This window comes from Vibrio sp. Vb0304 (assembly GCF_033338995.1).
GTDB classification, from domain to species: Bacteria; Pseudomonadota; Gammaproteobacteria; order Enterobacterales; family Vibrionaceae; genus Vibrio; species Vibrio alginolyticus.
Genome location: NZ_JAWOTT010000008.1, coordinates 1 through 57671, shown reverse-complemented (window position 1 = coordinate 57671; position 57671 = coordinate 1). Strand labels below are relative to the sequence as shown.

At 44.9% G+C, this 57671-nt stretch carries 51 protein-coding genes and 1 pseudogene (1 of these 52 running past the window's edge); 30 read left to right on the top strand and 22 right to left on the bottom strand.

Annotated elements, in window-relative coordinates:
- The 12 genes in view from R7P35_RS12270 to R7P35_RS12215 are tightly spaced (at most 15 nt apart) and all read right to left on the bottom strand, a layout consistent with a single transcriptional unit that may run on beyond the window.
- Positions 1-2040 carry the 5' portion of an MMPL family transporter gene (locus R7P35_RS12270; protein ID WP_086046588.1) on the bottom strand. 303 nt of this gene lie to the left of the window's left edge, so 2040 of the gene's 2343 nt are visible here — the first part of the coding sequence; the start codon lies at positions 2038-2040; its stop codon lies off the left edge, out of view.
- Positions 2012-2632 carry a LolA family protein gene (locus tag R7P35_RS12265; protein ID WP_017819935.1) on the bottom strand — a complete coding sequence of 207 codons (621 nt, stop codon included), beginning with the start codon at positions 2630-2632 and terminating at the stop codon, positions 2012-2014. Before R7P35_RS12265 ends, R7P35_RS12270 begins: the two co-directional genes overlap by 29 nt.
- Entirely contained in the window at positions 2632-3078 is a 447-nt protein-coding gene (locus tag R7P35_RS12260) for an acyl-CoA thioesterase (RefSeq protein WP_054702228.1), read from the bottom strand. The genes R7P35_RS12265 and R7P35_RS12260 overlap by 1 nt, the downstream gene beginning before the upstream one ends.
- Positions 3078-4631 (bottom strand): HAL/PAL/TAL family ammonia-lyase, encoded by a 1554-nt coding sequence (gene hutH, locus R7P35_RS12255; protein ID WP_086046589.1) that lies wholly within the window; start codon positions 4629-4631, stop codon positions 3078-3080. Before hutH ends, R7P35_RS12260 begins: the two co-directional genes overlap by 1 nt.
- Positions 4615-6321, bottom strand: coding sequence for a glycosyltransferase family 2 protein (locus R7P35_RS12250; protein WP_213904757.1), 1707 nt, complete (start codon positions 6319-6321; stop codon positions 4615-4617). The genes hutH and R7P35_RS12250 overlap by 17 nt, the downstream gene beginning before the upstream one ends.
- Positions 6314-6682 carry a 3-hydroxyacyl-ACP dehydratase gene (locus R7P35_RS12245; protein ID WP_193837661.1) on the bottom strand — a complete coding sequence of 123 codons (369 nt, stop codon included), beginning with the start codon at positions 6680-6682 and terminating at the stop codon, positions 6314-6316. Before R7P35_RS12245 ends, R7P35_RS12250 begins: the two co-directional genes overlap by 8 nt.
- Before the next feature lie 10 nt (positions 6683-6692).
- Positions 6693-8093, bottom strand: a complete 1401-nt coding sequence (locus tag R7P35_RS12240; RefSeq protein ID WP_213904756.1) for an AMP-binding protein — start codon at positions 8091-8093, stop codon at positions 6693-6695.
- A gap of 4 nt (positions 8094-8097) precedes the next feature.
- Positions 8098-8658 (bottom strand): hypothetical protein, encoded by a 561-nt coding sequence (locus tag R7P35_RS12235; RefSeq protein WP_213904755.1) that lies wholly within the window; start codon positions 8656-8658, stop codon positions 8098-8100.
- Positions 8658-8915 (bottom strand): acyl carrier protein, encoded by a 258-nt coding sequence (locus tag R7P35_RS12230; RefSeq protein WP_086046591.1) that lies wholly within the window; start codon positions 8913-8915, stop codon positions 8658-8660. Before R7P35_RS12230 ends, R7P35_RS12235 begins: the two co-directional genes overlap by 1 nt.
- Positions 8916-8930: 15 nt before the next feature.
- Positions 8931-9191, bottom strand: coding sequence for a phosphopantetheine-binding protein (locus R7P35_RS12225; RefSeq protein ID WP_005382278.1), 261 nt, complete (start codon positions 9189-9191; stop codon positions 8931-8933).
- Between the two features lie 13 nt (positions 9192-9204).
- Entirely contained in the window at positions 9205-9972 is a 768-nt protein-coding gene (locus tag R7P35_RS12220) for a lysophospholipid acyltransferase family protein (protein ID WP_085569950.1), read from the bottom strand.
- A complete protein-coding gene (locus tag R7P35_RS12215; protein ID WP_085569949.1) occupies positions 9969-10697 on the bottom strand; it encodes a beta-ketoacyl synthase chain length factor in 729 nt (242 codons plus the stop codon). The genes R7P35_RS12220 and R7P35_RS12215 overlap by 4 nt, the downstream gene beginning before the upstream one ends.
- A 76-nt stretch (positions 10698-10773) precedes the next feature.
- On the opposite strand from R7P35_RS12215, the gene R7P35_RS12210 reads away from it, so the two are divergent.
- The 13 genes from R7P35_RS12210 to R7P35_RS12150 all read left to right on the top strand — a co-directional run bounded on the left by R7P35_RS12210 (position 10774) and on the right by R7P35_RS12150 (position 27355).
- Positions 10774-11172, top strand: coding sequence for a hypothetical protein (locus tag R7P35_RS12210; protein ID WP_042524005.1), 399 nt, complete (start codon positions 10774-10776; stop codon positions 11170-11172).
- Positions 11173-11199: 27 nt separating this feature from the next.
- Complete coding sequence (locus R7P35_RS12205) at positions 11200-12267, top strand: methyltransferase (protein WP_042524007.1); 1068 nt, start codon at positions 11200-11202, stop codon at positions 12265-12267.
- Positions 12268-12274: 7 nt separating this feature from the next.
- The gene (locus R7P35_RS12200; RefSeq protein ID WP_042524009.1) at positions 12275-13519 is read left to right on the top strand and encodes an NAD(P)/FAD-dependent oxidoreductase; all 1245 of its coding nucleotides are present in this window, start codon (positions 12275-12277) and stop codon (positions 13517-13519) included.
- Between the two features lie 210 nt (positions 13520-13729).
- Positions 13730-14470, top strand: a complete 741-nt coding sequence (locus R7P35_RS12195; protein ID WP_080276914.1) for a transglycosylase SLT domain-containing protein — start codon at positions 13730-13732, stop codon at positions 14468-14470.
- Positions 14471-14569: 99 nt separating this feature from the next.
- Positions 14570-15778, top strand: coding sequence for a DEAD/DEAH box helicase (locus R7P35_RS12190; protein WP_042524010.1), 1209 nt, complete (start codon positions 14570-14572; stop codon positions 15776-15778).
- A 253-nt stretch (positions 15779-16031) separates the two neighbouring features.
- Complete coding sequence (locus R7P35_RS12185) at positions 16032-16694, top strand: potassium channel family protein (RefSeq protein ID WP_005388291.1); 663 nt, start codon at positions 16032-16034, stop codon at positions 16692-16694.
- Entirely contained in the window at positions 16691-18058 is a 1368-nt protein-coding gene (locus tag R7P35_RS12180) for a TrkH family potassium uptake protein (RefSeq protein WP_025766961.1), read from the top strand. The genes R7P35_RS12185 and R7P35_RS12180 overlap by 4 nt, the downstream gene beginning before the upstream one ends.
- A gap of 360 nt (positions 18059-18418) precedes the next feature.
- A complete protein-coding gene (locus R7P35_RS12175) occupies positions 18419-21403 on the top strand; it encodes a M6 family metalloprotease domain-containing protein (protein WP_196297852.1) in 2985 nt (994 codons plus the stop codon).
- A gap of 172 nt (positions 21404-21575) precedes the next feature.
- Positions 21576-22388 carry a hypothetical protein gene (locus R7P35_RS12170; protein WP_042524012.1) on the top strand — a complete coding sequence of 271 codons (813 nt, stop codon included), beginning with the start codon at positions 21576-21578 and terminating at the stop codon, positions 22386-22388.
- Positions 22389-22564: 176 nt separating this feature from the next.
- Positions 22565-24034: a protein adenylyltransferase SelO gene (locus R7P35_RS12165; protein ID WP_042524014.1), complete on the top strand. Its 1470-nt coding sequence runs from the start codon at positions 22565-22567 to the stop codon at positions 24032-24034.
- Between the two features lie 212 nt (positions 24035-24246).
- Positions 24247-25245, top strand: coding sequence for a TRAP transporter substrate-binding protein (locus tag R7P35_RS12160; RefSeq protein WP_017634784.1), 999 nt, complete (start codon positions 24247-24249; stop codon positions 25243-25245).
- Positions 25246-25315: 70 nt separating this feature from the next.
- Positions 25316-25990, top strand: a complete 675-nt coding sequence (locus R7P35_RS12155; RefSeq protein WP_005384308.1) for a TRAP transporter small permease — start codon at positions 25316-25318, stop codon at positions 25988-25990.
- A 3-nt stretch (positions 25991-25993) separates the two neighbouring features.
- Positions 25994-27355 carry a TRAP transporter large permease gene (locus R7P35_RS12150; RefSeq protein ID WP_005382255.1) on the top strand — a complete coding sequence of 454 codons (1362 nt, stop codon included), beginning with the start codon at positions 25994-25996 and terminating at the stop codon, positions 27353-27355.
- Positions 27356-27388: 33 nt separating this feature from the next.
- Here R7P35_RS12150 and R7P35_RS12145 read toward each other — a convergent pair whose 3' ends face one another.
- The 3 genes from R7P35_RS12145 to R7P35_RS12135 all read right to left on the bottom strand — a co-directional run bounded on the left by R7P35_RS12145 (position 27389) and on the right by R7P35_RS12135 (position 30797).
- Positions 27389-27571, bottom strand: a complete 183-nt coding sequence (locus R7P35_RS12145; RefSeq protein ID WP_021034161.1) for a hypothetical protein — start codon at positions 27569-27571, stop codon at positions 27389-27391.
- 78 nt (positions 27572-27649) lie between these two features.
- Entirely contained in the window at positions 27650-28987 is a 1338-nt protein-coding gene (locus R7P35_RS12140; protein ID WP_017819922.1) for a sigma-54-dependent transcriptional regulator, read from the bottom strand.
- Positions 28988-28991: 4 nt separating this feature from the next.
- Positions 28992-30797 (bottom strand): sensor histidine kinase, encoded by a 1806-nt coding sequence (locus R7P35_RS12135; protein WP_017819921.1) that lies wholly within the window; start codon positions 30795-30797, stop codon positions 28992-28994.
- A gap of 39 nt (positions 30798-30836) precedes the next feature.
- Between R7P35_RS12135 and R7P35_RS12130 the strand changes: the two are divergent.
- The 8 genes and pseudogenes from R7P35_RS12130 to R7P35_RS12095 all read left to right on the top strand — a co-directional run bounded on the left by R7P35_RS12130 (position 30837) and on the right by R7P35_RS12095 (position 40260).
- A pseudogene (locus tag R7P35_RS12130) lies at positions 30837-31049 on the top strand (hypothetical protein).
- A gap of 274 nt (positions 31050-31323) precedes the next feature.
- Positions 31324-32631, top strand: a complete 1308-nt coding sequence (tig, locus tag R7P35_RS12125) for a trigger factor (protein ID WP_005382251.1) — start codon at positions 31324-31326, stop codon at positions 32629-32631.
- Positions 32632-32736: 105 nt separating this feature from the next.
- Positions 32737-33363 carry an ATP-dependent Clp endopeptidase proteolytic subunit ClpP gene (gene clpP, locus R7P35_RS12120; protein ID WP_005382347.1) on the top strand — a complete coding sequence of 209 codons (627 nt, stop codon included), beginning with the start codon at positions 32737-32739 and terminating at the stop codon, positions 33361-33363.
- A 70-nt stretch (positions 33364-33433) separates the two neighbouring features.
- A complete protein-coding gene (gene clpX, locus R7P35_RS12115) occupies positions 33434-34714 on the top strand; it encodes an ATP-dependent protease ATP-binding subunit ClpX (RefSeq protein WP_005382345.1) in 1281 nt (426 codons plus the stop codon).
- Positions 34715-34844: 130 nt separating this feature from the next.
- Positions 34845-37196 carry an endopeptidase La gene (gene lon / locus R7P35_RS12110; protein WP_005382343.1) on the top strand — a complete coding sequence of 784 codons (2352 nt, stop codon included), beginning with the start codon at positions 34845-34847 and terminating at the stop codon, positions 37194-37196.
- Positions 37197-37387: 191 nt separating this feature from the next.
- Entirely contained in the window at positions 37388-37660 is a 273-nt protein-coding gene (locus R7P35_RS12105; protein WP_005382341.1) for an HU family DNA-binding protein, read from the top strand.
- A gap of 201 nt (positions 37661-37861) precedes the next feature.
- Positions 37862-39721, top strand: a complete 1860-nt coding sequence (gene ppiD, locus R7P35_RS12100; RefSeq protein WP_005382334.1) for a peptidylprolyl isomerase — start codon at positions 37862-37864, stop codon at positions 39719-39721.
- Between the two features lie 254 nt (positions 39722-39975).
- Complete coding sequence (locus R7P35_RS12095; protein WP_031777211.1) at positions 39976-40260, top strand: ComEA family DNA-binding protein; 285 nt, start codon at positions 39976-39978, stop codon at positions 40258-40260.
- A 98-nt stretch (positions 40261-40358) separates the two neighbouring features.
- On the opposite strand, the gene rrtA is transcribed toward R7P35_RS12095, so the two are convergent.
- On the bottom strand, positions 40359-40910 hold the full coding sequence (rrtA, locus tag R7P35_RS12090) for a rhombosortase (protein ID WP_005382331.1): 552 nt from the start codon (positions 40908-40910) through the stop codon (positions 40359-40361).
- 3 nt (positions 40911-40913) lie between these two features.
- Here rrtA and R7P35_RS12085 point away from each other — a divergent pair, with 3 nt between their 5' ends.
- Entirely contained in the window at positions 40914-41528 is a 615-nt protein-coding gene (locus R7P35_RS12085) for a tRNA-uridine aminocarboxypropyltransferase (RefSeq protein ID WP_104975974.1), read from the top strand.
- A 6-nt stretch (positions 41529-41534) separates the two neighbouring features.
- Here the strand turns inward: R7P35_RS12085 and R7P35_RS12080 are convergent, their stop codons facing one another.
- From R7P35_RS12080 to R7P35_RS12070, 3 genes are all read right to left on the bottom strand, one after another.
- Positions 41535-42857, bottom strand: a complete 1323-nt coding sequence (locus tag R7P35_RS12080) for an anti-phage deoxyguanosine triphosphatase (RefSeq protein ID WP_213904753.1) — start codon at positions 42855-42857, stop codon at positions 41535-41537.
- A gap of 15 nt (positions 42858-42872) precedes the next feature.
- On the bottom strand, positions 42873-43457 hold the full coding sequence (yfbR, locus tag R7P35_RS12075) for a 5'-deoxynucleotidase (RefSeq protein WP_213904752.1): 585 nt from the start codon (positions 43455-43457) through the stop codon (positions 42873-42875).
- 90 nt (positions 43458-43547) lie between these two features.
- Positions 43548-44762, bottom strand: coding sequence for a pyridoxal phosphate-dependent aminotransferase (locus R7P35_RS12070; protein WP_005384283.1), 1215 nt, complete (start codon positions 44760-44762; stop codon positions 43548-43550).
- A gap of 217 nt (positions 44763-44979) precedes the next feature.
- Here R7P35_RS12070 and R7P35_RS12065 point away from each other — a divergent pair, with 217 nt between their 5' ends.
- From R7P35_RS12065 to R7P35_RS12035, 7 genes are all read left to right on the top strand, one after another.
- Positions 44980-46287, top strand: a complete 1308-nt coding sequence (locus R7P35_RS12065) for an isochorismate synthase MenF (RefSeq protein WP_053303262.1) — start codon at positions 44980-44982, stop codon at positions 46285-46287.
- Positions 46284-48002, top strand: a complete 1719-nt coding sequence (gene menD / locus R7P35_RS12060) for a 2-succinyl-5-enolpyruvyl-6-hydroxy-3-cyclohexene-1-carboxylic-acid synthase (protein WP_053303261.1) — start codon at positions 46284-46286, stop codon at positions 48000-48002. The genes R7P35_RS12065 and menD overlap by 4 nt, the downstream gene beginning before the upstream one ends.
- On the top strand, positions 47989-48816 hold the full coding sequence (gene menH / locus R7P35_RS12055; RefSeq protein ID WP_042524030.1) for a 2-succinyl-6-hydroxy-2,4-cyclohexadiene-1-carboxylate synthase: 828 nt from the start codon (positions 47989-47991) through the stop codon (positions 48814-48816). The genes menD and menH overlap by 14 nt, the downstream gene beginning before the upstream one ends.
- Positions 48809-49675, top strand: a complete 867-nt coding sequence (menB, locus tag R7P35_RS12050; protein WP_104975975.1) for a 1,4-dihydroxy-2-naphthoyl-CoA synthase — start codon at positions 48809-48811, stop codon at positions 49673-49675. The genes menH and menB overlap by 8 nt, the downstream gene beginning before the upstream one ends.
- A 125-nt stretch (positions 49676-49800) precedes the next feature.
- Complete coding sequence (gene menC / locus R7P35_RS12045; RefSeq protein ID WP_064367948.1) at positions 49801-50790, top strand: o-succinylbenzoate synthase; 990 nt, start codon at positions 49801-49803, stop codon at positions 50788-50790.
- A complete protein-coding gene (gene menE / locus R7P35_RS12040) occupies positions 50775-52202 on the top strand; it encodes an o-succinylbenzoate--CoA ligase (protein WP_104975976.1) in 1428 nt (475 codons plus the stop codon). Before menC ends, menE begins: the two co-directional genes overlap by 16 nt.
- Positions 52203-52302: 100 nt before the next feature.
- Positions 52303-52491 carry a hypothetical protein gene (locus tag R7P35_RS12035; protein ID WP_005382314.1) on the top strand — a complete coding sequence of 63 codons (189 nt, stop codon included), beginning with the start codon at positions 52303-52305 and terminating at the stop codon, positions 52489-52491.
- Here R7P35_RS12035 and R7P35_RS12030 read toward each other — a convergent pair.
- The 3 genes from R7P35_RS12030 to R7P35_RS12020 all read right to left on the bottom strand — a co-directional run bounded on the left by R7P35_RS12030 (position 52488) and on the right by R7P35_RS12020 (position 56010).
- Positions 52488-53417 (bottom strand): YeiH family protein, encoded by a 930-nt coding sequence (locus tag R7P35_RS12030; protein ID WP_104975977.1) that lies wholly within the window; start codon positions 53415-53417, stop codon positions 52488-52490. The two genes, R7P35_RS12035 and R7P35_RS12030, sit on opposite strands and share 4 nt — an antisense overlap.
- Positions 53418-53531: 114 nt before the next feature.
- Complete coding sequence (locus tag R7P35_RS12025) at positions 53532-55406, bottom strand: MFS transporter (protein WP_025766947.1); 1875 nt, start codon at positions 55404-55406, stop codon at positions 53532-53534.
- A 13-nt stretch (positions 55407-55419) separates the two neighbouring features.
- Positions 55420-56010, bottom strand: coding sequence for a TetR/AcrR family transcriptional regulator (locus tag R7P35_RS12020; protein ID WP_005382308.1), 591 nt, complete (start codon positions 56008-56010; stop codon positions 55420-55422).
- Positions 56011-56402: 392 nt separating this feature from the next.
- Here R7P35_RS12020 and R7P35_RS12015 point away from each other — a divergent pair, with 392 nt between their 5' ends.
- A complete protein-coding gene (locus tag R7P35_RS12015) occupies positions 56403-57275 on the top strand; it encodes a Tim44 domain-containing protein (RefSeq protein ID WP_005384268.1) in 873 nt (290 codons plus the stop codon).
- The last annotated feature ends 396 nt before the right edge of the window (positions 57276-57671 follow it).

Genomic DNA, 57671 nt, shown 5'->3' with positions numbered 1-57671 from the left:
GCAAGCAATCAATGATGGCAGTAAAACTCGGCAACTGTGTTGCAGACCGTACCGCTTGATTAATACCAGAAAGATCACAGCACTGGCGGCTGCCAATAGCTCCATGATTTTGATTCGGTATTCACCAAATAGGGTGGATATTTCTTCAGCTTTGTTTAGGTAGACAACATCAGACTGTGATTTGGCAAATGCCTTAACAACAGCGGAGTCTTGCAATTGGTTTAACACCACTACCGTTGCCGATTTTTCTTTAATTTTACCCAAATGAAGAAAACGTACAGGCGCTGATACCGGGTTTTGCAAGTACTGTTCAACCGTAACAGGGATAAAGTCGGCGTCCATTTTGGGCTTTTTACTTAAGCCCAGCCCGGAAGTAAGTGGGCTGGATTGTGTCGCGTAAAGATCGCGAATCAATTGATAGTCTTGTTGCTGACGTTCCACTGAGCTCAAGTAGCGGCTCAGGCTCTGGTAGCTTTCGATGGTGCTGTCCGCTTTCCACGCTTCTAATGTTGGCGTCAAAGACTCCAGCTTTTTCATTAGGTTTTCGTCATCGTCGGCGGTAACGACCAACATTTGCTGTGAAGATTGCATGCCACTGAGCGTCGTAATCAAGGTTTCTTGCTGCTTGAGATCGTTCGGCATCGTTTGCAGTAGACGAATGTCGTCATCGTAGTTCAATTGCAGCAAGAAAAAGCCACTCGCAACCACACATAACATCGGCAATCCGACTTTAATTCGAGGTTGATTCCAAAGCGTTAACCATTTCGCCAACAGTGATTGTCCCGGTAAAGTCGAAATGGTGCGCGATGGGTTACGAGCCAGTATCGGATACCAAGCCACCACGGTGATGTAAGCGGCAATCAGACCAATGGATGAAAACAGCGCAAGCTGCTGCAAACCAGGAAACGGTGCCACTAACATGCCCAAATAGCCGATCAAACTGGTGATTAAGCCCAGTGTGATCGCTATGAAAATATGCTTTAACCCTTGCTCGCTATCCCATTCATTTCCCGCCGCAAGACGTTCCGTTAGGTAGTGGAATGCGTAGTCGATAGACACACCGATTAAACTTGCGCCAAACACTAAGCTGAACAGATGGACTTTTCCAAAAATCCACGTCGTAACGGACAACGCAACGAGCAGACCAATGGTGATGGAAAGCAGTGCTAGGGACAGCGGCATCACACTCCGAAAGACCAGCAAGAACAATGCAATGATACCGAGTAGAGAGAATACACCGATGGTGCTGATCTCCGATTTTGCACTTTGCGTACCAAAGTCAGCGTAAAATAGAACGCCAGTATGTGCGACTTCAGCGCCATATTTCTGCGCGACGCCTTGTTCTAGCGCTTGAATATCAGGGACTGCAAGTTGCCCAGTTAGGCTATAAGGCGAGTCTTTTAGCTCGGCAGTAATAAGCAAGTATTGAGCACCGTCTTTTTCGACGGACAGATAGCCGTTATCCAATCGGAAAGAGGACGATTGCTGGGTAACTTGGCTCAAATAATCACGAAATAGCAAGAAAGGATCATTTTGTAACTCTTGCCCGGTCACTCCAGAAAACGGGTTGTACAGCGACTGAATCACATGCTGCACTTGCTGTTCTGGATTTTGGCTTAAACGCTCTCGTTGTTCAGGCGTCAGCAATTGGAAGCGGTGCTTAAAGTAGTAACTCGCCCAAGCTTGCTGCTCTTGAGGTGAGATTTTTCCCACCACATCGCGAAAATGATTACTCTGACGCAAACCCTTATCAAATTCAGCGGCTGCTGCAAAAAGGGCATTTTTGTCCGGCGCTGTGATCACGAAAATGACTTTGTCGCTCATACTTGCCGAGACCGACTCAAAGGCTTGCTCAGCCACCGGGTTTTGTTGGTTCTTCGGCAACAGTTTTAAAATGTTGGTCTCAATCGGAGATTCTGCACTCCAAACCCATTGTTTGAGTAGCAACGCGCCCGCTAAAACAACGAGATTGAGCCAAACCAGAGCAAAGGTGTGAGTGCCAAGACTGAGTTTAGAAACGGAATTGAGCGTCTTCGGCATCCGTGAGTTCCTGAGGTAGAGAGGTCTGGTTTGTAAACGTGATTTCGGTCTTATCGCCGCGCAGCTCTTGCAGGGTTAGGCGATCAATATGCGTTTTACCGGAAAGGGTGATGGCTTTAAACACCGCATTTAATGGTGACTGTTTGGGCACTAAAACGAGCTGCCACTGATTGTTCTCAACTGAAAAATCGAGTGTGAATTGTTCTTGCAGTGCAGAAGTATCCCCGTGGAACACGGATAAAAACACATGACTAAAGTAGAACGCCATTGGGTTTTCTTGTGCAGAGATCGTTTTCGGTGCTTGGTCGGCAAAAGTTTGACGAAGTTTGTTTTCCGTCAATACCAAATTGACTGCGAAAGGTTCTGTTTGTTGCCACAACAAGCCATGTGTTTTGCTCAGTGTGAACTGACCTTTAGAGGTTAGAGGTTGACTGAACATTTCCAGATGACGCTGCTGCGTAAAATCTCCGCGCACGATTTCATGCTGAGACAACTGCTGTTGAAGCGACGCCAAATCTGTTACGTTTGCTGTCGGTGTGGCCAGTGCTGGAACAGAAAATATCAACAAAAAAGAGAGTAACCACTTTTGCATTAGTTCAGGCTCCCATGGTTGTGCCATTGCTCTACTTTATCTAAAAAGATTGCCGGAGAAACAAAGCACATCTCTTGCTTTTCAATGGATACAGCGACTTGCGTTGTATGCGCTTTGCACATACGTTGATTCGTTTCGGCGTCGTAAATCACGTAATCCACACGTAAGCGGTTTTCCCACTCAGTGAGTTGCGCGGTAATACGAATGGTGTGATTAAACGGAATCGCCTTCACGTATTTAACGCGCGTATCGATGATCGGCCACATGTACCCAGAGTCTTGCATATCGCGATAGCTGTATTGGAGCTTCTCCATCAGCACACGACGCGCTTCTTCAAAATATCGAAAGAAGTTGCCGTGATAAATCACGCCCATCGGGTCAGCATCTTGGAATGAGGTGACCATAGTCACCTCCGCTTCTAATGGGTAGAGAACCTGCTCTTGCATTATACCTCCGCGTAGAGTGGCCAATGACGTTGCTGAATGCGTTCAATGAAATTACGCAAATCTTGTTCCAATGGGCGATCTTCAATCACAAATTCAAACTCGCTCAGTACTGCGTCACGAATTACTCGCAAACTCTGACTCATGTGGTGTTCGTCCAATTCGTTATGACGGCGACGAATCTCAACCGCTTGAACGCTTGCTAGGAGTGAAGCCGCAGCAACTTGCTCTGTTAACTCAAGTACGCGTAAGCAATCACGAGCCGCGATGGTGCCCATGCTCACTTTGTCTTGGTTGTGACATTCGGTTGAGCGAGAAAAAACGCTTGCTGGCATGGTGTTTTTCAACGCTTCTGCCGTCCAAGCTGAGATACCAATCTGAACCGCTTTAAAGCCGTGGTTGATCGGTTTACGCTCGCCTTCTGCACCGGTTAAGTTAAACGGCAGGCCGTTATTGAACTTGTAATCCATCAATTGCGCCATCTGACGATCCAGCAAATCAGCTAAGTTGGCAATGTTCACTTTCAACGTATCCATCGCCATTGCGATATGACCACCGTAGAAGTGACCGCCGTGCAGAACGCGCTCATTGTCGCCATCGATGATTGGATTGTCGTTGGCACTATTTAGTTCATTCTCAATCAATTGACGTAGCCAAGGCAGTGAGTCTTGCACCATGCCAATGACGTGTGGCGCACAACGCAGCGAGTAACGATCTTGCAGTCGGTCGCTATTGCGTGGCGGACGCTCAGCATTGAGATCATCACGCAGCCAAGCCGCAACTTGCTGTTGACCAGGATGAGGTTTTACCGCAAACAACGCTTCATCAAAGTGGAAGTCATTACCTTGCATACCCACAGAGACCATCGCGGTAATCTTGGTGCAAAGCTGCGCTAGGTATTCTGCACGTTTGTAGGCAAGACAGGCGAGGGCCGTCATCACGGATGTACCGTTCATTAACGCCAAACCTTCTTTTGGTTTTAGGCGAATTGGCTCAATGCCCAGCTCTGCAAACACTTCTTGTGTTGGTCGCACATCACCTTTGTAAAGCACTTCACGTTCGCCAATTAAGGTCGCCGCTAGGTAAGACAGAGGCGTTAAATCGCCACTTGCGCCCACCGAGCCCTCTTGTGGAATACGCGGCGCAATGTCGTGGTTGATAAGCGTAACGATTTGGTTCAACAGATCGTGAGACACGCCAGATACGCCTTGCGACAATGAACATAAACGTGTTGCCAGCACCGCACGAGCTTGCTCATGAGAAAGGATTTGACCTAAGCCACAACCATGGAAGCGTGTAAGGTGCAACGGAAGTTCATCCACAAGAGCGGGTGGAATCGCCACAGTACATGAATCGCCGTAACCCGTGGTCACGCCGTAAATAACGCCTTCTTCTTTCAGTAATCGTTCCAGAAACGCCACGCCACGATCAATTTTCGCGGTAAATTCTGGCGAGGTGTTCATGTGTGCCTTTGCTCCTTGAGCAATGGCAACGACATCTTCGATGGTTAAAGATTGGGCACCAAAAGTGATGTTGTGATTATTGTTGTTTGTCATGTGGCTGATTACTTAAAGTCCAGAAGTTAAAAAAGTTGTACCACTGTAACGGCGCTTGCAGTGTGTGGTGTTCTAATCTTTGTGCGTACTGTTGAACAACGCGTTCTAGTGCCTGCTGACGCTCCTTGCGTGGTAGCGTGACTTGGTCACTAAAGTGTTCAAAGTACACATTAAAATGCGGAGTGTTCGCTTCATCGTCGCGTAGGCCGAAGAGTAAGTAAACCGGCGCTTTTAATACCGAGGCTAGCATGAATGGGCCTTGCGGGAATGGTGCAGGTTTACCAAGAAAATCTGCCCAAACGACACGATTTTCTTTGCTGGTGGAAGTGCGATCGCCAACGATCACCACCCATTCGCCTTGCTCGATTTTTTGTTGAAGCAGAATCGCGGTGTCTGGTCCCAATGAGCTGACTTGAATCAGATTCAGTTCCGAATTTGGGTTTACCGCCTTCATTACCGCATTAAATTGTTCAGCGTGTTGGGTAAATACCAAGGCATTGATTTTGACATGAGAGTGTCGACGACCAAGCGCACGGCAGAGTTCGATATTGCCAAGGTGCGAGCCTAAAATGAGCACGCCTTGTTTTTTCTGCGCCATCTCTTCGAAATGATGCTGGCCGTGAATGGTTAGGTTATCGACGTTAAAGTCACCTTGCCATGCTGCCAGTTTGTCGAGCATGGTTCGCCCAAAAGAAAGCAGATGATGATAGCTGTCCAACTGTTTTGGTAGTGCGATGCTCTGCTGCGTTGCGTAGTACTGCAAGTTTTGCAGGTAAATCTCAGACGCTTCACGGGCAGATTTACCCGTGAAGTGGTAGTAGCGCATGACTAATTTTAAAATCAGGTCAAACGCTTTTCTGCCGAACAAGCGGTAAACCGCGAGTAAGGTTTTGATGCCTAAAATCGTGCCTTGTTCTTTTCGTTTCGACCAGTGGGCATTACTGTCATCTGTGTTTTGGCGCTTTCTGGCGAGTAGCGAAGGAATGCGCGGCAACATGCCAAAAAATAGGCGAGTGTGCATCCAGCTTATCTTGACGTTATCCCACAATGCGTCGAAGTGGGAAATGCCACCTTCAGGGTAGATCACGCGCGTTGGAACAAAATCAATGTCGACGCCTTCCCAGTACATTCGCACTAGAATTTCGATATCAAAATCCATGCGTTTGCCGATACTGTACTTGTTCAACACGGCGACCGTTTTCGCCACTGGGTAGGCGCGAAAACCGCACATGCTGTCTTTGATAGACAGTGACAAGGTTTCTATCCACACCCACACGTGCGTAGCGTAGCGACCATACAAACGGGATTTAGGTACGCTCTCGTCGTATATCGGTTGGCCCGAAATCAGGTTATCTGGTTTTGTTTCGCTGGCGCTGAGCAATTTCGGCAATGCTTCTAGGTCGTGTTGACCGTCTGCGTCGATTTGAATGGTGTGCGTAAAACCAAGTTGGTGAGCTTGATGTAGGCCTGCCATCACCGCGCCACCTTTGCCTTGGTTTTCACTCAAACTAATCAGTTTTATCAGCCCTTGTTCACTCAAAGCAGAAAGCGCTTGTTTGGTGTCTTCATTGCTGCCGTCGTCCACGACCAGCACTGGCAAAGCGAAAGAGGATAACGATGCCACCACGTCTGCAATTGTGCTGCCGTGGTTGTAGCAAGGAATTAAAAAGCAGGGACGGTAATCACTCACGTGACTCACCCAGTTTCATTTTGCCTGAAGAGTGAGTCACCAAGGTTTCACCGTTTTTCGATGTGTACTTAAAGGTCAATTTCTCGCGCTCATTGTCCCAAGAGAGTGAGAGGCAAACGTCGGCGTTTGGCAGAATCGGCTCTTGAAATTTGATGACTTCCATTCCTTTAAATACCTTGGGAGTATTCAAATGTTGAACGGCGTAGAACAGCGCCCAATCAATTTGAGTGACGCCGGGTAAAAGAGGGAAGTGATTGAAATGACCTTGGAAATCTAAGATGTCAGCATCCACTCGCAGCGACAGCTCCGCGGTATGGTCACTCACTTCAATATTCTGAATAGTTGGTTTTCTTTTTTCCATGTTACTAGCTTTATTGGAATAGTTTTTCAATTTCAGCAACTTGGCGTTTGCCTTGGCTGTTCAATGGAATTTCGTCGACCACTCGGAATTTTCTCGGGATAGCGATCGGTTCTAACCAATTGCGCAGTGCCTTGCGAAGTTCAAGCCAAAACTTGCCTTTACCAAGTTCATCAAGCACATCACCGCCTTTATCGTTAAGTACGATGATTGAGACTAATGTGAAACGACCAGATTCTTCTATTGGGATCACCACGCTTTCTTGAACCCACGGCAATTGCTCTAAACGTTTTTCCACTTCGACAAGGGAAATACGCTTTTCTTCGACTTTGACGATTCGGTCAGTGCGTCCACGCAGTTCAAAAGAAATACTATCATGGAAATAGCATTCATCCGCAGTTTGGTACCAAGTGTTTTCATCAATGTGTGGCGAGCGGAGCTTTAAACAATTTTCATGGTTAAGCTCGGCTTCAACACCAGGGAATAACGTCCAGGGAGTGCTAGCTACGTGCTGCTGACGGTAAGCGATGCCGCCGGTTTCTGTGCTGCCAAACACTTCAATAGGAAGTGACCCAAACAACTCCTGGCTGTGCTGCGCCGCTTGGTTTGGCAAGGGGCCACCAGAAGAAAATACACACCGAATCGCAACCGGATCGTGCTCTTCACTAAGTCGTTTAAGTAACGCAGGGCTACTTACTAGCGTGGTGTCAGCATCAGCGTGATGGACAATTTGCTCTGGGAACTCAAGGTTGTGTGCTGAAAATGGACGTGCTGAGCACAAAGGCCACAATACGCGGAACAGCAAGCCGTAAATGTGTTGATGAGAAACGGTGCTTTCAACGCGTGTGCTGGCAACCGTGTCGCCCCATAGGTTATCTAGAATAGAAACTTCGATATCGAGCTGTTTCAGCGTTTTTGCAATGGCTTTTGGTGTGCCGCTTGAACCCGAAGTAAATAGCGTTACTGGTATTTCTGCCAGGTTTAATTCACGCCAAAAATAAGGTTGTTTGGCCTCTGGCTCGTTAATCACGGTGGTTTCTAGCAATGATTGAGCTTCGATCAAAAGCGAGCTCACCAATTCTGGAACCGAGACATCGGCATCATGCAGCAACAAATCGTAGTGCTCACTGAGCTCTTTGAGTGCTTCTAGTTGGTAATTACCAGGTAATACAATGGATTTTCCTGTATAACAACAAGCAAAAAAGCCAACGGCAAACAGGTAGCTGTTGCCAAAACACAACGCAATGTTTTGCGTTGGCTGGGTTTCTAACTGCTGAGCAAGTGTTGCGACGTGCTGCTGGAAATCACCCCACGTGATAACCGTGTCGCGATCGTAAGAGACTGGGGATTGCTCAGACCTCTCTGCGATGAACAAGGTCGCAAGGGAGGTAAAGCTCGAATACGTTGTATTCATACGATTAGTGTTCCTTTCGAACAAATTGACGCACGATCCATTCTCCAGCGAACAAGCCACCAGCAAGTAAGTAGCTGATGAGGCCGTTATAAAGCGTCCATATTTTTACTGGAAGGAAACAGGTATAGAGTGCAACGGCAGCGTTGAGCGTAAAAAAGGCGCACCAAACCATCGTCACTTTGCGAGTGTAAGCCACACCACTAGCCGGAAGGTCGGGTTCTTGCAAGCGAGCAAGCCTCTCTATGATCGATTGCGGCTGTTTTAAGCTCAGTCCAAATACACACAGCATACATACATTGACAACGACAGGGTAAAACTGAAGCCACCCATGTTGTTTAAACACCATGCCAAGCGTAATTAGGACAATGCCAACAGCGCCCGTAACGAGCGCCAAGAACTTAAACTCTTTTAGTGGGGTCTTATTTGCGACGAAAACACGCAAAAGTAACGCAGCAATTAACAAGCCCCCAACTAAGTTCAAGCCATATTTATCTATACCGAAATAGACGGCGAAGGGGTAGGCAAGCAGTACAATTGCAGACAGACCAGTCAGCAATTGGCGCATTAACTTTCCTTCAATAACTCAGTAACAGCGTTAACCACATCGTCAACGGTTCTTACTGCACTAAACTCTGCTGGCTTGATTTTTTTGCCAGTGACATTCTGTAGGTGTACGACCAAATCAACGGCGTCAATGCTATCAAGATCGAGATCTTGGTATAAGTGCGCATCTGATTGAATTTCGGCTGCGTCAATTTCGAACAGCTCAACAAGCGCATCTTTAACTTGTTCAAATACTTGATCTTTATTTACATCAGTCATGAATATACCTACAACTTATTCATTAGTTTGAGAAGAAACGTATTTCGCTAGATTTGCTACAGACGCAAAGTGTTCGCGCGTATTTGAGTCGTCGGCATCAATAACGATGTTGTATTGTTTTTTTATTGCGAGTCCAAGCTCAAGCGCGTCGATAGAATCTAAGCCAAGTCCATCACCAAAAAGTGGTGCATCCGTTTCAATATCATCTACGGTTAAATCTTCAAGGTTTAAAGCATCAATAATAAGTTGCTTAATGTCGTTGTGTAACTGTTCCACTGGGACCTGCTTATTAATAAAAGTTTTCTGGAAAAATGTTTTCAGCTAGGTGCTGTTGTAAGCGTCGCGCCGCTATTGTCGGCGACGTAGTTTGCTTTATAAAGGGGGTAATCTCAACTTTATCCTTAACTTCAACCCTGAAAAAGGGCTTTGTTGCCGGTACTTGATACCATTTTTTCTCTTTTGTGAGGAAACTTGGCGTTACCGTAATATGGACAACTCTTAAATCTCGTTCTGTTCTTACCGCAATTTGTGCTGCACCGCGTTGTAATTTCGGCTCTACACCTGGTGTTGTTCTTGTTCCTTCAGGAAATATAAGCAACACGTTGCCTTTGTTAAATCGTTCATCACAAAGTGCTAATAAATCATCCGGTGCTTCATTGGGAATATATCCGGCTGCTTTTACGATGTGCTTCATAAAAGGATTCGACCATATTGCCGATTTTACTAAACAGTCGCAGCGATTTAATTGTGAAGCAATGAGAACGTAATCGATTAAACTAGGGTGGTTGGCAACAATTAAACAATTACGATCTTGTTGAAGAATATCGGCACCAATAATTTGATAATCGATTGCGCCACTCAACTTCATCAATTTACAAAATGTGTTGAATGAATATCGAATCGCACCTTGAACTTTATATTCGCGTTCCGTTTGGTCTGAAACAAAAATACGAATGGTCGGAATAACAATGAAGCTCAGTACTAAACCACCTAACCCAAATACTGAAAAACAAAAGCCTGTTGCTAGCACACGCCAATACTGATTTAAGTGACTCATTGCTTGTGCCATTCCCAAATTTGTTTCGGAGCGTGAATAGTCCACTGATTTTCATCTGACAAGTAGTGTTGCAAAAACGCTAAGCCTTGTGGCAACGGGTGGTTTGAGCATTTTGCACTGATGCCGCTTTGCACCGTGAAGCCATCTCCATGAGAAAGTATCAAGCCAAGTCCAAACCCTTTGTATTGTTGGTTTTCATATTCTAAATAAGAGTCAGGCATAGGCTCATCAAAATCAACAAGCAGTACTTTTTTGTCAGGATTGTCGGACAAAAACAGCCAAGCTTCTAATATTGCGCTTTGGAATGTGTTTTCTGCCGCAGCGATAGAAGTTAGGGGAATGGGTTGTTTAGTTGCGATAGTGGCAAGCCCTGCGGCGGTATTGTGCACCGATTGAGAAAAAGCCATCGGAGACGCCTCTTCTCCATTAATTATATCTTCAACTAGTGCGACGCTGCGATGCAGTTCACCATGACGGCTTGAAAATACAAGGTAATCAACTTGATGTTGATTAAGCATTTCGATTGCAGTTTGTACCGCCAGTTTACTGAGTGGGCTCATTCTTCTGCGCATCATCGCAGGAATATTTGCAACATTGATTTTGCCATCTTCTGGCCATTTTATCTCTGTTGCCCATTGTTTCCATTCATTGGATTCGGATAAACCGAATGAATTCGCTGTCCACGCATCAATATTGAACGAAATGTTGATCTTCGAGTTTGGCATATTGGGTTAAATTGTTTATTTTACAGCTCGATACAAATTGGGGTTGACCCAAATTCACAATAAAAAGGAAATTATCATGTCGCGTTTTAAGCTGTATGTCTCGTTATTATTAACTTTGCTTCTTGTTGGTTGTGGACGAGTACAACCTGTAATGAATGTGGAGGATACTCCAGTTGCTTATGATCTTCAAAATAAACAAGTAAAAATGGCCATAGTGCAATCAGCAACTAACCGAGGCTGGACGATCGAAGAAGTAAGCCCTGGTGTTCTTATTGCAAAAATCCACGTTCGTAAACACTCTGCAGAAGTAAAAATCCCATACAATAATAATTATTACTCAATTATTTATCTCAACTCAGTAAATCTCAAAGCAAGTGATGGCAAAATCCACCGCAATTACAATCGTTGGGTAAACAACTTGAATGTTGATATTCAGCGAGCTATTGCATTGTTGGGCAATCAATCTCAACAATAAAACTATTAATTGCAGTTAGGTTTTTCCGTGTTAAATCAAAATAATGACCCTTTTAATGCTTTTGAAGCGAAGACAGAAGCTCAGAAGTTATCTTTTGCACCAATCGTGTTCCAGACCGCCAAAACGCTTCGAGATTTAGGTATTTTAGCCGCTTTAGACAGCGCTGGTGCTCAAGGCATGAGTGCCACAGATATTGCCGAGAAAACGGGAGTATCAGAATATGGTGTTAAAGTACTGTTGGATATGGCAATTAGTGCGCATATTGTTTTATGGGAACGACCTAACTATTCGCTTGCAAACCTTGGTTTTTATCTTCTTCATGATGGTATGACGAATGCAAACATGGATTTTACGGCAGATGTTTGTTACGCCGCGATGATGCATTTGACGGAAGCAATTCAAGAAGGTAAACCGTCAGGTTTGAAAGAGTTGGGCAATTGGGAGACCATCTATCAAGGTCTATCGACGTTACCAGAACAAGCCAAACAGAGCTGGTTTAAGTTCGATCATTTCTATTCGGATCGCTCGTTCCCACTTCTGCTTAAAGAGGTATTTGCAAGCAAGCCAAAGCATCTTGTGGATATTGGCGGAAATACGGGAAAATGGGCGATTCAGTGTTGTAAACATGACCCTAACGTTCAAGTGACGATTGTTGATTTACCGCAGCAATTAGAAGTAGCGATGAAGAATGTTTCAGAAAACCAGTTCGTCGAGCGTGTACGTCCATACCCTGCAAACATGCTTGATAAAGCACAAACATTGCCTGAGCATGCTGACGTATGGTGGATGAGCCAGTTCTTGGATTGCTTTTCCCCAATTGAGATCCTCAATATCCTTAAAAAAGTTAAAGCCCAGTTAACGAAGGGAGATACTATTTACGTATTGGAGCTGTTTTGGGATGCTCAAAAATACGCGGGAGCTTCCTATAGCCTTAATGCCACTTCTCTTTATTTTACCTGTTTAGCTAACGGTAATAGTCGCTTTTATCGCAGTGATGATTTCTTAGAAATTGTCGAAGCGGCAGGTTTATCTGTCGTTGAAAGAGCCGACAATATTGGCCTTGGTCATACCTTATTAAAACTACAAGCAAACTAAATTCAGAATGAAAACAGAGCTCAAGCAAGTTGTTGTCGTAGGAGCGGGGCCATCAGGTTCAACCGTTTCTGCGTTATTAAAATCGCGTGGCATAGATGTTGTTGTCTTAGAAAAAGCGACTTTTCCACGCTTTTCCATAGGAGAAAGCCTGCTCCCTGCATGTATGGAAGTTGTTGAACAAGCAGGAATGACCAATGCAGTAAAGCAGTTTGGCTTCCAGTATAAAGATGGTGCTGCATTTCGTCGTAATGGCGTATACACCCAGTTCGACTTTACAAACAAATACACGCCAGGACCGGGCACGACGTTTCAGGTTCAACGTGCCAACTTTGATAAAGTATTGGCAGATAGCGCTGAAGAGCAAGGCGTAGAGATTCGCTATCAGCATGAGCTGCTCAACCTAGTGTTTGAAGGGAAAAAGTCTCGATTAGAAGTGCTCGACTCAAATAAGAAGGCTTATCAAATCGAAGCAGATTTTGTGTTGGATGCCAGTGGCTTTGGGCGTGTTTTGCCACGCTTGTTGGAGCTAGAAGAACCTTCTTGTCTTCCGCCTAGAAAAGCGATCTTTACCCATATCGAAGATCATATCTCTCCCCAAGAGCCGGAATACGATCGCAACAAAATTTTAATTTCAGTTCATCCTGAAAATCACGACGTATGGTACTGGCTAATCCCATTCTCTAATGGTACTTGTTCGTTTGGTGTGGTGGGTGAGCCAGAATTTTTCGAACAATACCCAGAAGATAAGATTGCAGCGTTGCAGCAGTTAGCCAATGAAGAGCCGGGTTTGGCTTCTTTGTTGCGAAATGCGAATTACCCGAATCCAGCAGGCGAGTTGGGTGGCTATTCTGCTAACGTCAAACGTTTAGCGACAGAGCACTACGCGTTGCTTGGTAATGCAGGTGAGTTTCTTGATCCTGTATTTTCATCGGGTGTCACTATCGCCATGAAATCGGCAGAGTTTGCAGCGGACTGCGTGGTTCGTCAGCTGAATGGTGAAAAGGTTGATTGGCAAGAAGAGTACTCGCAACGCTTAATGGTGGGAGTGAACACATTCCGCACTTATGTGGAAGGCTGGTACAACGGCACGTTGCAAGATGTGATTTTCTATCAAAACCCGAACCCACGTATTAAACAGATGATTAGTGCGATTTTGGCTGGATATGCTTGGGATACGAATAATCCTTACGTAAAACAAAGTGAGCAGCGTTTGTCGACGCTTGCAGAACTGGTTCGGGAAGCTGAACTGTAAGAATATACATTCGCTTATCCGAGAATCAGTAAACCTAGGTCTTACCAAAAAATTGGTAAGACCTTTTTAATGCCTCTTTACTTTTACTTCTAGCGTGTTGGAGACACATTGACCACTTACATCGGTGTGTATCGAATTTGAGAATTTTTATGGTGACATTGATCACATCTAGAATTCCTGTTGCTGATATTTATATTAAATTTGTAGGAAATGGATTACATTCTGGGAGTGTTCCCTACATCCGGCTTCGTTGTGAAAACGGTTTATAAGCAACTGTATAAGTTAGTAAAGTTCCAAAAACTACATCAAAAAAAAGACAAGTTTCTTACCAAATCAATTCGCTTGGTGAGTTCGAGCCATCGACTACGCCAAACGCTTCCTCTACTTTCTAAAATTGTCGAAGAACATGACGCATCAACGGTCTCTTCGATTGCAGATCCCGAGAACGCGGTCGCGTGGGGAGGCAAAGTTTCTCCAGAGTTCAAATCTAAAGTCATCCGTATTAGTAAAGAGCTAAAGATCAATCCTAATCATCTTATGGCGTGCATGGCATTTGAAACTGCTGAAACTTTCAGTCCAAGCATCAAAAATGGTTCCGGAAGCGGGGCTACAGGGTTAATTCAATTTATGCCCTCTACCGCAGAATCATTAGGAGTGAACACAAAGACTCTTGCGAGAATGAGCGCGCTTGAACAACTTGACTATGTGAAAGCGTACTATTGGCCCTATCGAAATAAAATTAATAGCTTAGAAGATGCTTACATGGCCATTCTCTACCCTGCTGCGATTGGTAAACCGCCGTCTTTCGTTTTGTTCAGACAAGGCTCAATTGCCTATCGACAGAATGCAGGTATCGACCGCCACAAAACGGGGAAAATCACGCTTAATGATGTTTCCTACAAAGTGAGGCAAAAATTAGAAAAAGGTTTGCAGCCCAATTTCATGGGCTAAGATTGTGTCATGTTCCTAGTTTTTCGTGCATGAATCCTTCTGTTACTTCACGGGGATTCTGATACACTACGCGCCCATTTCCTCTGTTGAGACCTTTCTATGCCATTTTCTAAGCTTGGTTTAAGCGCATCGATTGCTGGTGCAGTAAAAGCGCTAGGTTATGAAAAACCCACTTCTATCCAACAAAAAGCCATTCCAATCGTATTGCGTGGCCGCAATTTAATTGCAGCAGCGCAAACGGGCACAGGTAAAACGGCCAGTTTTGTTCTGCCAATCTTAGAAAAGCTTAGTCGAGGCGAAACGCAACGTAAAAAACGCGCTCGTGCGATTATCCTAACTCCAACACGCGAACTTGCGCTTCAGGTTCATCAAAGTATTGAAGCTTATGGTAAAAACTTACCATTACGCTCAATGGCGATGTTTGGTGGTGTGGATTATGCACCACAAAAACAAGCCTTGATCGAGGGTGTCGATATTGTGGTAAGCACGCCTGGGCGCTTGATTGATCTGTACGGTCAACGCGCGATTCACTTTGATGAAGTGGAAATGCTAGTGCTTGATGAAGCCGACAAAATGTTGGATATGGGATTCATCGATGCGATCGACAAAATCGTCGACTGTATGCCAGAACATGTGCAAAGTTTGCTGTTCTCAGCGACGTTATCTAACCCTGTTCGTGACTTGGCGAAAAATGCGATTATTGATCCTGAAGAGATCACGATTGCAAAGCACAGTGCCTCAAAATCAAATATTAAACAGTGGATCACGACCGTCGATAAAGACATGAAGTCGTCGCTGTTAAGTCACTTGCTTAAAGAAAATGACTGGTCGCAAGTACTGGTATTTATTGAAACTAAACACGGCGCAGCCAAACTGGTAAGCCAACTTGAGAAACGTGGCATTGTGGCAGAAGCATTCCACAGTGGCCGTAATCAGCGTGTTCGCCAGGAATTAATAGAAAAGTTTAAAGCGGGTGAAATCCAGTACTTAGTCGCAACCGGCGTTGCTGCGCGCGGTATTGATATTGATAATCTGCCAGTTGTCATCAACTACGATTTACCTTACCCAGCGGATGAGTATGTGCATCGTATTGGTCGTACAGGTCGTGCTGGCGCGAAAGGTGAGGCGATATCACTGGTTTCAAAAGACGACTTTAAGAACCTCTGCATGATTGAAAGTCGTTTAGGGCACTTGCTAGAGCGAGTGGAAATTGAAGGTTTTGCGCCAAGAAAGCCAGTACCAATTTCAATTTTAAATTACGTGCCTAAGAATAAACGTAAACCGCACGATAAGCGCGAATCAAAATAGCCAGTTTATCCCATGATCTAAAAGCCGCATTCTTGCGGCTTTTTGTGTTTTAAGGCATCCAATTATGTAGCCATCGCGACGGTTTCTATTCGGTAATGAGGAAAAAAGTTAATCAGTGTCATACGCTTAACACGTAAAGTGAATCAAGGTGCGTTAAGCTTTTGTCAATTATCTGTCCGCAGGTTTGCACAAGGTAAGGAATGGGCGCAAACTTTTTTGCTTGCTAATGAATGCATAATAAGATGGGGCACAAATGAAAACAGGTGATAAGCAATTCGCCGTTATTGGTCTTGGCCGATTTGGTTTGGCAGTGTGTAAAGAGTTACAAGATTCAGGCGCTCAAGTTTTAGCCGTTGACATCAACGAAGACAGAGTTAAAGAAGCCGCCAGTTTTGTTAGTCAGGCGGTTGTGGCTAACTGTACTCACGAAGAGACGGTTGCTGAGCTCAAACTTGATGATTACGACATGGTGATGATTGCCATCGGAGCGGATGTCAATGCCAGTATTCTTGCGACATTGATTGCTAAAGAGGCGGGAGTAAAGTCAGTATGGGTTAAAGCCAACGACCGCTTCCAAGCTCGTGTTCTGCAAAAAATTGGCGCAGACCACATTATCATGCCTGAGCGTGACATGGGGATACGTGTCGCGCGTAAAATGCTCGATAAACGGGTTCTTGAGTTCCACCCATTAGGCAGTGGCTTAGCTATGACGGAGTTTGTGATTGGCTCTCGTTGGATGGGTAAGACACTAAGTGATTTGGCTCTGTGCAAAGTCGATGGCGTGCAAGTGCTAGGGTTTAAACGGGGCCCAGAAATTACCAAGGCACCTGACCTTAATACCACACTAGAAATTGGTGACCTAATTATTGTGGTCGGCCCTCAAGATGCGCTCGCAAATAAATTAAAATCGCTATGACGTATTTTCATCAGAAAGGTGTTTTTTACGCACCAGATGGTAAACAAGAGAAAGCGAAAGGCAATGAACCGCGAATTATATTGCTCAGTTTTCTCGGTGTTTTACTGCCTTCTGCGGTATTGCTAACCTTGCCAGTTTTTTCTGTTACGGGCCTGTCGATAACGGATGCTTTGTTTACCGCAACGTCCGCTATTAGTGTTACAGGGCTTGGTGTTGTCGATACTGGGCAACACTTTACGCTTGCGGGTAAAATCTTGCTGATGTTTTTAATGCAAATCGGTGGGTTGGGGCAGATGACGTTGTCGGCGGTCTTACTCTATATGTTCGGCGTGCGTTTGAGTTTGCGTCAACAAGCGCTGGCGAAAGAAGCATTAGGGCAAGATCGGCAAGTCAATCTAAACCGACTAGTAAAGCGGATTGTTGTTTTCGCGCTTGTTGCAGAAACGGTCGGGTTTATTTTTCTCTCTATCCGCTGGGTCCCTGAAATGGGCTGGCAGACTGGTATGTTTTACGCCTTGTTTCATGCAATTTCTGCATTTAACAACGCTGGGTTCGCGCTGTTTTCTGACAGTATGATGAGCTTTGTGAATGATCCGTTGGTTATCTTTACACTGGCGGGGCTATTCATTTTTGGCGGGCTTGGTTTTACTGTTGTGGGTGACATCTGGCTAAACTGGCGCAAAGGTTTCCACTTTTTGCATCTTCACACCAAAATCATGCTGATTGCGACACCGATATTGCTCTTAGTCGGAACGATGATGTTTTGGTTACTTGAGCGAAGCAACCCAAACACAATGGCGTCTTTACCTGCAACAGGGCAATGGTTGGCGGCATTCTTTCAATCTGCGAGTGCGCGAACGGCAGGGTTTAATAGTGTTGACTTGGCGTTGTTTACCCAGCCGGCCTTACTGGTCATGATTGTTCTGATGTTAATTGGAGCGGGTTCCACCTCAACGGGGGGCGGTATTAAAGTTTCCACATTTGCTGTTGCGTTTATGGCTACGTGGACCTTTTTACGCCAAAAGAAACATGTGGTTATGTTTAAGCGAACCATAAATTGGCAAACTGTGACTAAGTCATTGGCAATTATCGTTGTGAGCGGAGCCATCCTGACAAGCGCAATGTTTTTATTGATGCTTACCGAGAAGGCCAGCTTTGATAAAGTTATGTTTGAAACCATTTCCGCATTTGCCACAGTGGGGCTCACCGCCGGTTTGACTGCGGAACTTTCTGAACCTGGTAAATACATTATGATCGTGGTGATGATCATTGGTCGTATTGGGCCGCTCACGCTTGCCTACATGTTGGCACGTCCCGAACCTACCTTGGTCAAATACCCAGAAGACGCCGTTCTTACAGGTTAATATAGCGTTAAACAATGGCCGCGCGACCATTACGAGCATTGATTAATAGCAGTGCTCGTACATTTATAGAATATGTGGAATGTTGCCCAGTTTTACCTACAAATTCGTAGAAGTTCATTTCTTCTTCCTTTCGTTTCGATACTATTCATTCACTCAATTTATATTCTCAGAAGCTACGCTCATAACAGCGTTTTGGAATCCGACGCTTTTGTAGTGTGACACCAAACTACGTCGTGTTATCTGAGCGAATTGATACCAGCCTTCGTCAATAGTCACTCAGTCTTACTCTATGCCCATAGGGTTACTTTGTGTTTGTTGTGCTTGGTATTAATTAACGAATCGAAAAGATGGAGTCGTACTTTGAAATTCAACACACTCGCCATGGCTATGCTAACTGCGCTTCTTGCAGGGAAGAGCATGGCAACTACTCCGCCATCACCGGTTTGGCATACTATTGCGTTGAGCGATGGTAGCTCCAGTGAGGCAATTCTACGTGGAACGGCAGATTTCCACTGGTTTGAAGATAAGCAGGGCAATGCCTTACTTCAGGAAGACGGCGTTTGGTTTTTCGCGCAGATTCAGCGCGAGTCAGACACGCCAATATTGATCTCGACAGGTGTGGTGAAAACGCAGTCGAGTGAGCCACCTGAGTCGGCGAAGTTTCGCCCGGATTTACAAGTTAAACCGCAATTATCTTCTCTAAAAACCATTGAGCCGATGGCACGAAAAAACCTACTGCGTTCGGCGCAAGGTTACCAGGCGATGAGCAGTTCAACGGTGAAGCAGCAGCCCCTATTGGTTGTGCAAGTTTCGTTTGATGACCAAGCAATGGTGCATGATTTTGAGCAACGCGTATTTAATACCAATGGTCAAAGCGTTGTGGATTACTTTGATAAAAACTCTCAAGGTAAATTCAAAGTTGTTCCTGCACTTGAGAGTTACGGCACCGCCAATGACGGTGTGATAGATGTGACTGTGGCACAAAGCCACCCTAACTGTCACTCTAGTTCGACTGATAAGACATGCACCGCCAAGTTGAATGCGGTTTTCACCGAGGCTTATCAAAAACTGGATCCATACTTTAATCTTTCGGCCTACGACAGCAATCAAAATGGTACCGTAGAACCGTCAGAACTCTCTGTCATGTTTATTTTTGCGGGGGGCGATCGTTCAACAGGGGTTCTCAACCGTCCTGCTATTTGGCCGCACAAATTCTCTCACGATGATGTCACACTAGATGGTAAAAAGATCACAGACTATTGTGTGTTCGCTGACTATCAAGTTGATCATCAAGCGACCTTGGGCGTGATCGTACACGAGCTTGGCCACTTAATGCTTGGCTTACCGGATTTGTACGCAAGGAACAGTGATGCCTCGATCGGCTCTTGGGGCGTGATGGGTGGCGGTTCATGGGCGCAGAAACCGGGAGATTCATACGCTGGTGACACTCCGGTGAACATGAGTGCGTGGAGCAAACACGCTGCTGGTTTTGTTGTACCAACGGTAACTCATGAAAGTCCAGCGCCTATTTCTGTGAACAACGACGATGTCAAGCTGGTGTATCTCGACCCGTACTTGAAAGAGTTTGGTCCACGTGTTTACTTGGAAAATCGCACCTTTAGCGGTTACGACCGAGCATTGGCGGCTGAAGGTATCCTGGCGACGTCGGTCAATGTCCAGAACCGCTTTAATGATGTTGGCGCGATGCAGGTTCAAATCATGCAGGCTGATGGTCTGAATGAGTTAGAAAATGATGGTAGGAGTGACGCTGACGATTTGTACCCTAATGGTGGCGATGTCATTTCAGATACATCGACCCCGGGTCTGAGAGCGATCACAGGGTTTGATACTGGGGTTCGTATTTCCAACATTGCCAGCAACACCAACGGCGGTAGCTTTTCTCTTGAGCATACAAACGAACCAAATAAATCAGCATGGCTGAACTCTCTTCATCAAGGTTATGTGTACGCGAGTGGGAGTAACACTCTGGCGGTGTCACTGGACTTGAATAGTGATACAGAGCTTGATGGTCTTCAACTTTACGCGCAAAGAGATAGCGCTCAAAGTGACATGACTTATCGAGTTTGGCGATTCCCATTTTCTGGAAACATTGGCTATCGATTAATATTGAATCAAAACAACGCTGAGCTTTTACAGCAAGGTAACTTCCAAAAGTCATCTCGAATTTTATTCCCCCAACCAAGCCAATTGAGTGCGGGTCAGCATTTATTGGTCGTTGAATTGGAAGGCGGTCAATTTGATGCAAACTTTGATTTCGGTCGCTTGCTAAAAACTGAAAAAGCCTCTCTACCTGTAATGTGGACTGGTGATTACAGCGAGATTGGCACGTTTGGTCTAGAAAAAGCCGGGTTCTCTTATATTCCGTTTGCAGCATTATTAAATGTGGATGCGAGCAACTTGGTTGAAGCGAAATCTGATTCGTTACAAACCAATAAAAATACGCCAATCAAACTGAACCTGATGGACAATGATTTCATGGCGGTAGGGTATCAGTTCAATGTGGACATTGTGCAGAAGCCTGAGCACGGCACCATCTCTGGCAACCAGTACCAACCTGAAGCTAACTTCGTTGGTCTGGACACTTTCCAATATCGTTTGTTGTCGGTTGATGGTGCGTACTCATCTTCAATCGTGAATGTGCAGGTGGAAGTGCTTGGCAGCAACGAAGCGCCAGTGGCCGTGATTGATGTTGATAATAAAGACATGACGGTTGGGCTGCGAGTCACGTTGTCTGCGTTAAATAGTGCGGATGCTGATGGCGATGTGTTGAGTTATAAATGGGAGCAGTTGGCTGGCACTTCAGTTTCTCTTGGCAATGCAACCAGTGTTAGCACAAGCTTTACGGTGCCTCAAGGTGCAAAAGCGGGTGAGGTTCTGACATTCCGTTTAACCGTGACTGACCCTAGTAATGAAACGTCCAGTGCTACCGTCGATTTAACCATGAAAAACGCAGCGCCAGTTACGCTTGCAGATACGGCGACCGTTGCCGTTGGTGAAAGTATTCTGATTGATGCAGCGAGCAATGATTCGGATGTGAACGGCGATAAACTGGTTGTAGAAAGCGTACAGAACGTAACGAGTGTGGGAAGTGCGAGTGTAGAGAATGGCAAAATCCGTTTTCAAGCACCGGATAGCCCTACTGACGGCATCAAGCTGCAATATACGGTTTCAGACGGTCATGGTGCCACTGCTACGGGTGAAGTTATCGTGACGGTTGTTGCTTCTTTGAAGACAACGACATTCAAGAACTCTGAAGGTAGCGGCAGTGTTTCTTATTGGGCTTTGATGTTACTTGCAACATTAGGCTGGCGACGTCGCGTCTAAAACGGTATTGAATTGCGGTATAAGCCACTCACATTGAGTGGCTTATTTTTTATCTGATTTATTTTGGTTTCGTTCTCATTATCTTATGAGATGTGTTTCTCATTATTTTTAAAGCGATTTTTCTACTCTGCGGTTACCCTAGGGGCCGATTTTTATGAACTAAGGATGTTATATGTCTACCGAGGGCTTTTCTGTTTCGGAAATATGCCGAGAAGCGGCAGTGATGGTCAGAAGGAATCTACTCGCAATTGTTATTGCTTGTATTCCGTTGATTATCGTGCACTCAATTTTTGCTTTTATGTATCCTGAAATGACGGGGCAAGATCAAGCGAACGTTCAAGAAGGCAATGTCTCAGGATTTTATTTCGTCACAATTATTTTGTACCCACTTGTTGCCGCTATGGCGGCTGTGCGTGTGCATCGAATTTATTTAGTCGGCGATTACATGCACTCGGCGTTGGATGTATGTCGTTTGTCAGCTCGAGAATTCCGTTTCATAGGCTGGTGGATACTGTTTGGACTGATGATGATGCTCGTTATTGGTATCCCGATCTTTGTGTTGTCGTTTATCTACATTGCAGAAAGTGGTGAAGCCGACTTTGTTGCTATGGCTATTATCACAACGATTGCAAGCATTCCTGGCTATTGGGTAATGGCGCGATGGTCATTTGTGTTGCCAGCGACAGCAATGGATCATCAGCCGCGAAGCTTGCTTCGTTCGTGGAACCAGAGCAGACCATACAACAAACAAGTATTCATTTTGATGGGACTAATTCCATTGGGTGCGGGCTTGCTCAGTCAGCTGATCTTTAGCCACTTTACGAATCTCTTTATGTTGAGCCTCGTCGGTGTGGCCTATGGTATTTTTGGCGCGTACCAGCTGGCATTGTTATCGTTGAGCTATAAAACGGTAGTGGATATCGAACGCGCTCGTTTTGATACGCCATCACAGCCACCAAAAACGGGTGAAGAATTTTCCGCTTAACCCTTTGATCGTTTTTACATGATACCTCCGTTTAGGAGATGGTCTGCGGCAGGTTGATACCTTCCTGCCGCCTTCGCGTTATTCACGCAAAATACCCATGTCCATTTCATGGCTGAATGACAGGGACATTCACACGTATACTCACAACAGTACTTCTTTTTATTAAGGAACCCTACATGTCCATTTGGCAACGGGTCAATTTCACCCATCGCTTTAGTCAATTACCGTCAGCGTTCTATACGCTGGTCGAGCCACAACCCTTGGACAACACTCGCTGGGCCGCTTGGAATGGTGAGTTTGCACAGCAGTTTGGTTTACCAGAAGAGCAAAACGATGAGTTATTGGCGGTTTTTTCTGGGCTAAGTGAATTCGAACAATTTCGTCCTCTTGCGATGAAATATGCAGGCCATCAGTTTGGCGTTTACAACCCAGATTTGGGCGATGGACGTGGATTACTGTTGGCAGAAATTGAGCATCAGGATGGTACTTGGTTTGATCTTCACCTCAAAGGTGCAGGGCTAACGCCTTACTCGCGAATGGGAGATGGGCGAGCTGTATTACGCTCGACTATCCGTGAGTACCTGTGCAGTGAAGCCATGGCAGGCCTTGGGGTTCCCACGACACGTGCTCTCGGTATGATGGTCAGTGATACACCTGTTTATCGAGAAAAAACGGAATCGGGCGCTTTGTTACTTCGAATGGCTGAAACCCATGTTCGATTCGGTCACTTTGAGCATTTCTTTTACACCAACCAGTTAGCAGAGCAGAAGCTGTTGGCGGATAAGGTGATTGAGTGGCACTTTGCTGATTGTGCATCGGCGGAGAAACCATATGCCGCGATGTTTGACGCCATCGTGACTAAAACAGCCGAGATGATCGCATATTGGCAAGCTTTTGGTTTTGCGCATGGTGTGATGAATACCGATAACATGTCAATTCTTGGGCAAACTTTTGATTATGGTCCGTTTGGCTTTCTTGATGATTATGAGCCGGGATACATTTGTAATCATTCAGACTACCAGGGTCGTTACGCATTTGATCAACAGCCTAGAATTGCGCTTTGGAACCTGTCAGCACTGGCGCATGCGCTATCGCCACTCGTTGAACGAGAAGATTTAGAATCGTCGTTGAGTCAATTTGAAGTTCATTTAAGCCAGCAGTTCAGCCGCCTCATGCGTGAGAAGTTGGGCTTAAAAACCAAGATAGCGGAAGACGGGCGTTTGTTTGAAGCTATGTTTGAGCTTCTTCACCAGAACAAAACGGACTACACTCGCTTCTTCAGAACACTTTCAAACCTTGATAATGCGCCTTCCCAAGCCGTAATCGATTTATTTCTCGACCGAGAAGCAGCGCGAGCTTGGCTTGATCTGTATTTAGCTCGGTGTGAGCTAGAGGTTGATGAACTAGGGGGTCTGATTTCAACCGAACAGCGTTGCAAACAGATGCGTCAAGCCAATCCCAAATACATCTTGCGTAACTACTTGGCTCAGTTGGCGATTGATAAAGCGGAAGAAGGGGACTTTAGCGAATTACACCGATTGGCCGAACTGTTAAAACGCCCATTTGATGAGCAACCCGAGTTTGATGATTACGCGAAATTGCCACCGGAATGGGGGAAGAAAATGGAGATAAGCTGTTCTTCATAAATGGGTCATTTCCCACCCATTTGTATCTTTTTCTTGGGTCGAATTCACTCGTTACACTTCTGATTCATGTTAATGGGCTTTGTTAATTTATTGAAATGCATATAAATTTTAACATGGTCCATTAATTGCTCTTTGTTGAACATCCGTACCCATCGCCTAACACCTAGCTACTCATGGACGGGATGGGATGTGATTCAACAAGGAGAATAATAATGTTTAAGCCTCTAACTCTACTATCTGTCTCTGCACTTGCTGTTACCAGTTTTAATGCTGCCGCAAATTGTGACCCGGGTGAAACGGTCATCAAGTTTAGCCATGTAACGAACGCGGACAAACACCCTAAAGGCATCGCGGCTTCGTTACTTGAAAAGCGCGTCAACGAAGAGATGAACGGTAAAGTCTGTATGCAGGTGTTTCCTAACTCAACTCTTTATGATGATGACAAAGTGTTGGAAGCGCTACTGAATGGTGATGTTCAACTCGCTGCTCCTTCTCTTTCTAAGTTTGAGAAATTCACCAAGAAGTACCGCCTTTTCGATCTCCCTTTCTTGTTCGATGATGTCGACGCGGTTGACCGTTTCCAAAACTCGGAAGCGGGTGAAAAGCTGAAAAATTCAATGAAACGTCGTGGCCTACAAGGCATTGCGTTTTGGCATAACGGCATGAAGCAAATGTCAGCCAACAAGCCGCTCATTTCTCCAACTGATGCTGAAGGACTTAAGTTCCGTGTTCAAGCGTCTGATGTACTCGTTGCTCAGTTTGAGCAGCTAGGTGCTAACCCACAAAAAATGTCGTTCAAAGAAGTTTACGGCGGCTTGCAAACTAAGGTTATTGATGGTCAAGAAAATACTTGGTCAAACATTTACGGCAAAAAATTCTTCGAAGTTCAAGATGGCATTACGGAAACGAACCACGGAATTCTGGATTACTTAGTTGTGACGTCAAACGACTTCTGGAAAAACTTACCAGATGATCAGCGCGAGCAGTTAAACACCATTATTCAAGAGGTAACTGCGCAGCGTAATGCTGAGTCAACCAAAGTAAACCTTGCGAATAAGAACAATATCATCGAAGCAGGTGGTGTGGTTCGTACTCTAACGCCAGAACAGCGCCAAGAATGGGTCACTGCACTTCAACCAGTATGGAAGAAGTTCGAAAAAGACATTGGTTCTGACCTAATCGAAGCCGCTTTGGCGTCTAACCAAAAATAATAACACCTAGCACATTTAGCCCTCTCAAACTGAGGGGGCTCTTTCCCCCTACAGACGACGTGATGTAATTATGGAACAGACTTTTTTTGCCAAGGCTGGACGAATCACCGATGCCATTGAAGAGACTTTGATTGCTTTCTTCTTGGGTGCCATGACCTTGCTGACCTTTGCCAATGTCATCTTTCGTTATGTCTTTAACGACAATATTCTTTGGGCGCTTGAGCTCACCGTTTTCATGTTCGCATGGATGGTGTTGGTTGGCGCATCTTATGGTGTGAAAAAACACTTTCATATTGGTGTCGATGTCATTATTAACATCGTTCCGGAAGGTAAACGAAAAGCCCTGGCGCTTTTTGCTGCAATGTGTTGCTTAGCCTTCTCTATTTTGCTGTTAATTGGCGCTTGGAACTACTGGTATCCGTTCGCTACTGACCGAGCGTGGTATGAAACGGACGATATTCCGATGCCTGAAATACTCCAGTTCATGGCCGACTGGTTAAATGAGGGAGAGCGTTATGAAAAGCTGCCACGTTTTATTCCTTACTTCGCTTTGCCACTTGGAATGGCGCTACTAACGTTTAGATTTGTTCAAGTCACGTGGCAAATCGCTACTGGTAAGCTCGATCGCTTGATTGCAGGACATGAAGCGGAGGAAGAGCTCGAATCTCTTAAAGCTGAGATGAGTGACGCTGAAGACGTAATGGCTCCAAAGGCCTCGCAAGACGCTAAAAACAAGGAGCAATAAGCCATGGATATCTTATTTCTATTTTTGATGGTAATTGGCTTTATGCTGGTTGGCGTGCCAATTGCTATTTCGCTGGGTCTTTCCAGTGTTCTTTTCCTTTTAATGCATTCGGATGCCTCTTTAGCGTCAGTTGCTCAAACGCTGTTTAATGCATTCGCGGGCCACTACACGCTATTGGCTATTCCATTCTTTATATTGGCTTCAAGCTTTATGTCGACGGGTGGCGTAGCAAAGCGGATAATTCGTTTTGCCATTGCCATTGTAGGCTGGTTCCGCGGCGGTTTGGCGATGGCTTCGGTTGTAGCGTGTATGATGTTTGCCGCGTTGTCAGGTTCCTCACCTGCAACGGTTGTTGCCATAGGTAGTATTGTTATCGCAGGTATGATCAAAAACGGTTACTCAAAAGAGTTTGCCTCTGGGGTAATTTGTAACGCAGGTACGCTAGGGATTTTGATCCCACCTTCGATTGTGATGGTGGTGTATGCAGCCGCAACGGATGTGTCAGTTGGACGTATGTTCCTTGGTGGTGTGATTCCCGGTTTGCTGGCGGGTGTCATGTTGATGATCGCGATTTACATTGCCGCGAGAATCAAGAACCTTCCAAAGCAACCTTTTGTCGGTTGGAAAGAAACTTTTGATGCCGCCAAGGATGCAAGCTGGGGCTTGTTGTTGGTCGTCATCATTCTTGGTGGTATCTATGGCGGTATCTTTACGCCGACAGAAGCCGCTGCGGTTGCTGCTGTGTACTCATTCTTTATTGCTAACTTTGTATACAAAGACATGGGGCCATTTGCAGACAAGAAAAACACTAAACCTGCGCTCGTTAAAATCTTCCAAACCTTTGTTCATAAAGACACGAAACACACCCTGTATGAAGCGGGCAAACTCACCATCATGCTGCTGTTCATCATTGCTAATGCCTTAATTTTGAAGCATGTTTTAACGGAAGAACGCATCCCGCAAATGATCACCGAGTCGATGCTCTCGGCTGGTCTCGGACCAATCACTTTTTTGATTGTGGTGAACGTCTTGTTGCTGATTGGTGGTCAGTTCATGGAGCCATCAGGCTTGTTGATCATTGTTGCGCCGCTCGTGTTCCCAATTGCGATTGCATTAGGTATAGACCCAATTCATTTGGGCATAATGATGGTGGTGAATATGGAGATAGGAATGATAACGCCGCCCGTGGGTCTTAACTTATTTGTGACCGCTGGTGTTGCCAAAATGTCGATGATGAACGTAGTGAAGGCAGCATTACCCTGGGTTGGAGTGATGTTCTTGTTCCTAATTATCGTCACATATGTACCATGGGTTTCGACTTGGTTGCCTACTACCTTGATGGGGCCGGAGATCATTACCAAGTAATGGAAGCCAGAAAGTAGAAAGAGGTGTGAGAATTCACACCTCTTCGTCTATTGACTTGTAACAAGTTTTGCGCGGGTCTGAATTAATTCGACGTTCATAGTGTCGCCACCTCTTTTTATTTTTACGACGCTCTTCACCGAATCTTCTCTCTTCTTGATAGCAACCGTCTACGAGCACGGTATCTGTAACAATCGGTATTCTCACTTTTTCGTTCATATCTATAACAACCATGATAAACCCGTTGTTAAAAATTATGATTCAAGTTGAATATAATGCCAGCTATTTGAACGTGTTTTATTTGTAAAGGTCTTTATTTATTTGGTAGCGCTGCATCTTGTCGTAAAGGGTTTTTCTTGGCACATTCAATTGGCACATTGTCTGTTTAATACTACCGTTGTTTTCTAATAAAGCGCCTTCAATGGCTGCTCTCTCAAACTCCGCCACTTGCTCTGCAAGGCTTGAGGAAGACTTAGCGACTGGGTTTGATTCTCCCAACTGAATTAACTTACCCAATAGCACAAAACGCTCTGCAGCATTTCTGAGTTCTCGAACATTGCCAGGCCAGTCATGGCTCATCAGTTGCGCTAGATCTTGGGGTGACAAGCTAGGAGAGCTTTTGCCATAACGTGAAGCTGCTACCAACAGAAAGTGGTGAAAGAGGGCTGGAATGTCTTCTTTTCGTTCGCGTAGTGGCGGGAGATCCAAGGTCACGACATTGAGCCGATAATAGAGATCCTGACGGAAAGTACCTTCTTCAGCTGCGTGTTTTAAATCGACCTTTGTTGCTGCAATCACTCGAATATCTAAAGGCAATAATTCATTTGAACCGACACGCTCAATCACGCGCTCTTGTAATACCCTCAATAAACGAATTTGGGCTTGGATAGGCATCGACTCGATCTCATCCAAGAAAAGTGTGCCGCCTTGTGCAAACTCAAATTTACCGATACGACGGCTTTCGGCGCCAGTGAATGCGCCTTTTTCATGGCCGTAGAGTTCACTCTCAATTAAGTTCTCTGGAACCGCTCCACAATTTACGGCGACAAAGTTTTGGTTCCGGCGAGAGCTTTGCTCATGTAAAGAACGAGCGATTAACTCTTTCCCTGTACCGGTTTCACCAAACAATAAAATATCGGCGTCGGTATCGGCGATTTGGGTGATGGTCTCTCGTAATATTTGGATGCTAGAGGTTTCACCAATAACTCGTGGACCAAGGGTTTTACTGGCTTTAAGTGACAGGCGCAGTTTTTCATTTTCATTGGTTAGTTTGCGCTTCTCAATCGCCCGCTTAACCGTTTCAACCAAATGCTCTGGCGCAAAAGGTTTCTCAATAAAGTCGTAAGCGCCTTGATGAAGGGCTTGCACTGCCATGGAAATATCACCGTGTCCAGTGATCATGATGACGGGTAAGTTTGCATCGCGTTGAGTCAAAGTTGTTAGCATATCCATACCAGAAATGCCCGGTAAACAGATATCAGTGACCACGACGCCAGCTTCTTCTCCTTGCTGCATCGCTATTAAAGCCGATTCTGCATCCACAAAAAACTTGGCGTCGATATCCGCAAGTTCAAAGGTCTGTTCTATAGCGAGTCTGAGATCGGCCTCATCATCAATAAAAAACACCTGACACATGATCTTATCCTTTTGATGGTTCAGTGTTGTAAGAAGTGATAGGTAAACACAATGAGAATCGAGCGCCGCCTTGTTCTCGATTATGGGCACATAATTTTCCATTCATACTGGCTAAGATTTGTTGCGAGATAGAGAGACCCAAACCTAAACCGTTCAGTTTAGTGGTTAGAAACGGCTCACATAAATCAGAAAGTGAGAAAGAGCCAAGTCCTGGGCCATTATCATCAACATGAATCCAAACTAAATCAGTGTGCTCATCGTGTTCTACAGATAATTCTACCTGTTTGTCTTGTTGTTCTTTGAGTGCTTCTATCGCATTAGTCAGTAAATTGACCAACACTTGCTCCAGTTGAATAATATTGATCTGCACTTCAACATCATGCTCTGGCAAATTTGTTTCTAACGTGACGCGCCCTGATTTAAATGCGGGCTTCATCAGTTCTTTTACAGAGGCTATCACAGGGAACAATCGAGATTGAGCCAACTCGTCACCACTGGTTTTTTTGGCGAAAGAGCGAAGTTGCTGACTGATATTTGCCATACGGTCAGTGAGAGCAGAAATGCGAGTGAGATTATCTTCCACTCGCTCATATTTTTCTTTTTTTAGAAACAGCTTGCCGTTCTCCGCAAAGCTACGAATTGCTGCAAGTGGATTATTCAGTTCATGGCTGATACTGGCCGACATTTGTCCTAACACCGCGAGTTTCGCTGCTTGCACCAATTCATCTTGAGTAACGCGTAAAGTTTGCTCGGTATCGATACGCTGTGCGATCTCCGCTTGCAACTCGGCAGTCCGTGCCATGACTTGATATTCCAACTTTTGATTTGCTTCTTGTTGAATTCGTTCAAGTTGCAAGTGACGCTGTTGACGGTGATAGATAAGCTGACCAATTAAAAACAAAACCATGAATGCTAGAGTGAGTACAAAGATGTAACCCATGGTGAACCAAACGATCGACTGTTTAGGAGACAGCACACGAATTGTCAGTTTGAGTTCGGGAAGGGGCAGCGAAGAGACCACCAAGGTTCCTTTATTGTATGGGTAACCCTGTTTAAGCTCAGAATGCACCTCGTCCAAACTACCCACTAATCCAAGCGTTTCAATTGGCGCATCAAGATATTGTTGGCTTGCCCAAACTTGCTTTTTCTCTTTTTTTGTCAGTGGTTGTAAGCTTTTGAGTAGCCATTCACTTCGGCTACTCATGAAAACAATTCCGTATGGGTCGCTGGCGACAAAAACACTGTTTGGTTGCTGCCAGTTGTCCTCTATCTTACTTAGGTCCATCTTCACCACGACGACACCAAGTACACCGCCAGCGTATATGATGGGATAAGAATAGTAGTAGCCACGTTTACCAGATGTTGAGCCCAGTGCGTAGTATTGGCTTCTTTTGCCTACAATGGCTTGTTTGAAATAAGGGCGAAATGCAAAATTTCGCCCGATAAAGGAGCGCTGTTTACGCCAGTTGCTGGCCGCGATCGTTGTACCCCATTGATCGATTAAGTACGTATCCGCTGCTTCAATCACGCCATTAACGGATTCTAAATACCGATTAGTGATTTCCAGTTGCGCACTGTTGTTGGGGTGCAGAAGCGCTTGATAAAGTGGATCATCTTTAGCGAGAAGATTTGGGATATGGGCGTACTTATCGAGTTTATTTTTTATATGGCCAGAAAATTGCTCAAGCTGTGATTGGTGTTTATCAAGTAGAGATTGATAACTGGTCTGCCAAACCCAATGGCCACCGATAATTGCGCACAGGAAATAGAAAGCAAAAAATGTCAGCAGAATCCGTTTTTTTTGCGACATCCTTACACTCCTTACAACTTCCTTTGGTCACGTAAGAAAATGTTAATAGTTTGTAGGAAGGATTAGGGATTTAGTTTTCAACTCTGTGGAGTAAAACAAGAGCAAGATCTCTTTTTAGGCTTTTCGATAAAAAAACCGGTCGATTCTCTTGAAAAAGTCGCTATTGTCCCCATTCTAGATATGCTGGCGATGCTTAGACGGTGTCTGAATCGCATTTTTGAAGAAAAAATGGGTCAGCATTCGAGAATTTAGCGCAGACAATGTCCACATAGTGGCTATTGGCTCGACAGGGTTGCGACAGATCGCTAGAATGTCGCGTCTAAAAATTCTGTCCTGAGGCTAATAGGAGATACCTTTGGTTATTTTATCGAAGATATCACTGATTAGTCCGGTACTGACAACCAGTATCGATACTCGATTTTAAATTAGGTGTTCGGACAGAACACTACACAAGGATGAAGCGTAAGCTCCTCTGAGTTTCGCTCATACGCTCGGAAAACCGAGCCACTTTAGAGGTTTATATATAATGCAAGTTACTGTTGAAACGCTAGAGGGCCTAGAGCGCCGTCTAAACATTACTGTTCCAGCTGCAAACATCGAAGACGCTGTAACAGCTGAACTACGCAACATCGCTAAAAACCGTCGTTTCGATGGTTTCCGTAAGGGTAAAGTGCCTCTAAAAATGGTTGCTAAGATGTACGGCAAAGCAGTACGTCAAGACGTTCTTGGTGAAGTAATGCAACGCCACTTCATCGAAGCTATCGTTAAAGAGAAAATCAACCCAGCTGGCGCTCCAACTTTCGCTCCTGTAGAGAACAAAGAAGGTTCAGACCTAGTTTTCACTGCAACTTTTGAAGTTTACCCAGAAGTTGAGCTTAAAGGCCTAGAGAGCATCACTGTTGAAAAACCACTAACAGAAGTTAAAGATGCAGACGTAGAAGAGATGATCGATACTCTACGTAAGCAACAAGCAACTTGGGTTGAAGTTGAAGAAGCAGCAGAAGATGGCAAACGCGTAAGCATCGACTTCGTTGGTTCTATCGACGGTGAAGAGTTCGAAGGTGGTAAAGCTGAGAACTTCCCTCTAGAAATGGGTGCTGGTCGCATGATCCCTGGTTTCGAAGACGGTATCGCAGGTAAAACTGCTGGTATGGAATTCGACATCGACGTGACTTTCCCAGAAGATTACCACGCTGAAAACCTAAAAGGTAAAGCAGCTAAGTTCGCAATCAAAGTGAACAAAGTTGAAGCTCGTGAACTACCAGAACTAAACGACGAGTTCGTTGCTAAGTTCGGTGTTGTTGAAGGTGGTGTTGAAGCACTTAAAGCTGAAGTTCGTAAGAACATGGAACGCGAACTTAAGCAAGCTGTTAAGAACCGCATCAAAGAGCAAGCGATTGACGGTCTAGTTGAGCAAAACGACATCAACGTACCATCAGCGCTTATCGAGCAAGAAATCCAAGTTCTACGTCAACAAGCTGCACAACGCTTCGGTGGTAACCCAGAAGCTGCTGCTCAGCTTCCACGTGAACTGTTCGAAGAACAAGCTAAACGTCGCGTAGTTGTTGGTCTTCTACTAGGTGAAGTAATCAAATCTGAAGAGCTAAAAGCGGACGACGAGAAAGTTAAAGCTCTAATCGAAGAAATGGCTACTGCATACGAAGATCCATCAGAAGTTATTGCTTACTACGAGCAAAACGAAGAAATGATGAACAACATGCGCAACGTAGCTCTAGAAGAGCAAGCAATCGACGCGATCATCGCTAAAGCACAGGTTTCTGAGAAAGAAGTAGGCTTCAACGAGCTACTTAACCAACAACAACCTGCTGCTTAATAAGCAATATCTTGCGTAGAAGGTTGACTTAACGTTAACTATTCTGCTAACAATGGTCCGTATGATAGTCATCATCCGGGCCATTTATTTTAGGGACATAAGAATATGAGCTACCAAGAAAAAAATGCAATGTCGCCAATTATGGACGCGCTAGTACCAATGGTGGTTGAACAAACTTCCCGAGGCGAACGCTCTTACGACATCTACTCACGTCTGCTTAAAGAGCGCGTGATTTTTTTAACGGGTCAAGTGGAAGACCACATGGCAAACCTTGTCGTGGCTCAGCTACTTTTCCTAGAATCTGAAAATCCAGATAAAGATATTTTCTTATACATCAACTCTCCAGGCGGCAGCGTAACAGCAGGTATGTCTATTTACGATACCATGCAGTTCATTAAGCCAAATGTGAGCACAGTATGTATGGGTCAAGCATGTTCAATGGGTGCCTTCCTGCTTGCAGGTGGTGCGCCAGGTAAGCGTTACGTACTGCCTAACTCTCGTGTAATGATCCACCAACCATTGGGTGGTTTCCAGGGTCAAGCTTCTGATATCCAAATCCATGCTCAGGAAATCCTGACGATTAAACAGAAGCTAAACAAGTTGTTAGCAGAACATACAGGCCAACCTCTTGAAGTCATTGAGCGCGATACTGATCGTGATAACTTCATGTCATCAGAGCAGGCTGTGGAATACGGTATCGTGGATGCAGTGTTAAGCCACCGTGGCGAGTAATTAGCCAGCGCATTTTGGCAAAAATTGATATACACTCATTCATGAAGAGTAAAGGCTAAGAGGTTAGCGAATGACAGATAAAAGCAAAGAAAGTGGCAGCGGTAAATTGCTGTACTGTTCTTTCTGCGGCAAAAGTCAGCACGAAGTTCGCAAGCTAATCGCAGGTCCGTCAGTGTACATTTGCGACGAGTGTGTCGACTTATGTAACGATATTATTCGCGAAGAAATCAAGGATGTTCTCCCTAAGAAAGAATCTGAAGCGTTACCAACGCCAAAACAGATCCGTGAACACCTTGATGACTATGTGATCGGGCAAGATTACGCGAAAAAAGTGCTCGCAGTTGCGGTATATAACCACTACAAGCGTTTACGCAATGGTGATACAACGAGCGAAGGTGTGGAGCTTGGTAAGAGTAACATCCTTCTAATTGGTCCTACAGGTAGCGGTAAAACACTACTTGCGGAGACATTAGCTCGATTCTTGGATGTGCCATTTACAATGGCAGACGCGACGACACTAACCGAAGCCGGTTACGTAGGTGAAGACGTTGAAAACATCATCCAAAAGCTTCTGCAAAAATGTGATTACGATGTAGCTAAAGCGGAACGCGGCATCGTTTACATTGATGAAATTGATAAGATTTCACGCAAAGCTGAAAACCCATCTATTACGCGTGACGTATCTGGTGAAGGTGTTCAGCAGGCGCTACTAAAACTTATCGAAGGTACGGTTGCATCGGTTCCACCTCAAGGTGGTCGTAAGCATCCTCAGCAAGAATTCCTACAAGTGGATACATCTAAGATCCTGTTCATCTGTGGTGGTGCTTTTGCTGGCTTAGACAAAGTGATTGAGCAGCGTGTTGCAACAGGTACAGGTATTGGTTTTGGTGCTGAAGTTCGTTCGAAGAATGAATCGAAGACGGTAGGTGAGCTATTTACTCAAGTTGAACCTGAAGATTTAGTGAAGTACGGCCTCATTCCAGAATTCATTGGTCGTCTACCTGTAACAACAACACTGACTGAGCTTGATGAAGAAGCGTTGATTCAGATCCTATGTGAACCGAAGAACGCACTGACCAAGCAATATGCAGCATTGTTTGAGCTGGAAAACGCTGAACTTGAATTCCGTGAAGATGCGCTGCGCGCTATCGCGAAAAAAGCAATGGAGCGTAAAACAGGTGCTCGTGGCTTACGCTCGATTCTTGAAGGCGTGCTACTTGAAACCATGTACGAATTACCATCTGCAACAGACGTTAGTAAAGTCGTGATTGATGAGTCCGTCATTAATGGCGAGTCAGAGCCACTGCTTATTTACAGTAACGCAGACAATCAGGCAGCTGGAGCAGAGTAAATTCAGCCATAATGAAAAAGGAGGTAAGTAATTACCTCCTTTTTTTATTTCTCTTATTGAATCCAAACAATTAGCCCCCATATACTGCCTTAAGTAATACGTTAAACGTGAAAGCGGAAGAGAGAATTATATGAACTTGGAACGTTCCGAGCGTATCGAGATCCCGGTACTACCTCTACGTGACGTAGTGGTCTACCCACACATGGTTATTCCATTGTTTGTTGGTCGTGAGAAATCGATTAGCTGTCTAGAAACGGCGATGGAAACCAACAAACAAGTTCTTCTTGTGGCACAAAAGCAAGCGGATACTGACGAGCCTACGGTTGACGACCTATTTGACGTAGGTACGGTAGCCACCATTCTCCAGCTCTTGAAGCTTCCGGATGGCACAGTAAAAGTATTGGTCGAAGGCCAGCAGCGAGCAAAAATCAATCACTTTAAAGAGAGTGACTTCTTCCTAGCAGAAGCTGAATTTGTTGTTACGCCAGAATTGGATGAGCGTGAGCAAGAAGTGATTGTTCGCAGCGCGATTAATCAGTTTGAAGGGTTCATTAAGCTAAACAAGAAGATTCCACCAGAAGTGCTAACGTCACTTAATGGTATCGACGAAGCCGCACGCTTAGCGGATACCATTGCGGCTCATATGCCGTTAAAGTTGGTGGATAAGCAGCAAGTGCTTGAAATTGTTGACGTCACTGAGCGTCTGGAATTCCTGATGGGCCAGATGGAATCAGAGATCGACTTGCTGCAAGTTGAAAAACGAATTCGTGGTCGCGTTAAAAAGCAAATGGAAAAATCTCAGCGTGAGTATTATCTGAATGAGCAAATGAAAGCGATTCAGAAAGAACTTGGTGAGATGGAAGACGCACCAGACGAGTTCGAAACGCTACAGAAGAAGATTGACGAATCAAAAATGCCTCAAGAGGCACGTGAAAAGACAGAGCAAGAGCTGCAAAAGCTTAAGATGATGTCTCCAATGTCTGCTGAAGCAACAGTGGTTCGTAGCTACATCGATTGGATGGTCAGCGTTCCTTGGGCTAAGCGCTCAAAAGTTAAGAAAAACTTAGCGAAAGCAGAAGAGGTTCTTAATGAAGATCACTACGGTCTAGAACGCGTCAAAGAACGTATCCTTGAATACCTGGCGGTTCAAAACCGTATCAACAAGCTAAAAGGTCCTATCCTTTGTCTTGTTGGTCCTCCTGGTGTAGGTAAAACGTCTCTTGGTCGTTCAATTGCTTCAGCTACAGGCCGTAAGTATGTTCGTATGGCGTTGGGTGGTGTGCGTGATGAAGCGGAAATTCGTGGTCACCGTCGTACTTACATCGGCTCATTACCAGGCAAATTGATCCAGAAGATGTCGAAGGTTGGTGTGAAGAACCCGCTGTTCTTATTGGACGAAATCGACAAAATGTCTTCCGATATGCGTGGTGATCCGGCATCGGCTCTACTAGAAGTACTTGATCCTGAACAGAATAACTCGTTCAACGATCACTACCTAGAAGTGGATTACGATCTCTCTGACGTTATGTTTGTTGCGACATCGAACTCGATGAACATCCCGGGTCCATTGTTAGACCGTATGGAAGTTATTCGTTTATCTGGTTACACCGAAGACGAGAAGCTGAACATTGCAAAACGTCACCTTGTTGATAAACAAGTGAAGCGTAATGGCTTGAAAGCGGATGAGATCGTCATTGAAGATTCTGCGATTATTGGCATCATTCGTTACTACACGCGTGAAGCGGGTGTCCGTAACTTAGAGCGTGAGATTTCTAAGATCTGCCGTAAAGCGGTGAAGAACATCTTGCTGGATAAGGACATCAAGTCAGTAACGGTAACGATGGACAACCTAAAAGAGTACTTAGGTGTTCAACGTTTCGATTACGGTAAAGCGGATGAAAGTAACCGAATTGGTCAAGTAACTGGCCTAGCTTGGACCGAAGTGGGTGGCGATCTATTAACGATTGAAACTCAATCAATGCCAGGTAAAGGTAAGCTGACACAAACGGGTTCTCTTGGTGATGTGATGCAAGAGTCTATCCAAGCAGCAATGACAGTGGTTCGCTCTCGTGCAGAAAAGCTAGGTATCAATACTGACTTCTACGAGAAGAAAGATATTCACGTACACGTCCCGGAAGGCGCGACACCAAAAGATGGCCCAAGTGCGGGTACAGCAATGTGTACAGCATTGGTTTCTTCTCTAACAGGCAACCCTGTGAAAGCAGAAGTAGCGATGACGGGTGAAATCACACTGCGTGGTGAGGTTCTACCTATCGGCGGCCTAAAAGAGAAGTTACTTGCGGCACACCGTGGTGGCATTAAGACAGTGCTAATTCCAAAAGATAACGAGCGTGATTTGGAAGAGATTCCTGATAATGTTATCGCGGATCTGGAAGTTATCCCTGTACAGTGGATTGATGAAGTACTGAAAGTCGCACTAGAGCGAGACCCGACGGGCGTTGAGTTTGAGTCTCAAAAATAGTGATGTGTAGCAAAAATAAGTAAAAGTTTACGCTGATAAGCCCAAAAAGGCTTGTCAGCGTTTTTTTTGGGCGCTAAGTTAGTTTCGATAGCTGCCAGCCCTTGATGAATAAGGGGTGGAGCATATTTTCTTAACAATGGAACGAAAGTCATCACAAAAATAATCACAGATGACACAAAGGGGAAATTACAGTGAATAAAACTCAGTTAGTAGAACAAATCGCAGAAAATGCAGATATTTCTAAAGCGTCAGCGGGTCGTGCTCTAGATGCATTCATCGAAGCAGTAAGCGGAACTCTTCAATCTGGTGATCAAGTCGCTCTAGTTGGCTTTGGTACATTCAGCGTTCGTACTCGTGCTGCACGTACTGGTCGTAACCCAAAAACTGGTGAAGAAATCCAAATCGCAGAAGCAAAAGTACCAGCTTTCAAAGCTGGTAAAGCACTGAAAGACGCTTGTAACTAATCACGGCGTTATTTCTGTAACCGGCCATTTGCTTAACTTTTGCTCAAACAATAAGTTTCGAACAAAAATTTACAAACTTCGAGCCGAACTTTCTTAAATTATGCGCATCATACTGATGCGCATTTCTTTTTCTGATATTATTGCGCCATTATTTCTATTAGATAGAAGCAGTAGGCTTCAATTGTGGAGAGCAGTTAAATTATGATGGATCGACTACGCGAAGGCGTGAATAGCATCGCGGTCAAAATTATCCTTGGACTTATCATCCTGTCTTTCGTATTTGCAGGTGTAGGTAGCTACATCGTTGGTGGTAGCAACAACTCTGCAGCGAAAGTCGGTAACACTGAGATTCCTCGTGGTGAGTTCGAGATGGCATACCAAAATGAGCGTAACCGTATGCAAGCTCAGTTGGGTGACTACTTCTCTCAAATGCTGGCTGACCCTGCATATGTTGAATCTTTCCGCAAATCCGTTTTAGATCGAATGATCAATGACGTGTTGCTTGACCAACAAGCTGAAGCTTTGGGTCTGCGAATCAGCGACACTCAAGTGCGTAGCATGATTCTAGACATGCCTCAGTTCCAATCTAATGGTCAGTTTGATCAAGAGATCTATCAAGCTTCTTTGCGTCGTGCAGGCTTTTCGCCAGACTCTTTTGCTGAGTACATGCGTCGTGAATTGGTTCGTGAGCAACTGCTGAATGCGCTACAAAACAGTGAATTTATTCTGCCGGGTGAAGTACAAGCAGAAGGCAAGCTGTTCACTCAAACTCGTGATATTCGCACGATTCAGATCGACTTAGCGGAGTTTGCGAAAAATATTGAATTGACCGACGAAGAAATTCAAGAGTACTACAAAGCAAACCCAGACAACTTTACACGCCCAGAGCAGGTTAAAGTCTCTTACATCGAACTGTCAGCTGAAGCGCTAAAGGAACAAGTTAATGTTTCTGATGCTGAGGTGAAAAAGTACTACGACGAGCACTTAAACAAATACTCTTCAGAAGAGCAACGACGTGTCGCTCACATTCTTGTAGAAGGGGACGATGAAGCAAAAGCGCAAGCTATCCTAGATGAGCTAAACGCGGGTGCAGATTTTGCGACGCTTGCTCAAGAGAAATCTGACGATTTTGGCAGCGCTGAAAACGGTGGTGACCTAGGTTGGATTGAGCGTGATGTGATGGACCCTGCTTTTGAAGAAGCGGCATTCGCACTGAAGAATCCTGGCGATACGTCGGGTCTAGTAAAGTCGGACTTTGGCTATCACATTATCAAGCTTGAAGAGCTAAAAGATTCTGTGGCGAAGCCATTTGAAGAAGTCGCTGCTGAAATCAAACAAGAGATGGTCGACCAACAAGCGATCGATCAATTCTACGAGTTGCAAAATGAGCTTGAGCGCGTAGCGTTTGAATACCCAGACTCATTGTATGATGCTTCTCAAGCGGTTAACCAAGAAGTGAAGACAACGGACTTTATTTCTCAGGTTGATGCACCTGAAGTGCTTCGTAGCCCTGCTGTAATGCAAGCTATCCTAAGTCCTGAAGTTAAAGAAGATGGCCTAAACTCTGAAGCTATCGAAGTTGCGCCTGAGCATATTATCGTTGTTCGTGTTGAAGATGCGCGTGACGAGACAGTTCTTCCACTAGAAGAAGTGAAAGATCAGGTTGTTGCAGAGCTATCTCGTGTTAAAGGTGAGCAAGAAGCGATGGAGCTTGGAACACAAGTCGTTGCGGCATTGAAAGAAGGTAAGACGAACGTGCTTGCTGAAAACAATCTTGCCTTTGGTGAACAAGAGACAGTAGATCGTCGTTCTCCGTTGGCAACAACGGTATTCGCGATGGCAAAACCAGTCGATGGTAAACCAGTATACGGTCAGTCTAAAGATCTTGAAGGTAACATCATTATCATCGAGCTTGATGCTGTAAACGCAGAGCTAGATAGTGAGTTAGAAGATCAAGTTGCGATGCAAATGCAGCGTGCATCTTCTCAGCAAGACTTATCATCTGTACTAGCCGTACTGCGTGCAAATACTGACATTGAGTACTTTGTTGTGAGCAACTAAGCACAATTAGTGTAATTTGTATGTTGAATAAAACGGACCGCATAAGCGGTCCGTTTTATTTTTGTCTTTATGAACTTCAATCATCAATAGGCATTACTTAAATTAGTGCGCGTTTAAGTGATAGCGGCCGTTGTGAATTCCGGGTCATCTCAGTTTGTTAAATGCATAACCATATTGCTTTCATTGCAAACTTGATAGTGACTCGCTCTCGATGACTGTTTTTAGCCTACTATTTTGGAGATTGTATGTTCAATATGAAATGGATTTTGACATTGTGCTTATTTGTTTTTGCACCTTTTAGCATGGCTGCGGATTCAGCCACTGACAAATATGAAGGAATTGAAATTACTGTAAATATCAACACGGCCACTGCTGAAGAAATTGCGACCATGTTGAAAGGTATAGGTGAGAAGAAAGCGCAGAGTATAGTGGACTACCGCGAGGAACATGGCCCTTTTAAAACGGCAGCAGATTTGAAGAGCGTAAAAGGCATTGGTGAAGCGACAGTTAAGAAAAACGAAGACCGCATTTTACTGTAGCTTGATGTATTGCAGATATTGAGTCTGAATTCAGAACAATATCTGCTTCCCTATTACTGCTTTCCCGAACCAGCCCCTCTTTCGTGGTTCGGGATTTTTTATCCGAATAAACGACGGCGAAGGCCTTTTTCCAGTAAAGCCATCACTAACCCACCGAGTGCGCCAAACATATGAGCATCAATAGCAACGTTTGCACCGATAAGTTCAGCAGTACTGCTTGATGGGCCATAGACCTGCTCCCATGCTACTTTGGCAATTAGCCCTCCGACTAACAACACACTGCTTCTTCTGCTTTCAAAGACTTCTCTGAGCGCCCAAAATCCAAACAATCCGTGTAATACGCCGGATAAACCCACGTATACCGACATGTTGGTAAACAAATTCAACGCACCAACACATGCACATAAGATTGAAAAAACGATAAGGAAGTTACGAGTGCTTGGACGAAAAATAAAAGTAATGATCCACAATCCGGCGAGGTTCATTCCTAAGTGCGCAAAGTTGGTATGTGTGAGATTTCCTGTTACGATTCGCCACCATTCACCATGGCGTATATTGTAGCTGTGCCACTCGGTTAGGCTGGCCATTGGTTCAAATTGAAGTATCAAACAGATCACGCTGATAATACTCAGCAAGGTATAAAGGTTCACTCTATGTCTCGTTATTGTTCTCGTTGTGGAAAATCGCAAAAAGCGTGTATTTGCCAATGGATTGTACCGCTGGCAAGCGAGGTAGAACTTATCATTCTTCAGCACACGAGTGAAGAACATCGTCCGCTTGGTACGGCACGGATTCTCAATTTGAGTTTAGATAACTGTATTTGTTTGATAGGAGAGGACTTTTCTTGTGATGATGCCTTAAATCACTTATTAGCGGATGAGTCATATCAACATTTTGTTCTTTACCCATCAGAAGAGTCACGATGCATTTCTGAAATCACTCAAGCGAGTCATAGTGTATCTAAGAAAATACGTTTGATTTTGCTCGATGGTACGTGGAAAAAAGCGTACAAAATGTGGCAACTCTCAAGCAACTTACATCCACTCCCAACCGTGCAGTTGCCTAAGCAACTACAAGGGCACTACACCATTCGTAAGGCGCCCTCTGAGAATAGCTTATCGACAGTCGAGGCTGGTTATCATTCGCTTCGCTTGCTTGAACCCGAGCGAGACTTTACACCGCTGATGCGTGCCTTTGAAAATATGATCGAATTCCAAATCGCCCAGATGCCTCCGGGCGTTTTTGAAAAGAATTACTTGAAAGGTTGAGTGTTACTAAAGAACGATGGAAGAGAAAAGTTGGCGGTGTAGCTTTTGCGCGTGACCATCGGTCATTGCAGAAATATAATCGGCGATGACCCTCATCTTATTGCTCTCGCTCTTCGCCTGACACCACAGATCTTTTGTATGAACGGGTAGTAATCGCTCTGGGTCTGCTGTTAACGCTTCAAAAATATCCATAATAATTTGCTGACCCTTATACTCAACGATCTGGACCTGCGGGACTTGGATAACGAAGGTGCTGACAAAGTGCTTGAGTACGTCAAGTGCACGTGCCATCTGTGGTTCTAAACACGCATTCCAAGACAGTAACGGGTTATTAAACGGCTCATCCACCGTTTTGATTGAAATGCTGGTCAGTAGCGCGTTAACCATACCACCGATGGCATCTTTCCGCTCATGGTGCTTACCGCTAAATAGCATCTGTCCGATGGAATCGATATGAGCTTCAAACCACGGGTCGCCACAGTCCGCTAATTGACTTGCTGCGCCTTCTTGCCATTGCTGACGTGTCACCATACCAAGTACGATTGCATCTTCTAAATCATGAACACCGTAGGCGATATCATCTGCTAGCTCCATGATTGAGCAATCGAGTGATTTAAAACGTGTTTTACTGTGCTCAAACTCCGATTCTGGCGTTGAACGCATCAGACTAAGCAATGCCTTGTCGTTGTCAGAAAGCGGTGCAATTACCCAATAAAATAAGTCTTTATCACAATCATAAATGCCTTTAGCTGGGCTCCAATCTTTTGCTTTTAGTTTACGTTGATGCTCGGCTGGTTGAGGCAACTTGACGGAGCGTGTTTGACTAATGAGGGCTGGGTACTTAATCAAACCAAGCAGTGTGCGGCGTGATAAATTCATTCCGAAATGCTCGGTATAAGGCTCTAACTTAGTGACGATACGAAAGGTTTGGGCGTTCCCCTCGAAGCCGCCATGTTCGCGCATTACGTAGTTTAGAGCGACTTCTCCCCCATGACCGTATGGAGGATGCCCGATGTCGTGCGCCAAACATAATGAATCAATTAAGCTGTCTGATGGTAATAGATCACGGAACTCTGGCTGTTTTTTCTTTAACTGGGCGACGATACCTGTCCCTAGTTGCGACGCTTCTAAGGAGTGTGTTAACCGACTGCGGTGAAAGTCTTCCAAGCTATTGCCGTGTACTTGGGTTTTTGCTTGTAGGCGTCGAAATGCAGCCGAGTGAAGAATGCGCGCTCGGTCTCGTTGGTACGGGCTCCGATGGTCGTCTCGACGGATTTTATGCTCATCATCATGGCGCTCTTGCCATTGCGGGTGTAATTCAAACGACACGATTATCTCCGTAAGCTAACTGATTTCATCTAACGATAATTCGAAACTTGGGGCAAAGGTATCGAGAAAGTAATCCATTTCAGGCGTTCTGCGTTCTTGCAAAGTGACGTCTAAGCGTTTTTTTGCCAGAGCGAACTCATGGTTGCCGGCGCTTAGTTCTTCAAGACATTTTAAATAGGCACAGATGGAATCGGCTTGCTTAACGATTTTTGCGTCCTCTTCGTGTGCAGAGTGAGAAAGAAGATAGGGGGCAAAATCATCGTGGAACTCTTCCGGTAACATTGAGAGTAATTTTTGTTCCGCTGCCGATTCTATCTTCTTATATTCTTTGGCAATTTCAGGGTTGTAATACTTCACTGGAGTTGGAAGATCACCCGTTAATACTTCACTGGAATCATGGTACATGGCAAGAATAGCGATGCGTTCTGGATTAAGGTTGCCGCCGAACTTTTTGTTTTTAATTAGGGCAAGGGCATGAGCGACAAAAGCAACTTGTAAGCTATGCTCTGAAACGTTTTCTGGTGAGACGGACCGCATTAAAGGCCAGCGTTGGATCAGCTTCATTCGAGCCAGGTGGGCGAAAAAATGGCTTTCTTTCATGGCTTTCTCCGTTTCTGGTGTAAAAAAGGAACTCACTAGGAGTTCCTCTAAGCATATGAGAGATCAGCACTAATTACTACCAGTGATTCATTACTGGCTGTAGGTTGATAGGAATCTTTCAAAACGTCCAATAGCGATTTCTAGATCTTCAACGTGCGGTAGTGTCACGATGCGGAAGTGGTCTGGTTTTGGCCAGTTAAAACCGGAACCTTGCACCAGTAAGACCTTCTCTTGTTTTAAGAAATCTAAAACCATCTGCTGATCGTTCTTGATGTTGTACATTTTAGTGTCGATTTTCGGGAAGAGGTACATCGCACCCTTAGGTTTGACACAAGAAACACCAGGAATCTGATTGATCAGTTCATACGCTCGGTTGCGCTGCTCTAATAAGCGTCCGCCTGGTAAAATCAGTTCATTGATACTCTGGTATCCACCTAACGCGGTTTGAATGGCATGTTGCATTGGTACGTTTGCACATAAACGCATCGATGAAAGCAGCTCCAAGCCATTCACGTACCCTTGAGCCAGATGTTTAGGCCCCGTTAGGAACATCCAGCCACCACGGAAACCACAAACACGGTAGGCTTTTGAAAGGCCATTGAATGTCATGACTAGCACGTCTTCAGTGAGTGTGGCGACTGAGGTATGTGTTGCACCGTCGTACAACACTTTGTCGTAGATCTCATCTGCGAAAATGATCAGTTTGTGCTGGCGTGCGATCTCAATCACTTCAAGTAGGAAGTCACGGCTGTATACCGCACCTGTCGGGTTGTTCGGGTTGATCAGAACAATGCCACGTGTCTTTGGTGTGATTTTCTTTTTGATGTCTTCAAGGTCTGGGTACCAGTCAGCCTCTTCATCACATAGATAATGAACCGGCTTACCACCAGATAGTGCAACTGAAGCTGTCCATAACGGATAGTCTGGTGCTGGGATCAGCATTTCGTCGCCATTGTTTAATAGCGCTTGCATGGCCATTACGATCAACTCAGACACGCCGTTACCTACATACACATCTTCGACATCTAGCGAGCGTATACCTTTACGCTGATAGTGTTGGACCACAGCTTTACGAGCAGAGTAAATACCTTTGGAATCACAATAGCCTTGAGAAGTCGGCAGATTACGAATCACGTCGACTAAAATCTCATCAGGGGCGTCAAAACCAAATGGGGCAGGGTTACCAATGTTTAGCTTTAGGATTTTATGCCCTTCTTCCTCCATGCGCTTAGCATGTTTGAGTACAGGACCCCTAATGTCGTAGCAGACATTGTCGAGTTTTGACGACATCCCGATATTTTGCATTGTTTAATTCCTAAAAATTCGTTAATTTCTTTATTAAAATACAATAATTTGTTTTTTATTAGAATATATATCTGTAAATAATCTGTCTGCTGGTTAAGTTTTGCTCGCTTGCTATCACAGGATTTCGCAAAAGATCGCATACGACCTTGATTTGCTTTGGGTCTAAACTTAGAGTAGCCGTCAGTTACCATTTATCCTCACATACAACGAGGTTGATTTGTCACAGTTCCATCAAGCCGTAAAGAGAATTATCGAGCGAGTTCAGCAATCGGAAGGCAATCAAACACGTCTGGTCGAGCCCCTTAGCGAGAAACCTAATTTCTCATTTATTGATTGGCTTGATGCACAACCACTTTTCCCTAAGTTTTATTGGCAGTCCCGCGATACACGTGAAGAGGTCGTTGCACTAGGGCAATTGCACGCTTTTGTTGAGCCAGGTCCTGCTTATACCATTCTAGGTGAAGGGCAAAGAGTCTGGGGCGGGCGCTCTTTTGATGGACAGCATGAGAAGAATCGTCGCTGTATGCCTTCTTTTTTCTTTTTGCCTCAAATTGAGTTAATTCGTTTTGACCAACAGTGGTCTCTCGCAGTTAATATTTCAGAAGACAAAGCGCGAACTCTAGCTGGGTTGAATAAACTGGTTTGTGAGGTCGCGGCCTTAGCTCCAATTTCGTCTCACATCCGCTCTATTGTTCACACGCCAAGTCAGCCTCAATGGAATGAGTTAGTTCATAAGGTTCTGACTGGTATAGAGAATGATGATTTTAAGAAAGTGGTTTTAGCGCGTCGCTCTACCGTGCAGCTTGATAACACATTAAGTGCTGCACAGCTACTTAAAGCAAGTTACTTAAATAACCATCATAGCTTCCATTTCATGCTGAGCTTAGACAGTAAGCACAGTTTTATGGGGTCTACGCCAGAACGTTTGTATTCTCGCGTAGGGCATGAGCTACATACCGAAGCGTTAGCAGGTACGATTGGTCGGGGAGACAATGCCACTCAAGATATGGAGTTGGCGAATTGGTTATCCCAAGACCAAAAGAACCTCAACGAAAACCAGTATGTGGTGGACGACATCATTGATCGTCTATTACCGCATTCTGAAATGGTTGAAGTGGAAGCTGAACCGAGTTTGGTCAGACTACGAAAAGTGCAGCACCTTAAGCGAAATATTCACGCTAGTCTAAGAGCGGGGATAAATGGTGTTCAGTTGTTATCGGCGCTTCAGCCAACAGCGGCGGTTGCTGGCTTACCCCGACAAGAGTCCATGCAGTTTATTCTTGATAATGAGCCCTTTGCACGCGGCTGGTACGCGGGGTCAATGGGTTATATAAGCCATGAACGAGCAGAGTTTTGTGTCGCAATCAGAAGCGCGCTTGTGCTCGGTGATCAAGTACAACTGTTTGCGGGCGCAGGGATTGTGCCTGGTTCTGTGGCAGAACATGAGTGGGCAGAACTTGATAAGAAAATGTCGACGTTACTTACGCTGATTTCTGATCATCCGCCATTGGGAGTCGCATCATGAGTCATGACCAAGCGGTGCTCAATCGAGTTTGGTCAGAAACCATATTGATTGAGCTTCAGCGATTTGGCGTTAAGCATGTTTGTATCGCTCCCGGATCTCGTTCTACTCCTTTAACTTTAGAAGCGGCAGAACAGTCCGACTTTTCCATTCATACTCATTTTGATGAGCGTGGACTGGGCTTTATGGCTCTTGGTTTAGCGAAAGCTACTCAGGAGCCAGTGGCAATTATCGTTACCTCTGGTACGGCAGTGGCGAACCTATTACCGTCGGTTGCCGAAGCCAAACTTACTGGTGAAAAACTGGTGCTGCTGACAGCAGATCGTCCAGTAGAACTTGTCGGCTGTGGTGCAAACCAAGCGATAAATCAATTGGGTATTTTTTCACATCATGTCTCGGCCAGTTTGAATTTACCAAGCCCAAATTTAGCAACGTCGCTTAACTGGTTGCTGACCTCTGTTGACGAAGTGATGTTTACTCAGCAATTGCAGGGTAGTGCTGTTCATATTAATTGTGCATTTCCAGAGCCTTTGTATTCCAACGGCGCAAAAGCGGATTATCAAACCTACTTAGATTCGGTCGCCGGATGGCGAAAAGGAAGCGGCACTTATACTCAGCGTTTTAGCCATTTGTCACAGGCGAACATCCCGCCTTTTTCGGACAAAAAAGGCTTGGTTGTGATTGGCAGCTTACCGCTTGAACAAGCGCGTTCGGCGCAGGCATTTGCACAAAAGATGGGATGGCCAGTACTTGCAGACCCGCAAAGTGGCCTCAGTTCGGATTGGGCGTATTACGATGTATGGCTTCAACTTCCCGAGTTTGCAAACGAGCTTGAATCTTGTGAACTTATTATCCAATTTGGTAGCCGAATCATCTCCAAACGTTTGAACCAATGGATTGATAAACAAGTATCGAAAAATCAACAAAGTAAAGACGTTCAGTATTGGTATGTCTCACCTTGTATGGACCGGAATAACCAAAATCATCTGGCGCAAATGCACTGGGTTGAGCCTCCTAAAACGTGGGTTTCTCGCATTAGTTTTGAGAAGTCAATATTTGCTGGGTGGGCTGATAGGTTAGCGAATGACGTTAAGCGAGTTCATCAACGTATCGAAGAAGCCTTCCTATCTGATTCAGCGTCTGCCATTGACGAAATTGCGTTGGCAGCAGACATCAACGAGCGCACAAAGAACGTAGATGTTTTCTTGGGTAATAGCTTGTTTGTTCGGCTTGTCGATATGTACGGAAAATTGGATGGTGTAGAGGTTTTCACTAATCGAGGCGCGTCAGGGATTGACGGTTTGTTTGCTGCAGCATCAGGCGTGCAACGGGCAAGAGGTAATCCGTTACTGATGTATATCGGTGACACAGCAGCACTTTATGATCTCAATTCTCTGGCGCTATTTTCTCACAATAAACTGCCGGCGGTACTTGTTGTTACCAATAATGACGGCGGTGCGATTTTTGATATGTTGCCAGTACCACCAGAGCGCAGGACGACATATTATCAAATGCCTCATGGTTATCAGTTTGAACACGCGGCAAAGCAGTTTGGTTTGGCGTATTTGCATGTTTCTACACTGGAGCAATTCCAATCATCTGTAAAAGAGCATTTATGTCACGGCCAAGGAACGTTGCTGGTCGAGGTTCAAACCCCATCTAACCAAGCAGCTGAGACACTCAAGGCATTTAATAAGAGTCTGAATGCTTTACTTTGAACGTTTCCCTGTATTAGAAAAACACCAAAGTAGAACGTTGCCCACTTTGGTGTTTTTGCATGGCTTACTCGGTAGCGGTGCCGATTGGCTCGCGTGTTTAAATGCATTACCCGAATATGAGCGTGTTACGGTTGACCTTCCTGGTCACGGACGCAGCCAATCTATTTTTTGCTGCGATTTAAATGATTGCTGCAAACTTCTTGGTTCCACACTATCTTTATTATTTCCCTCACAACAACCACTTATTTTGATTGGATACTCTATGGGCGGCCGCATTGCGATGCATGGTATTGCCCATCAATGCTTTCCAGAGCTCAATATTGCAGGCGCGATTATTGAAGGGGGAAACTTCGGGCTTCAAACTGAGTCAGAGAAACAGGTGAGATTAGAGAATGATGCTCGCTGGGCAATGCGTTTCAAAACTGAACCACTTGAACGTGTTTTGAACGATTGGTACCAACAAGCGGTGTTTTCTTCACTAAACCATGAGCAAAGACAAACATTCATTGCGAAGCGAAGTGATAATCTTGGCTCAGCGGTGGCGAATATGTTGATGGCGACATCGTTAGCCAAACAGGCATATTTGTTGCCCTCACTGCAAAAGCAGAACATACCAGTGTATTACTTGTGTGGTGAGAAAGACCAAAAATTTAGCCAACTGGCACAACGTAGCGGGTTGGCGTATCGACAAGTTGAAGGCGCTGGTCATAACGTCCATCAAGAGCAGCCCAAACAGTTTGCGATACATACCAAGCAAATAATTCAGTCTCACTTTGGTGAGAGTAACGAGAACAATGGGAATCACCATGGCTAAAACAGTAGGCATTTCTGAAGAAGAACTTTACGCTCCGGTTCAATGGAAAGATTGCGGCGAGAAATACGAGGACATTCATTACCATAAGTCTGAAGATGGTATCGCGAAAATCACCATTGCGCGTCCTCAAGTGCGTAACGCGTTTCGTCCTCAAACGGTAAAAGAGATGATTGATGCGTTGGCAGATGCGCGTTACGACTCTGGTGTTGGCGTGATCATTCTGACAGGTCTAGGTGAAGACGCATTCTGTTCTGGCGGCGACCAGAAGATCCGTGGCGACTACGGCGGCTATAAAGACGACCAAGGCACACATCACCTCAACGTATTGGACTTCCAACGCGATATTCGTACTTGTCCAAAACCAGTGATCGCATCGGTATCTGGTTGGGCTGTTGGCGGTGGTCATGTACTGCATATGATGTGTGATCTAACAATTGCAGCTGACAACGCTCAATTTGGTCAAACAGGCCCTAAAGTGGGTTCATTTGACGGCGGTTGGGGCGCATCTTATATGGCTCGTATCGTAGGCCAAAAGAAAGCTCGCGAAATTTGGTTCCTATGTCGTTTCTACAATGCTCAAGAAGCGGTAGACATGGGCCTAGTAAACACAGTTGTACCACTAGCGGATCTAGAGAAAGAAACCGTTCGTTGGTGTCGTGAAGTACTACAGCACAGCCCAATGGCATTGCGCTGCCTGAAAGCTGCATTAAACGCAGATTGTGATGGTCAAGCGGGTCTGCAAGAGCTAGCGGGTAACGCAACGATGATGTTCTACATGACTGATGAAGGCCAAGAAGGTCGTAATGCCTTTAACGAGAAGCGTCGCCCAGACTTCGATAAATTCCCTCGCAACCCATAATCCGTCTAAATGAGGAGCGTGTTAGCTCCTCTGTTCCTTTTTTCCTGAGCGCCTCGCCCTCTGGGAGGCTGGTGGGATTGCTCGTCAGAACGCTCAAATATACGGCATTACATAGGACTTGAATTATGCGTGAAGCGAAAATTTATCGTTATAGCTTGCCCATGGATAGTGGTGTCATCCTACGTGACAACAAGCTAACCGAACGTGTTGGTTATGTTGTTGCGCTTTCCGAAGATGGTAAAACAGGGCTTGGAGAAGTCGCTCCTCTTCCTGGTTTTAGCTTAGAGAGCACCGAAGATGCGGGTGTTCAGCTACAAGAACAGGCGGAGCGTTGGGTAGCAGAGTTGGATGTGGATTATGCCAAGATGTACCCGTCGGTTGCGTTTGGTTTATCGATGGCACAGCTTGAATTAGCTGGTGGCTTACCACAACAAGGTAAATACCAAACAGCGCCACTATGCACTGGCGACCCAGATGAGCTCATTCCAAAGCTGAACGAAATGGAAGGTGAGAAAGTCGCTAAGGTGAAAGTTGGACTTTATGAGCCAATTCGCGATGGCATGCTTGTGAACCTTTTTCTTGAATCAATCCCTCAATTAACGCTTCGACTCGATGCCAATCGCGCTTGGACACCAGAAAAAGCGCAGCAGTTCGCTAAGTACATTGCTCCGTCTCTGCGTCAACGAATCACGTTTCTAGAAGAGCCGTGCCGCTCTCCTGGCGATAGTCTCTCTTTTGCGATTAATACTGGTATTGCTATCGCTTGGGATGAAACATTGCAAGATGCGGTTCGTCGTGAAGATTTCCGTCTTGAAGATCTAACTGGTGTGAAAACGATCATCATCAAACCCACACTCATTGGTTCAGTGGATTTTTGTATTACACTGATAGAGAAAGCGAAGTCACTGGGGATGAAAGCAGTGATTAGCTCGAGCATTGAATCCAGTCTCGGTTTAACTCAATTAGCGCGCTTTGCCCAATGGCAGCTGCCTGATGAAGTTCCAGGTTTGGATACGATTGGCTTACTCAAAGCTCAGCTAGAGCAGGGCTGGCCTAAGTGTGAACTTCCCGTTCTTCCTCTAAAAGACCAGGAGATTGTGTGGCATTCTGCGTAGACAATATTGCGAAGGCACCATGGAAATATTGGGCTCAAACGAGCCCTTTTTCTATTGCACTCAAGACATCAACAGAAGTATTAAACTGGCAACAACTCTCGAAGCGTATTGACCAATACACTCACTATTTGAATGACTTGGGTGTAACTCGGGGGGATGTGCTGACTTTGGTTGGCAAGAACCAAGTAGAAACACTGTTGTTTTATCTTGCCTCCAAACAGTTAGGTGCGCTCGCTGCGCTGACCATGGAACAACCACTAGATAAGTTGCAGGGTAAGCTTGCTACACTTTACAGGCCTGATCAAACTCGGTTTATCTGGTTTTCTCAGGAGTGCGCTTCGACCTTTTCTGAACATGATATACAAAAACTCAAGGCAACATTGCTTTCATCGCCTGTAGTATCACAGCAAGAGAGTGATTCGTTGACTGAAGATAGCTATCATCATGACCGGCTCGCTTCAGTAGTATTTACTTCTGGCTCTACAGGGGAGCCTAAAGCTGTGGTTCATACACATCGACAGCATCTTGCGTCTGCAGAGGGCTTGTTGCAGGAGTTCATTTTCACTCAGCAAGATGCTTGGCTGTTATCGCTTCCGCTGTATCACGTCTCTGGATTAGCGATTGTCTATCGTTGGCTATATGTCGGAGCAACACTAAAAGTCGGTTCAGGGAAACTTGTTGATGATGTTCAGGGCGTATCACACGCTTCTTTGGTTGCGACTCAGCTCAAACGGTTATTGGATGATGATGCACATTTGTCATTGACACATGTGCTACTGGGCGGCAGTCACGTTGATCATGAGTTGGCACTACGAGCATCAGGGCAAGGCATTGAGACGTGGTTAGGTTATGGGATGACGGAGGCGGCCTCTACCGTTACCGCAAAGAGAATTGACAGCACCAGTAATGCTGGACATGTATTGAAGCACCGTAAGATAAAATTAGTTGACCAACGCATTTTTGTTGGCGGTAAGACATTAGCGGCAGGGTATTTCCATCAAGGACATGTTACCCCATTTCTGGATGAGAAAGGCTGGTTTGACAGCAAAGATCTTGGCGAGTGGCAAGGTGATGAATTAAAGATAATCGGCCGTGCCGACAATCAGTTTATCTCTGGTGGTGAGAATATCCATTGTGAAGAGATTGAAGCCGCTTTGAACCAAATTGATGGTGTAGTGCAGAGTATAGTGGTTCCAGTCGAAGACGCGGAGTTTGGTCATAGACCAGTAGCTGTGATTCAGACCAATGGATTGCGCAGCAAGTCGGAGTATGACCAGCACTTGCAATCAAAGTTAGAGAAGTTTAAATGGCCAGTGGAATACCATGTAATGCCACTAACTCTACTAGAAGGTGGGATCAAAATTTCACGTAAGGCCGTGAAAGAGTGGCTGCTGTCATCACTTCAGCATTAGTCAATTTTGCTATGTATTAGTCATAAAGAGAATTTCGTATCCTTATAACTCTGAATCATAATTATGCTTCTTCGTGGAGATAAAATGCATAAGGTTCAGGATGGCAAAGCTAGTTTTAATTGCGGCAGTAGCACTACAAATTGGTATCGCGATAAGTAGTGAAGGGCTAGCCCGCTCTCTTGCAGAGCTAACGGCATTTTTGATCGCTATTGCGTTGGTCGTTATATACAAAAATAGCAAACGGGAAATGCCGTCCCCTCAACGCGATAAGCAGACCACCAATATCTAAAACAGTAACCAACTTAGAGAAGTGGTCGAAATTAGCACCCACAGAGTCACACCAAACAACAGTGGCTTAGCTCCAGCAGACTTTAGTTTTGAAATTGAAATGCTGCAACCTATCAAGAACAGACATACAACCAATGCTTGCTTTGCTCCAATGAAAATGCCGTGATAGACCATTTCAAATTGAGGAAAGAAGTCGCTAAACGCGATAGCTGCACAGTACCAAAAAATGAAATAAGGGATAGCTAGTTTTTTCTTTCCATTCTCTTTTTGGCCTCTTGAAAAGATGACGGCACTGATCAAAGCAACAGGAATGATCCATAAAGCGCGCGCGAGTTTCAATGTTGTTGCCGTAGTTAGCGCTTCTTCCCCATAGGCCGAGGCAGCCCCGACAACAGAAGATGTGTCATGAATGGCAATCGCAGCCCATGTGCCAAACGTGTGTTGATCTAGCCCTAAAGCATGTCCAATCACAGGAAACACAAAGAGTGCAATGGAGTTCAGGACAAATACCGTTGCCAGTGCTAATCCAATCTGCTCGTCTTTCGCTTTAATCGCCGGTGCCACAGCAGCAATTGCGCTACCACCACAAATTGCAGTACCTGATGAGATTAAGTAAGCGGTTACTCGCTCCAATTTAATTACCCTGGCAATGAGAGTGCCCATGAGCAGTGTGCCTGTAATAGTGGCGATGATCAGGCCGATACCATCCGATGTGACTGCAAGCGCTTGCTCGAAGTTGATGCCAAAGCCTAAGCCAATAATCGAATAAGACAGCAGCTTTTTAGTAAAAGAAGCGATGGGCAGCTCGGAAGGCACAAAACCAAAACTTGCGAGTAGAACACCGATAACTAGAGCAATGGGAGAGGAGGCAAGGGGGGTTAAACAAAAAAGTAACGCCAATCCAAACAGGAGGTAGTTTCTATTCAAGGTTTTTATTCGCTGTTGTGAATGAAAGGGAGAGTATATCGCACTGGGTGTGGTCAGTTTGTCTTAATGATTTGAACACATGTTCAGTTATCCTAAACATGTGTTCAAGTGTATTTATCGCCAGTCGCCTCTGAGTTGATGCACTTTATCGAACATTGTTTTTGCCGTTGCTTCATTTGGTGGCACCGGTTGTCCTGCCTCTATTTCTAGCTTTGACCAAAATCGAGTCGGTAAGCCACAGCATGCGCGACCTTTTGCGCGGCTGAAATAGCTTCCCCATAAGCCTTTAAGTGCAACAGGTATGACGGGTACTGGGCTACGACGTAGAATGATATCAATACCGCGCATGAATTCATTCATTTCACCATCTGAAGTTAATCTTCCTTCAGGGAAAATACAGACGATATGACCTTCGCTTAGCGCGGCTTCCACATCGTTAAATGCACGTCTGATAGAGCTTCTGTTACTCGCTGAAATTGGAATTACCCCAGTTCGACGTAAAAAGCGCCTTAATGGAGGTAGGTTGGCGTAATCTTCCTCCATCACAAAACGAATCAACCTTGGGCATACTGCACTAAGTAGCAATGCATCCATGTAGCTTACATGATTACATACAATTAATGCCCCACCATGCTCGGGTAGGTTGTGTAGATTCTTATGCTTAACTCGATAGATGGTGTGCGTAAGCATCCACATGACAAAGCGAACTACAAAAATAGGAATTTGCAAAAAGATGTAAGCTGCGACTAAGAAATTTAAAATGGCTAACAATGCAAACAGCTGAGGAATTGTCATCTTGATTACACTTAAGCACACAATACCTAAGACAGCGCTGCCGACCATAAACAGAGAGTTAAAGATATTGAGCCCTGCGATGACTTGAGCACGTTCGGTTTCCTTTGCTCGATGCTGCATTAATGCGTAAAGAGGCACGATAAACAAACCGCCCGAAGCGCCAATCATCAATAGGTAGAAAAATAATGGCCAAAAAGGCTCATATCTAAAGAAGTCTACAAAGTTATGGAAAACAGGTAGATCATTGGGAATGGAAGTGGCCATTAGGTACCCAAATACCGTAATGCCAAAGGCACCAATTGGCACAATACCGACTTCGATACGATGGTTTGAGATCCAATTGCAAAGTAGCGACCCTAGCGCGATACCAATGGAAAATAGAGCGAGCAAGAAAGACACCGCACTCTCGGTGCCATTTAGGTAAATCTTAGTGAAATTCGGGAATTGTGTTAGATATGCGGCGCCTAAAAACCAAAACCAGCTTATTGCCATTATGCATTGAAAAACAACTCGATCGGATTTGGCGATAGAGAGCGTGTGTTTGGTTTGCTTGTATGGTTGCCAACGAAAAGAGAGATTGGGTGCGCTGGCTGCAGCAAAGGGGATTGAGCGGCTCGACAAGTAGCCTAACAATGCGAAGATCACGACACAAAATGCGGCGAGGTATTTTGCGTTGTCTGCAGAGGCTATAATCCCAGCGCCTAAGGTGCCAATAAGGATGGCGATAAAGGTACCAGCTTCAACAAGAGCGTTGCCGGGCACTAACTCTTTAGCATTTAACTTTTGAGGCAAAAGGGCATATTTAACTGGGCCAAAAAATGCTGACTGTGTGCCCATTAAAAACAGTAGCAATAAAAGCACACCATAACTTTCGGTTATGAATCCGATGGCACCTAACAGCATGATGGCTATTTCAAATAGTTTGACCTTACGAATAAACCATGACTTTTCATATTTGTCGGCTAATACGCCAGCGGAAGCAGAGAACAGAAAGAACGGTAGAATGAACAAGCCTGCCGCAAGGTTGATGAACAAATTGCTCGAAATAGGTAGTGCACTGGAGCCAGCGAATGCGACAAACAACAGCAAAACGTTTTTAAAAATATTGTCGTTGAAAGCGCCAAAAAACTGAGTAATGAAATAGGGCAGGAACTTTCTCTGCGTAAGTAAGGACGGCTGTCTGTCGGATGACATGGATAATCCTTTGTTACCAGTTCGTGAGGTAGTTAGAAAGAAGATTACTGATCAATTCTTTGCCATCAATCGGTTCACTAGAGAAAAACTTATCATCAACACTGAGTAAAGTAATGCCATGTACGCCAGACCAAAGGACTCGACTCGCTTGAATCACTTCGGATTCAGTACGATGTGGTGCGATTTGAGCCAATAGTGACTCTAGCATTCCCGTCATACCATCGATACGTTTGGCATGCCATTCCGGAAGTTCTGCTCCATTCATGTTGTGTTCGAACACTAACTGCCAACGGTATGGGTGTTTTTGAGCAAAATCGTGGTAGCAATAAGCGAGTTCAAAAAGCGCTTGATGGGAGTCTTTGCTGTCATTAGTCGCTTTGCGTGCTTCTTGAGATAACTCATCTAAAGTTTGAGCGACAACATGAAGCAACAACAAATTATAATTACCAAAAACATTTACCAATGTGCTTGGCACGTAACCAATCATGTTAGCGATTTTACGAAGACTGAGTTCGTGGTAAGAATTCTCATCTAAAAAGTTTTTGACCGTTGTTAAGGTCAAATTCACTAACTCTTCTCGGGTGTGATCGTTTCTGCGCGCCATACTCTCAAACTACTTTATTGAACATCGTTCAATATGATAGTCAGCTACCTATTAACCGTCAACAAGGCAATGTGTCCAAGTGCCCTCAAGGTGTAGGATTCTGAGCTGTGTCACTGATTCTAATTCAAGTAAAACAATCTGGAGTATTAGTGAACTTATTCCATACTTTTTTTACATTGATCAAGCGCCTTCAGCTGAATTGTAAGCAGTGTGAGCAGTCTGCATTTTTGGCAATATTCTGATACATGTCAGCTTCTATAAGCTATTTTCATCAATCGGTATACAGAGTATGATGACTTAAAAATCATCTTTGGCGTGCTACTGTTTGAAACAACGATTGTTTCGTCTTGAAAATGGGGCACTATCTTAGATAGCTAACTTTAAGGATAACGATGAAACGTTTATTTTCTATTGTTGCTTTATTGATGTTTACTGTTGCTGTAACGCCTATCGCGGAAGCGAAGAAGTTTGGTGGCAGTAAGTCTTTCGGTAAGAGCTACAAAACTGCACCAGCACCGAAACAACAGCAACAAAACACCAATACGGTCGGCAAAGATCAGACGACAAAGTCTTCAAGTAAGAAAGGCCTTATGGGGGGGCTGCTAGGCGGACTTCTTGCTGGTGGTCTACTTGCTGCATTCTTTGGCGGTGCTTTTGAAGGTATCCAGTTTATGGATATCCTAATTATTGGTTTGATTGCCTTTGTCATCTTTAAACTAATGCGCGGTATGCTAGGTGCGAAGCAGGGCAGTATGAACCAGCATCGTCAACAGCCTGCATTTGGTGGCAACGCATCTAAGTTTGAGCAACCAAACATGCAAAACTTTGAGCAACAACCAAACACAAATAATGGTGGCTTTGGTGGTTTTGGCGCTCAAACAGACGTACCACATAACTACCCACCGGGTTTTGACCAAGCAGCGTTCATTAATGGTTCTCGTGAACACTATCGAATCCTGCAAGGTGCGTGGAATCACAACCAGCTAGAAACTATTGAAGAATATGTTTCTCCAAGCTTGTTTGAAGACCTAAAAGCAGAGCGCGCGAAGCTCGACGGTGAGCAGCATACTGACGTAATGTACGTTGATGCGGAGATCGTCCGTGCTGATTACGATGCAAATAAAGCACAGCTTAGTCTGCAGTTTAGCGGTCGTTACCGTGACACAGTAGAAGGTGTTGAAGAAGAAATCGAAGATATCTGGCACCTAGAGCGTGACTTGACTGCGCCTAATGCGCCATGGTTAATCGTTGGTATTCAAGGCTAGTCACCTTTAAACCAATTTAGTCACTAGTAAAAATCCCGCATCCCCTGCGGGATTTTTTGTATCTATCATTTATATTTCTTGTACGTGTTTTTATGCAAACATCACTAATTGAGTCCGTTTGGTAATTTTGCGAGCCCACTTTTTCTAGTAAGTCCTCAAGTGTTTTCCTATTTATATTGAACATTCATATTAAGGCCATACGAACTAACAAAATCAAAATAGCTAGTACATTGTTTGTAGGGTAAAGATCTGCTCCTCAGCCTTTTGTTTGTGGAGTTTCACATGGGGTTGGTTGCTTTAGTGAGATTGAGTATAGGTTATACCAATCGTAGTAAATAACTGGTCATTCTAGCTTGTTAAAATACTCGATAACTGCGTTGCAATTTTTGATTGTAG

Excerpts from the sequence above, each read along its gene's own strand:
- R7P35_RS12265 (WP_017819935.1), bottom strand. The coding sequence starts at position 2,632 with ATGCAAAAGTGGTTACTCTCTTTTTTGTTGATATTTTCTGTTCCAGCA.
- R7P35_RS12260 (WP_054702228.1), bottom strand. The coding sequence starts at position 3,078 with ATGCAAGAGCAGGTTCTCTACCCATTAGAAGCGGAGGTGACTATGGTC.
- hutH (WP_086046589.1), bottom strand. The coding sequence starts at position 4,631 with ATGACAAACAACAATAATCACAACATCACTTTTGGTGCCCAATCTTTA.
- R7P35_RS12245 (WP_193837661.1), bottom strand. The coding sequence starts at position 6,682 with ATGGAAAAAAGAAAACCAACTATTCAGAATATTGAAGTGAGTGACCAT.
- R7P35_RS12240 (WP_213904756.1), bottom strand. The coding sequence starts at position 8,093 with ATGAATACAACGTATTCGAGCTTTACCTCCCTTGCGACCTTGTTCATC.
- R7P35_RS12235 (WP_213904755.1), bottom strand. The coding sequence starts at position 8,658 with ATGCGCCAATTGCTGACTGGTCTGTCTGCAATTGTACTGCTTGCCTAC.
- R7P35_RS12230 (WP_086046591.1), bottom strand. The coding sequence starts at position 8,915 with ATGACTGATGTAAATAAAGATCAAGTATTTGAACAAGTTAAAGATGCG.
- R7P35_RS12220 (WP_085569950.1), bottom strand. The coding sequence starts at position 9,972 with ATGAGTCACTTAAATCAGTATTGGCGTGTGCTAGCAACAGGCTTTTGT.
- R7P35_RS12215 (WP_085569949.1), bottom strand. The coding sequence starts at position 10,697 with ATGCCAAACTCGAAGATCAACATTTCGTTCAATATTGATGCGTGGACA.
- R7P35_RS12210 (WP_042524005.1), top strand. The coding sequence starts at position 10,774 with ATGTCGCGTTTTAAGCTGTATGTCTCGTTATTATTAACTTTGCTTCTT.
- R7P35_RS12200 (WP_042524009.1), top strand. The coding sequence starts at position 12,275 with ATGAAAACAGAGCTCAAGCAAGTTGTTGTCGTAGGAGCGGGGCCATCA.
- R7P35_RS12195 (WP_080276914.1), top strand. The coding sequence starts at position 13,730 with ATGGATTACATTCTGGGAGTGTTCCCTACATCCGGCTTCGTTGTGAAA.
- R7P35_RS12190 (WP_042524010.1), top strand. The coding sequence starts at position 14,570 with ATGCCATTTTCTAAGCTTGGTTTAAGCGCATCGATTGCTGGTGCAGTA.
- R7P35_RS12185 (WP_005388291.1), top strand. The coding sequence starts at position 16,032 with ATGAAAACAGGTGATAAGCAATTCGCCGTTATTGGTCTTGGCCGATTT.
- R7P35_RS12180 (WP_025766961.1), top strand. The coding sequence starts at position 16,691 with ATGACGTATTTTCATCAGAAAGGTGTTTTTTACGCACCAGATGGTAAA.
- R7P35_RS12170 (WP_042524012.1), top strand. The coding sequence starts at position 21,576 with ATGTCTACCGAGGGCTTTTCTGTTTCGGAAATATGCCGAGAAGCGGCA.
- R7P35_RS12165 (WP_042524014.1), top strand. The coding sequence starts at position 22,565 with ATGTCCATTTGGCAACGGGTCAATTTCACCCATCGCTTTAGTCAATTA.
- R7P35_RS12160 (WP_017634784.1), top strand. The coding sequence starts at position 24,247 with ATGTTTAAGCCTCTAACTCTACTATCTGTCTCTGCACTTGCTGTTACC.
- R7P35_RS12155 (WP_005384308.1), top strand. The coding sequence starts at position 25,316 with ATGGAACAGACTTTTTTTGCCAAGGCTGGACGAATCACCGATGCCATT.
- R7P35_RS12150 (WP_005382255.1), top strand. The coding sequence starts at position 25,994 with ATGGATATCTTATTTCTATTTTTGATGGTAATTGGCTTTATGCTGGTT.
- R7P35_RS12145 (WP_021034161.1), bottom strand. The coding sequence starts at position 27,571 with ATGAACGAAAAAGTGAGAATACCGATTGTTACAGATACCGTGCTCGTA.
- R7P35_RS12140 (WP_017819922.1), bottom strand. The coding sequence starts at position 28,987 with ATGTGTCAGGTGTTTTTTATTGATGATGAGGCCGATCTCAGACTCGCT.
- R7P35_RS12135 (WP_017819921.1), bottom strand. The coding sequence starts at position 30,797 with ATGTCGCAAAAAAAACGGATTCTGCTGACATTTTTTGCTTTCTATTTC.
- tig (WP_005382251.1), top strand. The coding sequence starts at position 31,324 with ATGCAAGTTACTGTTGAAACGCTAGAGGGCCTAGAGCGCCGTCTAAAC.
- clpP (WP_005382347.1), top strand. The coding sequence starts at position 32,737 with ATGAGCTACCAAGAAAAAAATGCAATGTCGCCAATTATGGACGCGCTA.
- clpX (WP_005382345.1), top strand. The coding sequence starts at position 33,434 with ATGACAGATAAAAGCAAAGAAAGTGGCAGCGGTAAATTGCTGTACTGT.
- lon (WP_005382343.1), top strand. The coding sequence starts at position 34,845 with ATGAACTTGGAACGTTCCGAGCGTATCGAGATCCCGGTACTACCTCTA.
- ppiD (WP_005382334.1), top strand. The coding sequence starts at position 37,862 with ATGATGGATCGACTACGCGAAGGCGTGAATAGCATCGCGGTCAAAATT.
- R7P35_RS12095 (WP_031777211.1), top strand. The coding sequence starts at position 39,976 with ATGAAATGGATTTTGACATTGTGCTTATTTGTTTTTGCACCTTTTAGC.
- R7P35_RS12085 (WP_104975974.1), top strand. The coding sequence starts at position 40,914 with ATGTCTCGTTATTGTTCTCGTTGTGGAAAATCGCAAAAAGCGTGTATT.
- yfbR (WP_213904752.1), bottom strand. The coding sequence starts at position 43,457 with ATGAAAGAAAGCCATTTTTTCGCCCACCTGGCTCGAATGAAGCTGATC.
- R7P35_RS12070 (WP_005384283.1), bottom strand. The coding sequence starts at position 44,762 with ATGCAAAATATCGGGATGTCGTCAAAACTCGACAATGTCTGCTACGAC.
- menD (WP_053303261.1), top strand. The coding sequence starts at position 46,284 with ATGAGTCATGACCAAGCGGTGCTCAATCGAGTTTGGTCAGAAACCATA.
- menH (WP_042524030.1), top strand. The coding sequence starts at position 47,989 with ATGCTTTACTTTGAACGTTTCCCTGTATTAGAAAAACACCAAAGTAGA.
- menB (WP_104975975.1), top strand. The coding sequence starts at position 48,809 with ATGGCTAAAACAGTAGGCATTTCTGAAGAAGAACTTTACGCTCCGGTT.
- menC (WP_064367948.1), top strand. The coding sequence starts at position 49,801 with ATGCGTGAAGCGAAAATTTATCGTTATAGCTTGCCCATGGATAGTGGT.
- R7P35_RS12035 (WP_005382314.1), top strand. The coding sequence starts at position 52,303 with ATGGCAAAGCTAGTTTTAATTGCGGCAGTAGCACTACAAATTGGTATC.
- R7P35_RS12025 (WP_025766947.1), bottom strand. The coding sequence starts at position 55,406 with ATGTCATCCGACAGACAGCCGTCCTTACTTACGCAGAGAAAGTTCCTG.
- R7P35_RS12020 (WP_005382308.1), bottom strand. The coding sequence starts at position 56,010 with ATGGCGCGCAGAAACGATCACACCCGAGAAGAGTTAGTGAATTTGACC.
- R7P35_RS12015 (WP_005384268.1), top strand. The coding sequence starts at position 56,403 with ATGAAACGTTTATTTTCTATTGTTGCTTTATTGATGTTTACTGTTGCT.